58 protein-coding genes and 1 other RNA gene (2 of these 59 only partly in view) are annotated in these 55003 nt (G+C 65.1%); 23 read left to right on the top strand and 36 right to left on the bottom strand.

Going from position 1 to position 55003, the window contains the following annotated elements; genetic code table 11:
* From AC3WQZ_RS06860 to AC3WQZ_RS06840, 5 genes are all read left to right on the top strand, one after another.
* Positions 1 to 24: the end of a PQQ-dependent sugar dehydrogenase gene (locus tag AC3WQZ_RS06860; protein ID WP_439671422.1), read on the top strand. It extends 1104 nt beyond the left edge of the window; the window shows 24 of its 1128 coding nt (coding positions 1105-1128); its start codon lies off the left edge, out of view; the stop codon is at positions 22 to 24.
* 153 nt (positions 25 to 177) lie between these two features.
* Positions 178 to 579: a hypothetical protein gene (locus AC3WQZ_RS06855; RefSeq protein WP_010812929.1), complete on the top strand. Its 402-nt coding sequence runs from the start codon at positions 178 to 180 to the stop codon at positions 577 to 579.
* A 298-nt stretch (positions 580 to 877) separates the two neighbouring features.
* Positions 878 to 1033 (top strand): hypothetical protein, encoded by a 156-nt coding sequence (locus tag AC3WQZ_RS06850; RefSeq protein ID WP_010812930.1) that lies wholly within the window; start codon positions 878 to 880, stop codon positions 1031 to 1033.
* Positions 1034 to 1169: 136 nt separating this feature from the next.
* A complete protein-coding gene (locus AC3WQZ_RS06845; RefSeq protein ID WP_011614779.1) occupies positions 1170 to 1661 on the top strand; it encodes a TM2 domain-containing protein in 492 nt (163 codons plus the stop codon).
* Between the two features lie 22 nt (positions 1662 to 1683).
* Positions 1684 to 2592 (top strand): LysR family transcriptional regulator, encoded by a 909-nt coding sequence (locus AC3WQZ_RS06840; RefSeq protein WP_010812932.1) that lies wholly within the window; start codon positions 1684 to 1686, stop codon positions 2590 to 2592.
* 296 nt (positions 2593 to 2888) lie between these two features.
* Here the strand turns inward: AC3WQZ_RS06840 and AC3WQZ_RS06835 are convergent, their stop codons facing one another.
* Complete coding sequence (locus AC3WQZ_RS06835; protein WP_492300238.1) at positions 2889 to 4109, bottom strand: PA0069 family radical SAM protein; 1221 nt, start codon at positions 4107 to 4109, stop codon at positions 2889 to 2891.
* 11 nt (positions 4110 to 4120) lie between these two features.
* The gene (locus AC3WQZ_RS06830) at positions 4121 to 4624 is read right to left on the bottom strand and encodes an Lrp/AsnC ligand binding domain-containing protein (protein WP_010812934.1); all 504 of its coding nucleotides are present in this window, start codon (positions 4622 to 4624) and stop codon (positions 4121 to 4123) included.
* 108 nt (positions 4625 to 4732) lie between these two features.
* Here AC3WQZ_RS06830 and AC3WQZ_RS06825 point away from each other — a divergent pair, with 108 nt between their 5' ends.
* Entirely contained in the window at positions 4733 to 6037 is a 1305-nt protein-coding gene (locus AC3WQZ_RS06825) for a D-amino acid dehydrogenase (RefSeq protein ID WP_010812935.1), read from the top strand.
* A gap of 75 nt (positions 6038 to 6112) precedes the next feature.
* On the opposite strand, the gene AC3WQZ_RS06820 is transcribed toward AC3WQZ_RS06825, so the two are convergent.
* From AC3WQZ_RS06820 to AC3WQZ_RS06785, 8 genes are all read right to left on the bottom strand, one after another.
* Entirely contained in the window at positions 6113 to 7897 is a 1785-nt protein-coding gene (locus AC3WQZ_RS06820) for an acyl-CoA dehydrogenase (protein ID WP_010812936.1), read from the bottom strand.
* Between the two features lie 98 nt (positions 7898 to 7995).
* Positions 7996 to 8931, bottom strand: a complete 936-nt coding sequence (locus tag AC3WQZ_RS06815) for an electron transfer flavoprotein subunit alpha/FixB family protein (protein ID WP_010812937.1) — start codon at positions 8929 to 8931, stop codon at positions 7996 to 7998.
* Positions 8932 to 8949: 18 nt separating this feature from the next.
* The gene (locus AC3WQZ_RS06810; RefSeq protein WP_010812938.1) at positions 8950 to 9699 is read right to left on the bottom strand and encodes an electron transfer flavoprotein subunit beta/FixA family protein; all 750 of its coding nucleotides are present in this window, start codon (positions 9697 to 9699) and stop codon (positions 8950 to 8952) included.
* Between the two features lie 218 nt (positions 9700 to 9917).
* Positions 9918 to 10715: a MetQ/NlpA family ABC transporter substrate-binding protein gene (locus AC3WQZ_RS06805; protein ID WP_010812939.1), complete on the bottom strand. Its 798-nt coding sequence runs from the start codon at positions 10713 to 10715 to the stop codon at positions 9918 to 9920.
* A 46-nt stretch (positions 10716 to 10761) separates the two neighbouring features.
* Complete coding sequence (locus AC3WQZ_RS06800) at positions 10762 to 11415, bottom strand: methionine ABC transporter permease (protein WP_011614705.1); 654 nt, start codon at positions 11413 to 11415, stop codon at positions 10762 to 10764.
* Positions 11405 to 12439 carry a methionine ABC transporter ATP-binding protein gene (locus AC3WQZ_RS06795; RefSeq protein ID WP_010812941.1) on the bottom strand — a complete coding sequence of 345 codons (1035 nt, stop codon included), beginning with the start codon at positions 12437 to 12439 and terminating at the stop codon, positions 11405 to 11407. The genes AC3WQZ_RS06800 and AC3WQZ_RS06795 overlap by 11 nt, the downstream gene beginning before the upstream one ends.
* Before the next feature lie 165 nt (positions 12440 to 12604).
* Entirely contained in the window at positions 12605 to 13408 is an 804-nt protein-coding gene (locus AC3WQZ_RS06790) for an enoyl-CoA hydratase (RefSeq protein ID WP_174549455.1), read from the bottom strand.
* Positions 13409 to 13420: 12 nt separating this feature from the next.
* A complete protein-coding gene (locus AC3WQZ_RS06785; protein ID WP_010812943.1) occupies positions 13421 to 14344 on the bottom strand; it encodes a histone deacetylase family protein in 924 nt (307 codons plus the stop codon).
* A 149-nt stretch (positions 14345 to 14493) separates the two neighbouring features.
* On the opposite strand from AC3WQZ_RS06785, the gene mltB reads away from it, so the two are divergent.
* A complete protein-coding gene (gene mltB / locus AC3WQZ_RS06780) occupies positions 14494 to 15600 on the top strand; it encodes a lytic murein transglycosylase B (RefSeq protein WP_010812944.1) in 1107 nt (368 codons plus the stop codon).
* Between the two features lie 69 nt (positions 15601 to 15669).
* On the opposite strand, the gene cysM is transcribed toward mltB, so the two are convergent.
* The 11 genes from cysM to cmk form a co-directional block, all read right to left on the bottom strand.
* Complete coding sequence (cysM, locus tag AC3WQZ_RS06775) at positions 15670 to 16572, bottom strand: cysteine synthase CysM (protein WP_010812945.1); 903 nt, start codon at positions 16570 to 16572, stop codon at positions 15670 to 15672.
* Positions 16573 to 16707: 135 nt separating this feature from the next.
* Positions 16708 to 18009 carry a solute carrier family 23 protein gene (locus AC3WQZ_RS06770; RefSeq protein ID WP_011614702.1) on the bottom strand — a complete coding sequence of 434 codons (1302 nt, stop codon included), beginning with the start codon at positions 18007 to 18009 and terminating at the stop codon, positions 16708 to 16710.
* A gap of 237 nt (positions 18010 to 18246) precedes the next feature.
* Positions 18247 to 18615, bottom strand: a complete 369-nt coding sequence (locus AC3WQZ_RS06765; protein WP_010812947.1) for a ComEA family DNA-binding protein — start codon at positions 18613 to 18615, stop codon at positions 18247 to 18249.
* 155 nt (positions 18616 to 18770) lie between these two features.
* Positions 18771 to 19766 carry an ADP-glyceromanno-heptose 6-epimerase gene (gene rfaD / locus AC3WQZ_RS06760; protein ID WP_010812948.1) on the bottom strand — a complete coding sequence of 332 codons (996 nt, stop codon included), beginning with the start codon at positions 19764 to 19766 and terminating at the stop codon, positions 18771 to 18773.
* A gap of 28 nt (positions 19767 to 19794) precedes the next feature.
* Entirely contained in the window at positions 19795 to 20742 is a 948-nt protein-coding gene (gene rfaE1, locus AC3WQZ_RS06755) for a D-glycero-beta-D-manno-heptose-7-phosphate kinase (RefSeq protein ID WP_010812949.1), read from the bottom strand.
* A gap of 80 nt (positions 20743 to 20822) precedes the next feature.
* Positions 20823 to 22205 carry a UDP-glucose dehydrogenase family protein gene (locus AC3WQZ_RS06750; protein ID WP_010812950.1) on the bottom strand — a complete coding sequence of 461 codons (1383 nt, stop codon included), beginning with the start codon at positions 22203 to 22205 and terminating at the stop codon, positions 20823 to 20825.
* Positions 22206 to 22242: 37 nt separating this feature from the next.
* A complete protein-coding gene (lapB, locus tag AC3WQZ_RS06745) occupies positions 22243 to 23481 on the bottom strand; it encodes a lipopolysaccharide assembly protein LapB (protein ID WP_010812951.1) in 1239 nt (412 codons plus the stop codon).
* Between the two features lie 3 nt (positions 23482 to 23484).
* On the bottom strand, positions 23485 to 23841 hold the full coding sequence (locus AC3WQZ_RS06740; RefSeq protein ID WP_010812952.1) for a LapA family protein: 357 nt from the start codon (positions 23839 to 23841) through the stop codon (positions 23485 to 23487).
* A 274-nt stretch (positions 23842 to 24115) separates the two neighbouring features.
* Positions 24116 to 24544 (bottom strand): integration host factor subunit beta, encoded by a 429-nt coding sequence (locus AC3WQZ_RS06735; protein WP_492300229.1) that lies wholly within the window; start codon positions 24542 to 24544, stop codon positions 24116 to 24118.
* A 30-nt stretch (positions 24545 to 24574) separates the two neighbouring features.
* Positions 24575 to 26269 carry a 30S ribosomal protein S1 gene (rpsA, locus tag AC3WQZ_RS06730; protein WP_010812954.1) on the bottom strand — a complete coding sequence of 565 codons (1695 nt, stop codon included), beginning with the start codon at positions 26267 to 26269 and terminating at the stop codon, positions 24575 to 24577.
* A gap of 166 nt (positions 26270 to 26435) precedes the next feature.
* Positions 26436 to 27104 carry a (d)CMP kinase gene (gene cmk, locus AC3WQZ_RS06725; RefSeq protein ID WP_010812955.1) on the bottom strand — a complete coding sequence of 223 codons (669 nt, stop codon included), beginning with the start codon at positions 27102 to 27104 and terminating at the stop codon, positions 26436 to 26438.
* 126 nt (positions 27105 to 27230) lie between these two features.
* Between cmk and AC3WQZ_RS06720 the strand changes: the two genes are divergently transcribed.
* On the top strand, positions 27231 to 27467 hold the full coding sequence (locus AC3WQZ_RS06720; protein ID WP_010812956.1) for a DUF2061 domain-containing protein: 237 nt from the start codon (positions 27231 to 27233) through the stop codon (positions 27465 to 27467).
* Here AC3WQZ_RS06720 and aroA read toward each other — a convergent pair.
* The 7 genes from aroA to gyrA all read right to left on the bottom strand — a co-directional run bounded on the left by aroA (position 27464) and on the right by gyrA (position 36881).
* Entirely contained in the window at positions 27464 to 28768 is a 1305-nt protein-coding gene (gene aroA, locus AC3WQZ_RS06715) for a 3-phosphoshikimate 1-carboxyvinyltransferase (RefSeq protein ID WP_454750223.1), read from the bottom strand. The two genes, AC3WQZ_RS06720 and aroA, sit on opposite strands and share 4 nt — an antisense overlap.
* A 41-nt stretch (positions 28769 to 28809) precedes the next feature.
* Positions 28810 to 29706, bottom strand: a complete 897-nt coding sequence (locus tag AC3WQZ_RS06710; RefSeq protein ID WP_011614700.1) for a prephenate dehydrogenase — start codon at positions 29704 to 29706, stop codon at positions 28810 to 28812.
* A gap of 108 nt (positions 29707 to 29814) precedes the next feature.
* Complete coding sequence (gene hisC, locus AC3WQZ_RS06705) at positions 29815 to 30942, bottom strand: histidinol-phosphate transaminase (RefSeq protein ID WP_010812959.1); 1128 nt, start codon at positions 30940 to 30942, stop codon at positions 29815 to 29817.
* 28 nt (positions 30943 to 30970) lie between these two features.
* Entirely contained in the window at positions 30971 to 32131 is a 1161-nt protein-coding gene (gene pheA / locus AC3WQZ_RS06700; protein ID WP_010812960.1) for a prephenate dehydratase, read from the bottom strand.
* A 108-nt stretch (positions 32132 to 32239) separates the two neighbouring features.
* Complete coding sequence (gene serC, locus AC3WQZ_RS06695) at positions 32240 to 33397, bottom strand: 3-phosphoserine/phosphohydroxythreonine transaminase (RefSeq protein WP_051398460.1); 1158 nt, start codon at positions 33395 to 33397, stop codon at positions 32240 to 32242.
* A 159-nt stretch (positions 33398 to 33556) separates the two neighbouring features.
* On the bottom strand, positions 33557 to 34120 hold the full coding sequence (locus AC3WQZ_RS06690; protein WP_010812962.1) for a DUF2059 domain-containing protein: 564 nt from the start codon (positions 34118 to 34120) through the stop codon (positions 33557 to 33559).
* A 94-nt stretch (positions 34121 to 34214) separates the two neighbouring features.
* Complete coding sequence (gene gyrA, locus AC3WQZ_RS06685; RefSeq protein WP_492300227.1) at positions 34215 to 36881, bottom strand: DNA gyrase subunit A; 2667 nt, start codon at positions 36879 to 36881, stop codon at positions 34215 to 34217.
* A 433-nt stretch (positions 36882 to 37314) separates the two neighbouring features.
* Here gyrA and ompA point away from each other — a divergent pair, with 433 nt between their 5' ends.
* The 7 genes from ompA to AC3WQZ_RS06650 all read left to right on the top strand — a co-directional run bounded on the left by ompA (position 37315) and on the right by AC3WQZ_RS06650 (position 42375).
* Complete coding sequence (gene ompA, locus AC3WQZ_RS06680; RefSeq protein ID WP_010812964.1) at positions 37315 to 37968, top strand: outer membrane protein OmpA; 654 nt, start codon at positions 37315 to 37317, stop codon at positions 37966 to 37968.
* Between the two features lie 125 nt (positions 37969 to 38093).
* A complete protein-coding gene (gene ubiG / locus AC3WQZ_RS06675) occupies positions 38094 to 38852 on the top strand; it encodes a bifunctional 2-polyprenyl-6-hydroxyphenol methylase/3-demethylubiquinol 3-O-methyltransferase UbiG (RefSeq protein WP_010812965.1) in 759 nt (252 codons plus the stop codon).
* Positions 38849 to 39523 carry a phosphoglycolate phosphatase gene (gene gph, locus AC3WQZ_RS06670; protein ID WP_010812966.1) on the top strand — a complete coding sequence of 225 codons (675 nt, stop codon included), beginning with the start codon at positions 38849 to 38851 and terminating at the stop codon, positions 39521 to 39523. Before ubiG ends, gph begins: the two co-directional genes overlap by 4 nt.
* An 83-nt stretch (positions 39524 to 39606) precedes the next feature.
* Positions 39607 to 39965, top strand: a transfer-messenger RNA (tmRNA) gene (gene ssrA, locus AC3WQZ_RS06665).
* A gap of 165 nt (positions 39966 to 40130) precedes the next feature.
* Positions 40131 to 41351 (top strand): tyrosine-type recombinase/integrase, encoded by a 1221-nt coding sequence (locus AC3WQZ_RS06660; RefSeq protein WP_492300225.1) that lies wholly within the window; start codon positions 40131 to 40133, stop codon positions 41349 to 41351.
* Positions 41352 to 41363: 12 nt separating this feature from the next.
* A complete protein-coding gene (locus tag AC3WQZ_RS06655; RefSeq protein ID WP_492300223.1) occupies positions 41364 to 41918 on the top strand; it encodes a hypothetical protein in 555 nt (184 codons plus the stop codon).
* 244 nt (positions 41919 to 42162) lie between these two features.
* On the top strand, positions 42163 to 42375 hold the full coding sequence (locus AC3WQZ_RS06650; protein WP_492300221.1) for a helix-turn-helix transcriptional regulator: 213 nt from the start codon (positions 42163 to 42165) through the stop codon (positions 42373 to 42375).
* A 2-nt stretch (positions 42376 to 42377) separates the two neighbouring features.
* Here AC3WQZ_RS06650 and AC3WQZ_RS06645 read toward each other — a convergent pair whose 3' ends face one another.
* Positions 42378 to 42638, bottom strand: coding sequence for a toxin-antitoxin system HicB family antitoxin (locus AC3WQZ_RS06645; RefSeq protein ID WP_492300219.1), 261 nt, complete (start codon positions 42636 to 42638; stop codon positions 42378 to 42380).
* A gap of 104 nt (positions 42639 to 42742) precedes the next feature.
* On the opposite strand from AC3WQZ_RS06645, the gene AC3WQZ_RS06640 reads away from it, so the two are divergent.
* From AC3WQZ_RS06640 to AC3WQZ_RS06620, 5 genes are all read left to right on the top strand, one after another.
* Positions 42743 to 42931, top strand: a complete 189-nt coding sequence (locus AC3WQZ_RS06640) for an Arc family DNA-binding protein (protein WP_492300217.1) — start codon at positions 42743 to 42745, stop codon at positions 42929 to 42931.
* A 21-nt stretch (positions 42932 to 42952) separates the two neighbouring features.
* Positions 42953 to 43378 (top strand): hypothetical protein, encoded by a 426-nt coding sequence (locus AC3WQZ_RS06635; protein ID WP_492300215.1) that lies wholly within the window; start codon positions 42953 to 42955, stop codon positions 43376 to 43378.
* A 21-nt stretch (positions 43379 to 43399) separates the two neighbouring features.
* A complete protein-coding gene (locus AC3WQZ_RS06630; RefSeq protein ID WP_492300213.1) occupies positions 43400 to 44188 on the top strand; it encodes a YdaU family protein in 789 nt (262 codons plus the stop codon).
* Positions 44185 to 45222, top strand: coding sequence for a replicative DNA helicase (locus AC3WQZ_RS06625; protein ID WP_492300211.1), 1038 nt, complete (start codon positions 44185 to 44187; stop codon positions 45220 to 45222). Before AC3WQZ_RS06630 ends, AC3WQZ_RS06625 begins: the two co-directional genes overlap by 4 nt.
* 106 nt (positions 45223 to 45328) lie before the next feature.
* Positions 45329 to 46366: an SDH family Clp fold serine proteinase gene (locus tag AC3WQZ_RS06620; RefSeq protein ID WP_492300209.1), complete on the top strand. Its 1038-nt coding sequence runs from the start codon at positions 45329 to 45331 to the stop codon at positions 46364 to 46366.
* A 122-nt stretch (positions 46367 to 46488) separates the two neighbouring features.
* Here AC3WQZ_RS06620 and AC3WQZ_RS06615 read toward each other — a convergent pair whose 3' ends face one another.
* Positions 46489 to 46782, bottom strand: coding sequence for a hypothetical protein (locus AC3WQZ_RS06615; protein ID WP_492300207.1), 294 nt, complete (start codon positions 46780 to 46782; stop codon positions 46489 to 46491).
* 162 nt (positions 46783 to 46944) lie between these two features.
* On the opposite strand from AC3WQZ_RS06615, the gene AC3WQZ_RS06610 reads away from it, so the two are divergent.
* Complete coding sequence (locus AC3WQZ_RS06610) at positions 46945 to 47166, top strand: hypothetical protein (protein WP_010812967.1); 222 nt, start codon at positions 46945 to 46947, stop codon at positions 47164 to 47166.
* A 215-nt stretch (positions 47167 to 47381) separates the two neighbouring features.
* Here AC3WQZ_RS06610 and AC3WQZ_RS06605 read toward each other — a convergent pair whose 3' ends face one another.
* The 5 genes from AC3WQZ_RS06605 to AC3WQZ_RS06585 form a co-directional block, all read right to left on the bottom strand.
* Positions 47382 to 49103 (bottom strand): gamma-glutamyltransferase family protein, encoded by a 1722-nt coding sequence (locus tag AC3WQZ_RS06605; protein ID WP_010812968.1) that lies wholly within the window; start codon positions 49101 to 49103, stop codon positions 47382 to 47384.
* A gap of 114 nt (positions 49104 to 49217) precedes the next feature.
* Entirely contained in the window at positions 49218 to 49754 is a 537-nt protein-coding gene (locus tag AC3WQZ_RS06600; RefSeq protein WP_492300205.1) for a DUF1097 domain-containing protein, read from the bottom strand.
* A gap of 37 nt (positions 49755 to 49791) precedes the next feature.
* Complete coding sequence (locus AC3WQZ_RS06595; protein WP_492300203.1) at positions 49792 to 51060, bottom strand: amidohydrolase family protein; 1269 nt, start codon at positions 51058 to 51060, stop codon at positions 49792 to 49794.
* A gap of 135 nt (positions 51061 to 51195) precedes the next feature.
* Positions 51196 to 51846 carry a response regulator gene (locus AC3WQZ_RS06590; RefSeq protein WP_010812971.1) on the bottom strand — a complete coding sequence of 217 codons (651 nt, stop codon included), beginning with the start codon at positions 51844 to 51846 and terminating at the stop codon, positions 51196 to 51198.
* Entirely contained in the window at positions 51843 to 52910 is a 1068-nt protein-coding gene (locus tag AC3WQZ_RS06585) for a sensor histidine kinase (protein ID WP_058696973.1), read from the bottom strand. The genes AC3WQZ_RS06590 and AC3WQZ_RS06585 overlap by 4 nt, the downstream gene beginning before the upstream one ends.
* Positions 52911 to 53247: 337 nt before the next feature.
* Here AC3WQZ_RS06585 and AC3WQZ_RS06580 point away from each other — a divergent pair, with 337 nt between their 5' ends.
* Together AC3WQZ_RS06580 and AC3WQZ_RS06575 are read left to right on the top strand one after the other, a co-directional pair.
* Positions 53248 to 54351: a fimbrial protein gene (locus tag AC3WQZ_RS06580; protein WP_492300201.1), complete on the top strand. Its 1104-nt coding sequence runs from the start codon at positions 53248 to 53250 to the stop codon at positions 54349 to 54351.
* Positions 54352 to 54415: 64 nt separating this feature from the next.
* The gene (locus AC3WQZ_RS06575; RefSeq protein ID WP_010812974.1) at positions 54416 to 54817 is read left to right on the top strand and encodes a hypothetical protein; all 402 of its coding nucleotides are present in this window, start codon (positions 54416 to 54418) and stop codon (positions 54815 to 54817) included.
* Between the two features lie 64 nt (positions 54818 to 54881).
* Here AC3WQZ_RS06575 and AC3WQZ_RS06570 read toward each other — a convergent pair whose 3' ends face one another.
* A protein-coding gene (locus tag AC3WQZ_RS06570; protein WP_010812975.1) for a cyanophycin metabolism-associated DUF1854 family protein crosses the window boundary here: on the bottom strand, positions 54882 to 55003 show its final stretch. 373 nt of this gene lie beyond the right edge of the window; the window shows 122 of its 495 coding nt (coding positions 374-495); the start codon falls outside the window, past its right edge; the stop codon is at positions 54882 to 54884.

The raw sequence follows: 55003 nt of genomic DNA, 5'->3' as shown, positions 1-55003 counted from the left end.
TACCGCATCCGCTACCGACCCTGAATCCCGCTGAAAACCCCACGGAACGGGGGTCTTGGTGGCCGAAACAATCCGTTACACCGGTAACGGGATTGGCATAGGCGCCCCGATGGCCCATGCGTACCATGAACCCATCTTCCAACAGCAACACAGTGCGTCAGGAATCTGGGAATCCGCATGCTCACCCGCTCTCTCCTGCGCGACCTGGTGGCTGGCATCCTGGTGGCCTCGGGCCTGGTCGGCGCGGTTGCCACCAGCCATGCCCAGGTCGCGTTCTGGCAACAAGTACGGCCCGATAGCCGGTCCGCACGGATGCAGCCGCAGCCCCGCGACGGCTGGCAGATGGCCAGCGTGCGCGCCGAGAGCCGCGAGCACGTGCAAGCCCAGATCGACCGCATGGAAGCACGTGCCCGTGCCGACGACCGCCTGAGCGGGCGCCGCGCCGCGCTGGCTGGTGCCCGCGACGACAACCGCGGCCGCGGCCAGGAACGCGACAACCCCAATGAAGCCCGCAACGACTCCCGGCCAGGCAACGTCGGCCCCGGCTGGCAGGCACGTGGCCGCGACAATGGCCGATAACGGTCGCTGCTGACGGCTGTCGGCGCAACCCCGCCTATTGCCGCACGGCCCAACGGTCTTTCGGCTGTTCGCGGAACTCCGCCCCCGCTCTCCCTGTCTCTATTTAAGTGTGTGCCCCGCTTTCCGGGTGCCACGCACAGGCTGCCGCCCGGCGCTGTCCGGGGCTCACAGCGTGCCGTCCAGTGCAGACGGCAATCGAACTGACCTGCCTCTGCCCGACACCTCCTGCCGGACCCGATCAAGACGGCACGGGCGCAGCCTCCAGAAAGACAATAACAATAATTCTGTGAGGTTTATCATGCCATCCCTTCTTAGCGACCTGGCCGAACATGCCGGCCAGTTATCGCTGTCGATCCTGTTCATGGGCATCCTGACCCTGGTCCTCTACGGCGAAACACATATCAGCGAGCACGCGGTGGCCTTCCTGGACGGCCTGCAGTCAGGCTGGCATTAGCGCCGTCCTGCGCGTCTTCTGACGCACTTCCCTTTCTTGCGCTGACTGCCGGCGTACAATGTGGGCCGGCCGGTACCCATGTGCCGCCGTTCCTGTGCCGGTGCATTGCCGGCCCGCAACCGCCGGAAATCCGACCATGCCTGCAGCCACGCCAGCCCGCCATTCCTCGACGCTCGCCTCGCCGCCCGCCCGCGGCAAATCGAAGCTGCTGACGGTGGCGCTGGCGTTCCTGTGCGGCAGCCTGGGCGCGCATCGCTTCTACCTGGGCGGCCTGCGCGATCCGTATGGCTGGGTGCACCTGCTGGCGCTGCTGGCAGGCGCGATCGGCGTGGCCTCGATGGCGACCGGCGCGGGCAGCCCGGCGCTGAACTGGACCTTCGCCGTCGCCGGCGGAGCCTCTGTCATCAGCGCCTTCCTGGCGGCCATCGTCTACGGGCTGCGCCCGGACGACAAATGGGACGCGCGCTTCAACCAACTCGGCAAGCCTACACGCTCCGGCTGGCCGGTAGTGATCCTGGTGATCCTGTCGCTGCTGATCGGCACCGGCCTGCTGATGGCCGGGCTGGCAATCAGTTTCCAGACCTTCTTCGAATCGCAGGTCGAGGCCGCCCGCGCGTTGTCGCAATAGCTGCCGCGGCGACATTGGCGCCGTGCATTTCGACCTGCTCGACATTGCCGTCTTCGTCCGCGCCGCGGCGCTGGGCAATCTGTCGGCCGCCGCGCGCGACCTGGGCTTGTCCACCTCCAGCGCCAGCGCCCGCCTGGGCCGGCTGGAACAGTCGCTGGGCAGCCGCCTGCTGCATCGCACCACCCGGCGGCTGGCACTCACCGCCGACGGCGAGCGCTTCCTGCCACATGCGGAGCAGTTGCTTGCCACCGCGGCTCTTGCCAGCGCATCGGTCGGCACCAGCGCCGAGCGCCCGCGCGGGCAGTTGCGCGTGACCGCGCCGGCGTCCTTCGGGCGCCAGCATGTCTCGCCGGCGCTGCCCGAATTCCTTGCCGCCTACCCCGATATCGCGCTTGACCTGCGCCTGACCGACCAGGTGATCGGACTGGTCGATGCCAGCATCGACGTGGCGCTGCGCATGGGCGTGCTGCCGGATTCCACGCTGGTGGCACGCGCGCTCGCACCCAGCCACCGCGTGATCTGCGCCTCACCCGCCTACCTGCAGCGCCACGGCGTGCCGCGCCACCCGGACGACCTGCGCCAGCACAACTGCCTGGTGCTGGCCGACCAGTCGGCGTGGCGCTTCAATACGCCGCTGGGCGAGACCGTGGTGCACGTGCGCGGCAACCTGCGCGTGGATAACGGCGAAGTGCTGCGTGATGCGGTGGTGGCCGGCGTCGGCATCTCGCTCAAGTCGACCTGGGATGTGGGCCCGCTGTTGCGCAGCGGCGCGCTCGTGACAGTACTGGACGAATACCCGGTGGTGCCGGCAGTGTCGATCTGGGCAGTGTTTCCCAGCCGGCACCTGGTACCGCCCAAGACACGCGCCTTCGTGGATTTCTTCGCCGAGCGCTTCGGCAACCCGCCCTATTGGGACCGGCCCGATACCTAGAGCGCACTGCGCGCTTGCGCACGATCAAGGCCGGCGCAAACGGCGGCTCTCCTTTCCGCCAATTCGCCCATACTGTTAGAGCCGACCGATTCCGGCGGCGTCACGCGCGGCGGGGCCACACCCTGGCGCAAAGGAGCAAGCATCGACATGCCAACCTATGAGGAAGGACGCCTGGCGGCGATCGCTGTCAGGCTGGCGCTGTCCTCGGGACTGCCGCCATCGAGCGCGAAGGCCGCGCTGGAACTCGCCAGCAGCATGATCGGCGACCAGCAGGCCACCGAACGCGCCCGGAAGACTCAGAACAGCGAACCCTGCGGATCGTCCTTGCCGCGGGGCCCCCTGACTGGCGGGCGGAAACGCGACGTATCCAGCTCGAACCGGTTGTAACGAAACCCTAGCCGTTCGGCGGCCTTGTAGAAACGCTGGCGCAGCAAGTCCGCCCACACGCCCGTACCGCGCATGCGCGAGGCAAAGCTGGCATCGTAGGATTTGCCCTCGCGCATGTCGCGCACGCGGTTCATCACCCGTTCCGCGCGCTCGGGAAAATGCGCCAGCAGCCATTCCTCGAACAGCGGCCGCACTTCCCAGGGCAGCCGCAGCACGATGTAGTTTGCATAGACGGCGCCCGCTTCGTGCGCCGCTTCCAATACACGCTCCAGGTCGGGTTCGGTGATGAACGGGATCACCGGGGCGATGCTCACACCCACCGGGATGCCGGCGTCGGTCAGCGTGCGGATGGTGCGCAGCCGGCGTGACGGCGTGGCCGCGCGCGGCTCCAGCGTGCGCGCGATGCCAGCATCCAGCGTGGTGATGGTGACCGCCGCCACCGCCAGCCGCTTCGCCGCCATCGGCGCGAGCAGGTCGATATCGCGCTCGATCAGAGACGACTTGGTAATCAGCGCCACCGGGTGGTCGCACTCGTTCAGCACCTCCAGCACGCCGCGCGTGATGCGCTGTTCGCGCTCGATCGGCTGGTAGGCGTCGGTGTTGACGCCCAGCGCGATGGTCTCGCAGCGGTAAGACGGCCGTGCCAGCGCCTCGCGCAACCGCTCGGCGGCGTTGGCTTTGGCATAAAGCTGCGTTTCAAAGTCCAGCCCTGGTGACAGGTCCAGGTAGGCGTGCGTCGGCCGGGCGAAGCAGTAGATGCAGCCGTGCTCGCAACCGCGGTAGGGGTTGAGCGAGACATCGAACGGGATGTCGGGCGATGCATTGCGCGTCAGGACCGAACGGGCGCGCTCGATATGGACTTCCGTGCGCAGCGGCGGCAGCGGGGCTGCCTCCGGCGACGGTGCGGCTTCGGTGGTACGCGGCGCCTCTTCTGGTGCACTGCTCCAGCCATCGTCGAACGCTTCACGCAGGTCGCGCTCGAAACGCCCCTGCAGGTTGCTCACGGCGCCTCGGCCCTTGCGCGCCACGGGCGGCCGCGGGCCTACCTGCGGCGCGAGTGCGTCGGGGTCGGCATCGGGCCGCGTCGGGCGGCTGCTGACAGGCTTGGGTTTCGGCGGGGGGCGCTCCATGCTGGCCTTGGTCACACTGCCTGGCTCTTCTCCTCGACGGAAATCGCCAGCGTCTCCTTGATCTCTTCCATCACCACATAGCTCTTCGACTGCGCTGCGCCGGGCAGCTGCAGCAGGATGTCGCCCAGCAGCCGGCGGTATTCACCGATCTCGCGGATGCGCGCCTTGATCAGGTAGTCGAAATCGCCCGATACCAGGTGACATTCCAGCACTTCCGGGATACGCAGCACCTCGCGCCGGAACTGCTCGAACATATTGCCCGACTTGTTGCCCAGCGAGATCTCGACGAACACCAGCAGCGCGCTGCCCAGCAGCGCCGGGTTCAGCCGTGCGTAGTAGCCCATGATGACACCATCGCGCTCCAGGCGCTTGACGCGCTCGATGCAGGGCGTGATGGTCAGCCCGACCGCTTCGGCCAGGTCCTTCATCGACATCCGGCCGTCGCTCTGCAGCGCCGTCAGGATCTTGCGGTCGAGCCGGTCGAGGGTGCGCATGGGCTGGCGACTCGTTCTCATGAGTTTTTCCTGTTTTCCTGAGAAATTCGATAACAATGACTGGATTGGTTTCAATAGTATAGAGATAAATCCTTTATCAACTTGTCACCGCAGTTGGAGCCCCCGGACATGCGCGTTCTCGTACTAGGCAGCGGCGTTATTGGCGTCACCAGTGCGTGGTATCTGGCCAAGGCCGGTCACGAAGTGACCGTCGTCGACCGCGAGGCCGGGCCCGCGCTCGGCACCAGCTTTGCCAACGCGGGGCAGATCTCGCCCGGCTATGCGTCGCCGTGGGCGGCGCCGGGCGTACCGCTGAAGGCGATCAAGTGGATGTTCCAGCAACATGCCCCGCTCAGCATCCGTCCGGACGGCACGCTGTTCCAGCTGCAATGGATGTGGCAGATGCTGCAGAACTGCAGCGCCGAACGCTACGCCGTCAACAAGGAGCGCATGGTACGGCTGGCCGAATACAGCCGCGACTGCATCCGCGCGCTGCGCGCGGAGACGGGCATCGCTTATGAAGGCCGCCAGCAAGGCACGCTGCAGGTGTTCCGCACCGACGAGCAGCTGCAAGGCGCGGCCAAGGACATCGCCGTGCTGGAAGAAGCCGGCGTGCCTTACCAGTTGCTTTCGCGCGAGGAACTCGCCGCGAGCGAACCGGCGCTGGCCGCCGTCCGCCACAAGCTGGCCGGCGGCCTGCGCCTCCCCAACGATGAAACCGGCGACTGCGCGCTGTTTACGCAACGGCTCGCGGGCATGGCCGAGCTGCTGGGCGTGAAATTCCTGTACAACCGCTCGATCGACAGACTGATGACCCAGGGCGATGCCGTCACCGGCGCCGTGGTCGACGGCCAGCCGATGGATGCCGACCTGGTGGTGGTGGCGCTGGGCAGCTGGTCGACGCAGCTGGTCAAGCCGTTCCTGCGTGGCATGTCCAACCTGCCCGTGTACCCGCTCAAGGGCTTCTCGATCACGGTGCCGCTGAGCGATCCGTCGCGCAGCCCGGAGTCCACCGTGCTGGACGAAACCTACAAGGTTGCCATCACCCGCTTCGACGACCGCATCCGGGTGGGCGGCATGGCGCAGATCGTCGGCTATGACCGCAGCCTGGATCCGGCCAAGCGCCGCACGCTCGAACACGTGGTCACCGACCTGTTCCCGGGCGCCGGCGATGTCAGCCAGGCCACCTTCTGGACCGGCCTGCGCCCGATGACGCCGGACGGTACGCCGATCGTCGGCCCGACCCAGGTGCGCGGCCTGTGGCTGAACACGGGCCACGGCACGCTCGGCTGGACCATGGCCTGCGGCTCGGGCAAGCTGCTCTCGGACCTGGTCTCTGGCACGTCGCCGGCGATCCGCGCCGACGACCTGTCGGTGGGCCGCTACCTGAAGCCGGCGCGCCATCACCTGGCGCCCAGGCCGGCCACTGCCTGAAGCAGGCTGCCTCGATAAGCAAAAAGGGCGGCCCCGCGGGGCCGCCCTTTTTCTTTCCGGCGACTGTCAGGCCACTCAGAACTGCTCGGCCGTCATCGCATTCACCGGTGCCGCACCACTGACGATGGCATCGCGCAAAGCCGACGCCTGCGACAGGATGTGCTCCGCAAAGAAATGCGCGGTGGCGATCTTGGCGTCATAAAAGCCCGGATCCTCGGCCCGCTTCGCATCGGCGGCCAGCATCGCACGGCCGAACTGCCAGCCGGAGAACACGATGCCGCACAGCTTCAGGTAAGGCACGCTGCCGGCAAAGACGGCGTTCGGGTCGGACTTGGCATTGGCCACGACAAACGCCACCACGTCTTCCAGCGCCGCGCGACCCTTGGCCAGTTGCGCCTGTACCGCGGTGAACCCGGCGCAGCTGTGATTGCCCAGCGCAGCCTCGGTCTCGGCGATCTGCGCGCAGATCGCACGCGCCACGGCGCCGCCGTCGCGCACGGTCTTGCGGCCGATCAGGTCGTTGGCCTGGATTGCCGTGGTGCCTTCGTAGATCGGCAGGATGCGCGCGTCGCGGTAGTGCTGCGCCGCGCCGGTCTCCTCGATAAAGCCCATGCCGCCGTGCACCTGCACACCCAGGCTGGTGACGTCGATCGACAGCTCGGTGCTCCAGCCTTTCACCACCGGCACCAGGAACTCGTAGAAGGCCTGGTTCTGCTGGCGCACCGCTTCGTCGGGATGCTGGTGCGCCGCGTCGCTGGCGGCCGCGGCCACGTAGGCCACGGCGCGCGCGCCTTCGGTCAGCGCGCGCATGGTCATCAGCATGCGCTTGACGTCAGGGTGGTGGATGATGGTCACCGCCTCGCGCGCCGAACCATCGACCGGGCGGCTCTGCACGCGCTCGCGCGCAAAGGCCACCGCCTGCTGGTAGGCGCGTTCGGATACGGCGATGCCCTGCATGCCGACCGAGAAGCGTGCCGAGTTCATCATGATGAACATGTACTCGAGGCCACGGTTCTCTTCGCCGACCAGCGTGCCAATGGCGCCGCCATGGTCGCCGAACTGCAGCACGGCCGTGGGGCTCGCCTTGATGCCCAGCTTGTGCTCGATCGAGACGCAATGCACGTCGTTGCGCTCACCGGTGCTGCCGTCGGCGTTGACCATGAACTTCGGCACGATGAACAGCGAGATGCCCTTGACGCCCTCGGGCGCGGTGGGCGTGCGGGCCAGCACGAGATGGACGATGTTCTTCGCCATGTCGTGCTCGCCGTAGGTGATGAAGATCTTGGTGCCGAACACTTTGTAGGTGCCGTCGCCCTGCGGCTCGGCACGGGTGCGCACTGCGGCCAGGTCCGAGCCGGCCTGCGGCTCGGTCAGGTTCATGGTGCCGGTCCACTCGCCCGAGATCAGCTTGGGCAGGAAGGTGGCCTTCTGTTCATCCGTACCGGCCGTCAGCAGCGCTTCGATGGCACCATCGGTCAGCAGCGGGCACAGCGCGAACGACAGGTTCGCGGTGTTCAGCATCTCGTTGCAGGCGGTGGCGACCAGCTTGGGCAGGCCCTGGCCGCCAAACTCCTGCGGATGCAGCACGCCCTGCCAGCCGCCCTCGCCGAACTGGCGGAAGGCCTCCTTAAAGCCGGGCGTGGTGGTGACCACGCCGTCCTTCCAGCTGCTCGGGTCCAGGTCGCCGGCGCGGTTCAGCGGCGCGACGACCTGCTCGTTGAACTTGGCGGCCTCGTCCAGCACTGCCTCGGCCGTTTCCGGCGTGGCTTCCTCGAAGCCCGGCAGTTTGCTCACGGCCTCTAGCCCGGCCAGCTCGTTCATGACGAACAGCATGTCCTTGATCGGCGCACGGTAAGTCATCGATGTCTCCCAACATGTATGAAAAAGCCGTTCGCGGGTCACCCCCGGAACGGCTCGTACTTGCTACCAGTGCCGGCCGCCTGGCGGCCGGCAAGGCATCAGCCCAGTGCTGCCACCAGCTCCGGCACCACGGTGTTCAGGTCGCCTACCAGGCCGTAGTCGGCCACGGAGAAGATCGGGGCTTCGGCATCCTTGTTGATCGCAACGATCACCTTGGAGTCCTTCATGCCGGCCAGGTGCTGGATCGCGCCGGAGATACCGACGGCGATATACAGCTGCGGCGCGACGATCTTGCCGGTCTGGCCGACCTGGTAGTCGTTCGGCACGAAGCCGGCGTCCACGGCGGCGCGCGAGGCACCCAGCGCGGCGCCCAGCTTGTCGGCCAGCGGCGTCAGCACCTTGGTGTAGTTCTCGCCCGAACCCACGCCACGGCCACCCGAGACGATGATCTTGGCGGCGGTCAGTTCCGGACGGTCGCTCTTGGCCACTTCGCGCGAAACAAACTGCGAAACGCCTGCGTCGGCCACGGCCGGCAGGGTCTCGACGGCAGCCGAGCCACCTTCGGCGGCGGCGGCGTCAAAGGCGGTGCCGCGCACGGTGATGACCTTGATCTTGTCTTCCGACTTGACCGTGGCGATGGCGTTGCCGGCGTAGATCGGGCGCTCGAACGTGTCCGGGGCGTCGACCTTGGAGATTTCCGAGATCTGGGCCACGTCCAGCTTGGCAGCCACGCGCGGCAGGATGTTCTTGCCGTACGGGGTGGCCGGAGCCAGGATATGCGAGTAGTCGTTGGCGATGGCCAGCGCCTGCTCGGCCACGTTCTCGGCCAGGCCGTCACCGAAGTACGGGGCGTCGGCCAGCAGGACCTTGGTCACGCCGGCGATCTTGGCGGCCGCATCGGCCGCGGCCTTGGCGTTGGCACCAGCCACCAGCACGTGCACGTCGCCGCCGCACTGGGCAGCGGCAGTCACGGTGTTCAGCGTGGCGGCCTTGATGGATTGATTGTCGTGTTCAGCAATGACGAGTGCAGTCATGTTATTTCTCCCCCGCGCTCAGATAACCTTGGCTTCGTTCTTCAGCTTCTGCACCAGCGTCGCAACGTCCGGCACCATCACACCCGCGCTGCGCTTGGCAGGCTCGACCACCTTCAGGGTCGACAGGCGCGGCTTGACGTCGACGCCGAGGTCTTCCGGCTTGACGATATCGAGCTGCTTCTTCTTGGCCTTCATGATGTTCGGCAGCGTCACGTAGCGCGGCTCGTTCAGGCGCAGGTCGGTCGTCACCACGGCCGGCAGCTTGAGCGACAGCGTTTCCAGGCCGCCATCGACTTCACGCGTCACCGAGGCCTTGCCGTCGGCAACCACCACCTTGGAGGCGAACGTGGCTTGCGGCAGGCCAGCCAGCGCGGCCACCATCTGGCCGGTCTGGTTGGAGTCGTCGTCGATGGCCTGCTTGCCCAGGATCACCAGTTGCGGCTGTTCCTTGTCGATCAGCGCCTTCAGCAGCTTGGCCACGGCCAGCGGTTGCAGGTCTTCGTTCGATTCCACCAGGATGCCGCGGTCGGCACCGATGGCCATCGCGGTGCGCAGGGTTTCCTGGCACTGCGTGACACCGCACGAGACGGCGATCACTTCGGTGACAACACCGGCTTCCTTCAGGCGCACGGCCTCTTCCACGGCGATTTCGTCGAAGGGGTTCATGCTCATCTTCACGTTGGCCAGATCGACGCCGCTGCCGTCCGCCTTGACGCGGACCTTGACGTTGTAATCCACCACCCGCTTGACTGCGACGAGTACTTTCATGCGCTCACTCCACTGATAGCTGATAGTCAGAAATTTTGTTCGCTCGTCATTATAACCACCGGGTTGGCGGCTCTCCTGTTTTTCGAACGATCGTACTATTTTATCGGCAAAATGATGCCGGGCATAGCCCGGCAGATCCCAGCCGTCCGACGATTGTGCCGCAAACCGGGGCTTGCGGGCATCGTCTGATTGGATGAAACCCTCAAAGTGGCGTCGGCTTACCAGGCGGTAATGACCGAGTCCTTGAAGGTCGATGTGACGTATTGCTTGATTTCCGGCGAGTGATAAGCCTTCACCAGCTTGGCCACCCAGGGCTTGCTCTTGTCAGCCTCGCGGATCGCGATCAGGTTGGCGTACGGACCCTTCGGGCCTTCGATGGCGATGGCATCCTTGACGGGCGACAGGCCGGCCGATTCCGCGTAGTTGCCGTTGATGGCGGCGGCATCCAGGTCATCCAGCGAGCGCGGCAGCTGCGCGGCGTCCAGCTCGACGATGCGGATCTTCTTCGGGTTCTCGACGATGTCCAGCGGCGTGGCCTTCAGGCCGGCGTTAGGCTTGAGCTTGATCACGCCCTTGCTCTGCAGCAGCAACAGGCCGCGCCCGCCGTTGGTGGGATCGTTGGGCACGCCCACGCGCGCACCCTGCTTGAGCTGGTCGAGCGACTTGATCTTCTTCGAGTACACGCCCATCGGGAACGTCACCGTATAGGCGATATGCGTGAACTTGTAGCCGCGGTCCTTGATCTGGGCTTCCAGGTACGGCAGGTGCTGGTAGCTGTTGGCGTCCAGGTCGCCGGCGGCCAGCGCGGCGTTGGGCTGGATGTAGTCGCTGAACTCGACCACCTGGATGTTCAGGCCGTCCTTGGCGGCGACCTTCTTCACCTGTTCCATGATCTGGGCGTGCGGGCCGCCGGTCACGCCGATCTTGATCGGCTTTTCCTGGGCGACGGCGCCCGTTGCCAGCGTTGCGCCGATCGCGGCGCCGAGAATCCATTGCAGCAGGTTGCGACGTTGCATGATATGCGTTCCTGTTTCAGAAAATAATTGACTTGGCGTTGACGGATTAGCGGTGGCTGATACGGCGGACAAGCCAGTCGCCGAAGCTCTGCACGGCCTGCACGAACACGATCAGGATCACCACCACCGCCACCATGACCTCGGTGATATAGCGCTGGTAGCCGTAGCGGATGCCCAGGTCGCCCAGGCCGCCGCCGCCGATCGCGCCGGCCATGGCCGAATAGCCGACCAGGCTGACAAAGGTGATGGTCAGGCCGGCGACGATGCCGGGCATGGCCTCGGGCAGCAGCACCTTCCACACGATCTGGCGGGTGGTGGCGCCCATCGACTGGGCGGCCTCGACCAGGCCCTTGTCGACCTCGCGCAGCGCGCTTTCCACCAGGCGCGCGATAAACGGGATCGCCGCGATGGTCAGCGGCACGATCGCCGCGGTGGTGCCGATCGACGACCCGACGATAAAGCGCGTGAACGGGATCACCACCACCAGCAGGATGATGAACGGGATCGAGCGCACGGCGTTGACCACCACGCCGATGCCGCGGTTGAACAGCGGGTGCGACAGCACGCCGCCACGGTTGGTCAGATGCAGCAGCACGCCCAGCGGCACGCCCAGCAGCGAGCCGACCACGCCCGAGATCGCCACCATCAGCAGGGTCTCGTTGAACGAGGTCAGGAACAGGTCAAACATTTCAGACCACATGCTCGAACTCCTCCACCACGACGCCTTGCGCCTGCAGGTATTCCATCGCCGCCTTCACGTCGGCCAGTTCGCCCGTGGCCATGATCGCCAGCGAGCCGAAAGCCTGGCCCTGGATCTCGTCGATATGGCCGTGCAGGATATTGAAGTCCAGCCCGTAGCGGCGGATCGCCTGGGCCAGCACCGGCTGGTCCACGCCCTCGCCGGTGAAGGCCAGGCGGTAGACATGGTCGCGCCCGTTGCCGAGCCGGCTCTCCACGCGCTTGAGCACGCTGGCCGGCAGTTCCTGCGAGATGACGTCGCCGATCATGGCGCGGGTGACGTCGTGCTGCGGGCGCAGGAATACGTCGATCACGCGCCCGGTCTCCACCACCTGGCCGGCTTCAAGCACGGCCACGCGGTCGCAGACCTGCTTGATGACTTCCATCTGGTGCGTGATCATCACGATGGTCAGGCCCAGGTCGCGGTTGATCTGCTTGAGCAGTTCCAGGATGGAGCGGGTGGTTTCCGGGTCCAGCGCGGAAGTGGCCTCGTCCGAGAGCAGCACCTTGGGCTTGCTGGCCAGGGCGCGCGCAATGCCCACGCGCTGCTTCTGCCCGCCGCTGATCTGCGCCGGATAGCGGCCCTTCAGCGCCGACAGGCCCACCAGGTCCAGCAGCGGCAGCACCGTCGCGGCAATCTCAGCCTTGGGCTTGCCGGCCAGTTCCAGCGGCAGCGCCACGTTCTCATACACCGTGCGCGACGACAGCAGGTTGAAGTGCTGGAAGATCATGCCGATCTCGCGGCGTGCCAGGCGCAGCGCGCCCGTGTCCAGCGCGGTCAGCTCCTGGCCCGCGACGATCACGCGGCCGCTCGAGGGCCGGTTCAACAGGTTGATGGCGCGTACCAGCGTGCTCTTGCCGGCGCCGCTGCGGCCGATAATGCCGAAGACCTCGCCCGCCGCTATCGACAGGCTGACGTCCCGCAATGCATGCACGTCGCCAGACGCGCCCGGGAAGCGCTGCGACAGTCCTTGCAGTTCGATCATGGAAAGGTGACCAAAAGAAAAACGGCAACAGGCGAGGGATCTCCAGCGCTGTTGCCGCTCGTTATTTTTCTGAAGCGCGTATTTTATGCGATTCGCTTCATACCATAAACGACTTTTTACCGATGTCTTTATACGTTCCCGGCATATAAGGGGCAAGAAAGTCGATTATGAGCCACGCCAGGACGGCGAACGCTTGTCAATGAAGGCCTGCACCCCCTCCAGCGCCGACTCGTCCATCATGTTGCAGGCCATGGTCTGGCCGGCCAGCTGGTAGGCGGCCTCGATGCCCATTTCCAGCTGGCGGTAGAACAGACACTTGCCGGCGGCCACCGCGGCGGCCGGCTTGGCGCAGATGCTGGCGGCCAGGCGCGCCACCTCTTCGTCGAGCTGGCCAGCGGGCACCACCCGGTTCACCAGCCCGCGCTCACGGGCGGTTTCGGCGTCGATCATGTCGCCGGTCAGCAGCATCTCCATCGCCTGCTTGCGGTGCAGGTTGCGCGACAACGCCACCCCGGGCGTCGAGCAGAACAGGCCCAGGTTGACGCCGGACACCGCAAAGCGCGCATCGTCGGCGGCCACCGCAAGGTCGCACATGGCCACCAGCTGGCAGCCCGCCGCCGTGGCAATGCCCTGCACGCGCGCAAGCACCGGCTGCGGCATCTTCTGGATCGCCATCATCATGCGCGTGCAGCGGTCGAACAGGCGCCGGTAGTAGTCGTGCGACGGCGAGGCCCGCATCTCGCGCAGGTCGTGCCCGGCGCAGAAGGCTTTGCCGGCGCCGGCCAGCACCACCACGCGCACGGTATGGTCCGACGCCAGCCGGCCGAGGGCTTCGGTCAGCGCGTCGAGCAGCCCTTCTGACAGTGCATTGAACGCCTGCGGCCGATTCATGGTCAGCCGCACCACGCCCGCGGTGTCGCGCGATTCGGTCAGCAGCGGCGCGTCCACGCGCGCATCGGTCTCGGCCATGGCCATGCTCTCCTATCGTTCCAGCAGCACCTTCAGGTGCGCCAGCACGCTGCGGCCCAGCGCGCTCAGGTTGTAGCCCCCCTCCAGGCAGCTGACGATGCGGCCCTGCGCATGGGCGCGCGCAACGTCCACCAGCTGGCCGGTGATCCAGGCGTAGTCCTGCTCCACCAGGCCCATCTGGCCCAGGTCGTCCTCGCGGTGCGCGTCAAAGCCGGCGGAGATAAACAGCATCTGCGGGCGGAACTCATTGAGCCGCGGCAGCCAGATGGTCTCGACCACTTCGCGCACGGCCATGCCGTTGGTATAGGCCGGCAGCGGTATGTTGACCATATTGGGCGCGAGATGCTCGGTGCCGCTGTACGGATAGAACGGGTGCTGGAAAATGCTGCACATCATCACCTGCTCGTCGCCGCGGAATGCCGCTTCGGTGCCATTGCCGTGGTGCACGTCGAAATCGATGATGGCCACGCGCTCCAGCCCGTGCGCCCGCAGCGCGTGGCGCGCGGCGATGGCGACGTTGTTGTAGAAGCAGAAGCCCATCGCGCGGTCGGGCTCGGCGTGGTGGCCGGGCGGGCGCACGCAGCAGAACGCGTTTTCGAACTCGCCGGCGATCACCGCATCGGTGGCCGCCACCGCCGCGCCCGCGGCCAGCGTGGCGGCGGCAAGCGTGTGCGAGTTCATCGAGGTATCCGGATCGATCGCGTGATAGCCACTGGCCGGGCTGGCGCGCTCGAGTGAATCGACATAGTCGGGCCGGTGCACGCGCTCAAGCTGCTCGCGCGTGGCGGGCGGGGCTTCGCGGCGCTCCAGCAGCCCGTCCAGGCCGTGCGAAATCAGGTGATCCTCGATCGCCTGAAGGCGTTCCGGGCACTCCGGATGGAAATGCCCCATCTCGTGCCGCTGGAACTCGGGGTGCGTGTAATAGCCTGTCGGCATCTCTTATCGTCGCGATGTTGTCTCCAATCGCTACGTTAGCACACGCCAGCCCAAGCCACCCAGCGGCGCCGGCGCGCCATCTCGTGACGGCTTGCCGGCAGTTGCCGCAGTGGCATCCGCTATACTCGGTGCGACTTGCAAAGGACATCATGACCGACACCCAGCGCTCACTGCGACGCCCCCTGCTGGGCGCCGCGCTTTCCGCTGCCGCACTCGGACTCTGCGGCCTCTCCCCCAGCCTGCTCGCCGCGGGCAAGCGCCGCGTCAGCATGCGCGAGGAAGAGATCGAACCCGGCCGCTACCGCGACAATCCGCAGACCCGCGCATTTATCGACGAGATGGTGGCCCGCCACCGCCTTGACCGTGGCATGCTGCAGGAGTGGTTTGGCCAGGCGGTCTATTCCGCCACCGTGGTGCGTCTGATCATGCCGCCCGCCACCACCGGCCGCAAAAGCTGGCGCACCTACCGCTCGCGCTTTATCGAGCCGATCCGCATCAACGCGGGCGTGCGCTTCTGGCAGGACAACCGCGACACGCTGCGCCGCGCCGAAGCCGAGTTCGGCGTGCCGGCATCGGTCATCGTCGGCATCATCGGCGTGGAAACCATCTATGGCCGCGACATGGGCACCTTCCGCGTGCTCGATTCGCTGTCCACGCTCGCCTTCGACTACCCGGACACGCCCAACCGCGAAGCCCGCACCACGCTGTTCCGCAACCAGCTGGCCGACTACCTGCTGTGGTGCCGCGACACCCGCACTGACGTGTACTCGGTGCTGGGCTCCTTCGCGGGCGCGATCGGCATCCCGCAGTTCATGCCGACCAGCCTGCGCGAATACGCCATCGACTACGACAACAACGGCCGCATCGACCTGCGCAACAGCCCTACCGACGCCATCGGCAGTGTCGCGCGCTTCCTGCAGCTGCACGGCTGGGAGCCGGGCCGCCCGGTGGTGTGGCGCATTGCCGGCGACGCCGGCAGCCTGGGTATCGCCACCGCCGCGGCCGACGGTGAGCCGTGGCCCACGCGCACGCTCAACCAGCTGACCCGCGCCGGCCTGCGCGTGGACGAGCCGATTGACCCCGCGCGCGAAGGCGAGACTGGCGTGCTGGTGGTGGACTTGCCCACCCCCGACCAGCCGACCGAGTACCTGCTCGGCCTGCGCAACTTCTACGTGCTGACGCGCTACAACCGCAGCTTCTTCTATGCGCTGGCGGTGTACCAGCTGGGCGAGGCGGTCAAGGCGGCGATGGGCTGACGCCAGCTGCCCGCCAAAGCAAGAAAGGCCTCGCATTTGCGAGGCCTTTCTTGTTGGCACCGGTTCAGGTCACGCCGGGAACACGCCGGTCGACAGGTAGCGGTCGCCGCGGTCGCACACCACGAACACGATGGTGGCGTTCTCCACTTCCTCGGCAATGCGCAGCGCCACGCAGAGCGCGCCCGCGGCCGAAATGCCGCAGAAGATGCCCTCTTCGGAAGCCATGCGCCGCGCCATGTGCTCGGCATCGCCCTGGCTCACCGGCTCGGTACGGTCGATGTAGCTGGCATCGTAGATCTTGGGCAGATACGCCTCGGGCCACTTGCGGATGCCCGGGATGCGCGAGCCTTCGGCCGGCTGCGCGCCGATGACCTGGATCTCCGGGTTCTGTTCCTTCAGGTAGCGCGACACGCCGGTAATGGTGCCGGTGGTGCCCATCGCCGAAACGAAGTGGGTGATGCGGCCGTCGGTATCGCGCCAGATCTCCGGCCCGGTGCCCTCGTAGTGCGCCTGCGGGTTGTCCGGGTTGGCGAACTGGTCGAGGATCACGCCCTTGCCATCGCGCTCCATCGAATCCGCGAGGTCGCGGGCGTACTCCATGCCGCCCTTGACCGGGGTCAGGATGATCTCGGCACCGTAGGCCGCCATGCTCTGGCGGCGTTCGAGGCTCAGGTCCTCGGGCATGATCAGCACCATCTTGTAGCCGCGGATGGCGGCCGCCATGGCCAGCGCGATGCCGGTATTGCCGGAAGTCGCCTCGATCAGGGTGTCGCCCGGCTTGATGCGCCCGCGCGCCTCGGCCCGGGCGATCATCGACACCGCGGGGCGGTCCTTGACCGAACCGGCCGGGTTGTTGCCTTCGAGCTTGCCGAGGATCACATTGCCGCGCGCGTCGTTGGCGGCACCGGGGATGCGCTGCAGTCTGACCAGCGGCGTATTGCCGATGGTGTCTTCAATTGTCTTGTAGGCCATGGAGCGAGGGGTCGCGAAAGGGGGTCGCAAACGGGGGATTCCAATTCGCCGGCCATTGTAATCCAGACACCTATCCCTCGCCGGCAGGCGGGATTTACGCTGCCACCCGCCCGCCTGCGCCCATCCTGCCCTGGCTCAGCCCTCTTCGTGGTTGCCTTCGCCCAACAGGTGGTACAGCAGGATGCAGCCGAAGGTGGCAGTCCCGATGCCGCCCAGCGTCATGCCGCCCAGTTTCAGCGTCAGGTCGCCGGCGGCCACCGTCAGCGTGGCGCCAACCGTGATCAGGTTGCGCGAGCTGGAGAAGTCCACCTTGTTCTGCACCCAGATCCGGCCCGCCGTCGCCGCGATCAGGCCGAACACGACGATGGTCAGCCCGCCGATCACCGGACCCGGGATGGTCAGGATCAGCGCACCGAACTTGGGCGAGAAGCCCAGCAGGATGGCCACCGCGGCCGCGACCACGAAGATCAGCGTCGAGTAGATCTTGGTGACCGCCATCACGCCCATGTTCTCGGCATAAGTGGTCACGCCGGTGCCGCCGCCGCTGGCCGACAGCATGGTCGCGATGCCGTCGCCGATGAAGGCACGGCCGATATACGGGTCCAGGTTGCGCCCGGTCATCACGCCGATGGCCTTGATATGACCCAGGTTCTCCGCCACCAGCACAATCGCCACCGGGGCGATCAGCAGCATGGCGCTGAGCTCGAAGGTCGGCGCCGTGAACGCCGGCAGCCCGAACCAGCTGGCCGCTGCCACGCTGGAGAAGTCGATCGGCTTGCCCAGCCCCATCACATTGGTGCCCAGGTAGTAGGCGAGGTAGCCGGCCAGGCCGCCGATCAGCACCGGCAGGCGCCCGATCATGCCGGGCGCACGCACCGCCACCAGCCCCACGGCCACCACCGTCAGCAGGCCCACCCAGGTATCGAGGGCCGCCCCGCTGACCGCCTTGACCGCTACCGGGGCCAGGTTCAGCCCGATCGCCGCGACGATGGCGCCGGTCACCACCGGCGGCATCAGCTTTTCGACCCAGGCGTAGCCCACCGCCTGCACGATCAGGCCGATCACCGTGTACAGCGCGCCGGCGGCGATGATGCCGCCCAGTGCCACCGGGATATTGAGGTTGGGGCCGCTGCCCGCGTAGCCGGTGGCGGCGATCACCACGGCGATGAAAGCGAAGCTGGAGCCAAGATAGCTCGGCACCCGCCCGCGCACGCACAGGAAGAAGATCAGCGTGCCGATGCCGGAAAACAGGATGGCGATATTCGGGTTGAAACCCATCAGGATCGGTGCAATGGCGGTCGAGCCGAACATCGCCACCACGTGCTGGATGCCGGCCAGCAGCGTCTGCCCGGCGGGCAGCCGCTCATCCGGCCCGATCACACCTTCGGTCTTGAGCCGCCACTGCGGCAGGAATCCCGCGTCCTCGCCATTCGCCATATTGTTCTGCTCCCTGTGGTCCGGGCTGGCCGCCTGGTCGGCGGCCGCCGCGTTTGTGCCTGGTTGTTTGGTAGATGCGTGCCTGTCGGCAGTCACGCGCGGCAGATCCTGCCGGCGCGGCGTCCGCATGATACTCCGCCGCCACGGGGCGTGCGAAGCGGCAAGGGTCTAGCACAACCCATACCAGCAAGGAGAGCGCCCGGCCACGTGGCAGCCGGGCGCCAGCCCCTGCGCCTGCTAGCGCGCCGGCTTGGTGGCCGCCGCGGGCGCTGCCTTGGCGGCCTTGGCCGGGGCCGCTGCTGCGGCTCCCTTCGGGCCAATGGCGAGGCCAGCGTCCTGCAGCTTCGCCACGGACTTCGGCCCGATGCCGCTGACGCGCTCGGCCAGGTCCGCGGCGTCCTTGTAGGGCCCACGCTTGTTGCGTTCGTCGATGATGTTGCGGGCGGTGGCGGCTCCCACGCCCTTGACCGAGGTCAGCGCCGCCTCGTCCGCCGTGTTGACATCGATGGCGGCATGCGCGGCACCGCCTGCGAACAGGCAGATGGTTGCAGCAAGGAATACCAGGGAAAAACGCCGGGCAAGTTGCCGGACCCAATGCTTGAACATGAAGGCTCTCCTTTCCTGTGGATGGTCTGAGGTACCACCCCCGCCGGGGCGGCGAGGTCAGGTCAGGATAGGGGCGGGCCGCAGCGGCGGCCCATGCGGCAACAAAAGTTGACACCGGCCGCACGAAAGCGTGTCGGCCGGCTGCGCGCCGATTGTCAGCCGGCGCGTTCGATCAGCCAGCGGCAGTAGCGCGCCACGCCTTCCTCGACGCTCAGGAACGGCTCGCTGTAGCCGGCGCTGCGCAGCTTCGACACATCCGACTGCGTAAAGCACTGGTACTTGCCGCGCAGCGCATCGGGGAACTTGACGTACTCGAGCAGGCCTTCCTGCACCAGTTCATCGAGCGACAGGCGCGGCTTGCCTTCGGCCTCGCGCAGGGTATTGACCACGGTGGCGGCGATGTCGTTGAACGGCTGCGCGCGGCCGGTGCCGAGATTGAAGATGCCGGACTTGTCCGGATGGTCGAAGAAGTGCAGGTTGACCTTGACCACGTCCTCGACCGAGATAAAGTCGCGGCTCTGCATGCCGGGGGCATAGCCACCGTACTCGCCGAACAGCTTCACCGTGCCGTCGGCGCGGAACTGGTTGAAGTTGTGGAAGGCGACCGAGGCCATGCGGCCCTTGTGCGTTTCACGCGGGCCGTACACGTTGAAGTAGCGGAAGCCCACGATCTGCGACAGCGCCGACGGCAGCCGGCGCCGCACGATCTGGTCGAACAGGAACTTGGAGTAGCCGTACACGTTCAGCGGGCGCTCAAACTCGCGGTCTTCGCGGAACACCTGCGAAGCACCGTAGGTAGCCGCCGACGACGCATACAGGAACTGCGTGCCCTGTTCCAGGCAGCTCTCCATCAGCGACAGCGTGTAACGGTAGTTGTTCTCCATCATGTAACGGCCGTCGGTCTCCATGGTGTCGGAGCACGCGCCCTCATGGAATACCGCCCGCACCTTGCCGAACTCGCCGCGGGCAAAGCGCGCGAGGAAGTCCTGCTTGTCCAGGTAGTCGGAGATCTCGCAGTCGACCAGGTTGTGGAACTTGTCGGCACGGGTCAGGTTGTCGACAGCGATGACGTTGGTCTCGCCGCGGTCGTTCAGGCCTTTGACGAGGTTGCTGCCGATAAAGCCAGCGGCGCCGGTGACGATGATGGTCATGGTCGGATCAGGATGGGGGCGCCACGCCTCACGGGGCGGCGCCGAACAATTCAGAATAAGAGACGACGGCGGTACCAAGCTTGCCCACCACGATGGCGCCGGCACGATTGGCATGCTGCACGGCTTCCTTGAGCGGCACGCCGGCACCCAGCATGGTGGCGAGCGTGGCGATCACGGTATCGCCCGCACCCGATACATCATAGACCTCGCGCGCCTGGGCGGAGACGTGCAGCACCTCGGCCTCGGTGTAGAGCGTCATGCCCTCTTCCGAGCGCGTCAGCAACAGCGCCTCCAGCTGCAGCCCGCGGCGCAGGTTCTGCGCGCGGATGGTCAGGTCGGCCTCGGTCTTCCAGGCGCCGACCACGGCACGCATCTCGGCCCGGTTGGGGGTGATCAGGGTGGCGCCGCGGTAGCGCGAGTAGTCGTCGCCCTTGGGATCGATCAGCACCTTGCGCCCGGCCGCGCGGCTGGCGTCGATCATGCGCGTGACGTGGGTCAGACCGCCTTTGCCGTAATCGGACAGCACCAGCACCTGGTAGTCGTTGATCAGGGCCAGGAAGCGGTCCTGTACCGCGGCCAGCACTTCATGCGCCGGCGCGCTCTCGAAATCCACGCGCAGCAACTGCTGCTGGTGCGCCACCACGCGCAGCTTGATGGTGGTGTTGAGCTTGGGATCGCGGTGCAGGTAGGGCTGCACATGGCTCTCGCCCAGCAGCGCTTCAAGCGTGCGGGCCGGCTCGTCGTCGCCGACCACGCCCAGCATGCCCACGCGTGCGCCCAGTGCCGCGGCATTGCGGGCCACGTTGGCGGCGCCGCCCAGGCGCTCGTCGCTGCGCTTGACCTGGACCACCGGCACCGGTGCTTCCGGCGAGATGCGCTCCACATCGCCGAACCAGTAGCGGTCCAGCATCATGTCGCCGACCACCAGGATATGGGACTGCCGGATCTGCTCCTGCGGAATGACGGTCTTGTTCATGAAGATCCTTGGCAATATCGCGCCGGCCGCGGCCGCCGCGTTAGCTTATCGGTTGATGAGTCCGTTGACCCGCCGGCGCCTCATTCGTTCACGGCCTGCCGGGTCGGGCGGCCGATGGCGTGGTACTCCACGCCGGTCTCGACCATGGCCTCAGGCTCATACAGGTTGCGCCCGTCGAAGACCACCGGGGCCTTCAGGCGCCGCTTGATCTGACCGAAGTCTGGGCTGCGGAACACCTTCCATTCAGTCACGATCACCAGCGCGTCGGCGCCGTCCAGCGCATCCATCTGGTTCTCGTGGAAACTCACGCGCGCGGCGCCGCCCGGCAGGTCGGCCAGGTCGGCATCCAGCACGCGCCGGGCTTCGGCCATCGACACCGGGTCGTGCATGCGCAGCGACGCGCCGCGCGACACCAGTTCGCGTGCCAGCACCCGCGACGGTGCCTCGCGCATGTCGTCGGTGTTGGGCTTGAAGGCCAGGCCCCACACCGCAAAGGTGCGGCCAGTCAGGTCATCGCCGAAGCGGCGCACGACCTTGTCGCCCAGCACACGCTTCTGTGCGCCGTTGACCGATTCCACCGCTTCCAGCACGCGCATCGGCTTGCCATGGTCGGCGGCGGTGCGCATCAGCGCCTGCACGTCCTTGGGGAAGCATGAACCGCCATAGCCGGCGCCGGCATACAGGAAGCTGTAGCCGATGCGCGGGTCCGATCCGATGCCCATGCGCACCAGTTCGATATCGGCGCCGACCTCGTCGGCCAGGTTGGCCAGCTCGTTCATGAACGAGATGCGCGTGGCCAGCATCGAATTGGCGGCGTATTTGGTGAACTCGGCCGAGCGCACGTCCATGTAGAAGGTGCGCTCGTGGTGCCGGTTGAACGGCGCGTAAAGCTGGCGCATGGTGGCCTGCGCGTGGCGGCCGGCGACGTCGGCGTTGCAGCCCAGCACGATGCGGTCCGGGCGCATGAAGTCCTCGACCGCGGCGCCCTCCTTCAGGAACTCGGGGTTCGACACCACCGAGAACTGCAGGTCTTCCAGGCTGCGCGCGGCCAGCTCCGCGCGGATCGTGGCGGCCACGCGGTCGCCGGTGCCAACCGGCACGGTGGACTTGTCGACCACGACCTTGAAGCCGGTCATATGGCGGCCGATATTGCGCGCCGCCGCCAACACGTACTTCAGGTCGGCAGAGCCGTCTTCGTCCGGGGGCGTGCCCACGGCGATGAACTGCACGTCGGCGTGCTCGACGCTGGCCGCCACGTCGGTGGAAAAGGTCAGCCGCCCGGCGGCCCGGTTGCGCTGGATCAGCTCCTGCAGGCCCGGCTCGTAGATCGGCACCCCGCCTGCGTTAAGCAGCGCGATCTTCTGCTCGTCCAGGTCCAGGCAGAACACGTCGTTGCCAAGTTCCGCCAGGCAGGCGCCGGTGACAAGGCCGACATAGCCGCTGCCGATGATCGTGACTTTCATAGCGTCAATTCAATTCTGTTGCACAGGCCGCCCGGGATCAGCCGAGCGTCTCGGAACGCCGCGGGGCGTAGGTTTCCCAGCGGTTGCATCCCGGGCATTGCCAATAGAAAAGCCGGGCGCGGAAGCCGCACTCGCGGCAGGTGTAGCGCGCGAGGTTGCGCGTGCGCAGCTGCAGCAGGTCACGGATGGCGGTGGTTTCCTGCGCTTGCTCGCCGTTGCCGTCGGCGCCCTCGGCCCCCTCTGCCGGGGCATCGGCACCCGCCGGCTGCGCGGACGGGGCGCCGGCCGTGACCACCGCCGCCTGCGCCTCGAAATACTTGGTCAGCGCCAGCAGCGTGGGCTGGCGGCGCAGCTGTTCGCGCATCAGGCGCGCGGCGGCTTCCGGGCCATTCACTTCCAGCTCTGCCTTGTAGGCGGTATCGAGCACCTCCGGCGCCAGCTTGCCCTTGAGCAGGCCGCGCAGCCATTCCAGTGCGGCGCCCTCCTCCTGCAGGCTGGCGTAGGCCTTGACCACGCGGTCCGCCACCAGCGGCAGGAAGGATGCATCCTGCCGTTCGATGCCAAGCCAGTGGCCAAGCGCCGCGCGGGCATCGCCCGCCGCCGCGGCCACGTCGCCCAACAGGATCGGGGCACGCACGTTGGCAGGATTCTCGGCAACGGCCTGGTTCAGCCACTTCACCGCATCTTCGGGGCGCTTGCGCTGCAGCGCGTCCTGCGCCAGCTCGCAGCAGAACTGAGCAATCTGCAGGCTGTAGCTGGTCTGCTCCAGCGTCTGCAGCTCGCGCGCAGCCTCGATCGCCTTCTGCCACTCCTTTTCCACTTCATAGAGCTCAAGCAGCACGCGCTTGGCCGACGCCGCGTAGGGGCCCGACATCAGCCGGCGCAGCGATTCCTCGGCGCGGTCCAGCAGGCCGGCGCGCAGGAAGTCCTCGCCCAGTTCAAACAAGGCATGCTCACGCTCGGGCTCGGGCAGGTCGGGGCGGGTCGCCAGGTTCTGGTGCACGCGGATGGCACGCTCGGTTTCGCCGCGGCGGCGGAACAGCGCGCCCAGCGCGAAGTGCAGCTCGGTGGTTTCCGGGTCCAGCCGCGCGACCTCGATAAAGGCGTCGATGGCCTTGTCGGGTTGCTCGTTGAGCAGGAAGTTGAGGCCCTTGAAATACGAGCGCGGCAAGGCGCCCTGCTCGCTGATCAGCTGGCGCACATCGAAGCGCGCCGCCATCCAGCCAAGGCCAAAGACAAGTGGCAGCGCCAGCAGCCACCAGGTTTCAAACATCATGGATCAGACCTTCGGGCCGACTACGTTATAAGGAACAGGTTTGCCGTCGCGCGGCGCGGCGGCTGCTGCCGACGTTGGCGACGGCGGCGATGCCGCTGACGCGCTCGCCTGCGCGCCGGCATCGGCCAGGGCGCGGCGCAGCCGGGCAAGCTCCATGCGCTGGCGCATCAGGTTGGGCGCGATCGATGCCAGTGCCGCGACCGCGCCGAGCACGAAGGCCGCGAACAGGATCAGGATCAGCGGGGCATGCCAGACGGCGTTGAAGAACAGCTGCAGCGAGGCTTCGGCGGTATTGCGCAGCGCCAGCACGAACAGCAGCACGAATACGACGATGCGGACGATCCAGGCGAACAGTTTCATGCGGTTGGCAGCGTTTCAGCGTGACGTGGAAGCGGCACCGGCGCACTCGCGCGAGGTCCGGCAAAGACCCCGGCATTGTAACGGATACGCTTCACCTATTCGGTAACCGGGCCGTAATGCGGCCCGGGCTGCGGCCCGGCGCCAGACGCCGGCAAGCCGCTTGCGCACGATGCGCCACCCGTCTCGGTGCGCACGCAAGGCCGGCAGCAATAAAAAAAGCGCCCCTAAGGGGGCGCTTTTTTCAACCACACAAGCAGCAGGCAAAACCCGGCAATCAGGAAGAGCGGACAAAATTCAGCCCACCCTCGTGCAATCCCGCCGCTGCGGCGGGAGCGCTGCCCTGGCCTACCTTGCCCGGCACGGCCTGGGCCGTGCGGGGGCCGGCGGCATGACCGTTGCCATTGGCGCCCGGAGGCGCCGGCTGGCTGCGGTCAACCCGTTCGCGCAATTCCTTGCCCGCCTTGAAGTGCGGCACCCGTTTTTCGGGCACCAGCACACGCTCGCCGGACTTGGGATTGCGCCCCACGCGAGGCGGACGCTTGTTCAGACCAAAACTGCCGAATCCGCGAATCTCGATGCGGTGGCCATCGGCCAACGCCTCGGACATCGCGTCGAGTATCGTTTTGACCGAGATGTCCGCGTCCCGCAGCAGCAGCTGGGGGAAGCGGGCAGCCAGTTTTTCGACGAGCTCCGACTTGGTCATGGGCATACGCGCAAGCGCGGGGGCCTGCGATTACTGGTTGTCCTGGCCGAGCTTGGCCTTCAGCAGGGCGCCGAGGTTGGTCGTGCCAGCCGTGCCAGTGTCAGCCTGGAACTTCTGCATCGCTTCTTGCTGCTCTGCGCTGTCCTTGGCCTTGATCGACAGGTTGATGTTGCGCGACTTGCGGTCGACGTTCACCACCAGGGCGGTGATCTGCTCGCCTTCCTTCAGCACGTTGCGGGCGTCTTCCACGCGGTCAGCGGAGATTTCCGAAGCACGCAGGTAGCCTTCCACATCGTCAGCCAGCTGGACCACGGCGCCCTTGGCGTCAACCGCCTTGATGGTGCCCTGAACCAGCGAACCCTTGTCGTTGGCCGAGATGAAGTTGTTGAACGGATCGCCCGACAGCTGCTTGATGCCCAGCGAGATGCGTTCCTTGTCGACGTCGATGCCCAGAACCACGGCTTCGACTTCGTCGCCCTTCTTGTACTTGCGAACGGCTTCTTCGCCAGTCTCTTGCCACGACAGGTCCGACAGGTGCACCAGGCCGTCGATGCCGCCCGGCAGGCCGATGAACACGCCGAAGTCGGTGATCGACTTGATCTGGCCGGCCAGCTTGTCGCCCTTCTTGTGGTTACGCGAGAAATCGTCCCACGGATTGGCCTTGCACTGCTTCATGCCCAGGCTGATACGACGCTTGTCTTCGTCGATATCCAGCACCATGACTTCGACTTCGTCGCCCAGCTGGACAACCTTGGACGGGGCAACGTTCTTGTTGGTCCAGTCCATTTCCGACACGTGCACCAGGCCTTCGATGCCGGCTTCGATCTCGACGAACGCGCCGTAGTCGGTCAGGTTGGTCACCTTGCCGAACAGGCGGGTGCCTTGCGGGTAGCGACGCGAGATGCCGACCCACGGATCTTCGCCCAGCTGCTTCACGCCCAGCGAGACGCGGTTCTTTTCCTGGTCGAACTTGAGGATCTTGGCGGTGATTTCCTGGCCAACCGACAGCACTTCGCTCGGGTGGCGGACACGGCGCCAGGCCAGGTCGGTGATGTGCAGCAGGCCGTCAATGCCACCCAGATCCACGAACGCGCCGTAGTCGGTGATATTCTTGACGATACCGTTGACGATGGCGCCTTCCTTCAGGGTTTCCATCAGCTTCTGGCGCTCTTCGCCCAGGGTCGCTTCGACCACGGCGCGGCGCGACAGCACCACGTTGTTGCGCTTGCGATCCAGCTTGATGACCTTGAATTCCAGGGTCTTGCCTTCGTACGGGGTGGTGTCCTTGATCGGGCGCACGTCAACCAGCGAACCCGGCAGGAACGCGCGGATGCCGTTGACCATCACCGTCAGGCCGCCCTTGACCTTGCCGGTCACGGTACCCGAGATGATCTCGCCGTCTTCCAGCGCCTTCTCGAGGTTCAGCCACGATGCCAGGCGCTTGGCCTTGTCGCGGGAGAGGATGGTGTCGCCATAGCCGTTCTCGAGCGCATCGATGGCCACGGAGACGTAGTCGCCGGCCTGCACTTCGAGTTCGCCCTGGTCGTTCAGGAACTCCTCCACCGGCACGAATGCCTCGGACTTGAGGCCGGCATTGACGACCACGAAATTGTGGTCGATGCGCACGACTTCAGCGGAGATCACTTCGCCAGCCTTCATATTGGAGCGGGCGACGGATTCCTCGAACAGTGCGGCAAAGGATTCGTTAGTTTGCAGGTCGGACATAAACGTAAGGTGAAATCCGCAATACGCTGGCCGGCGCGACTATCGCGCTCAGTCTGCCAGTGCAGCGGGGTCAGGTTTGACACAAGCCAGCCACAAGTCTTGCCCGGGCTGGCGCCATCTGGTGCCGTCGGGGTACGCCGCTTCTACTGATGCGCCCGCATGCATCTCATGCATCGGGCCGCACAGCGGCAAACCACTCCAGCACCTGCGCCACTGCCTGGTCCACCGTCATATCGGAGGTATCCAGCAGCTTTGCATCCTCGGCGGGACGAAGCGGCGCGGCGGTGCGGGTGCGATCCCGTACATCGCGCGCTTCAAGGTCACGCAAAAGGTCTTCAATATTAGCAGAAATTCCCTTATCAATCAATTGTTTATAGCGCCTGCGAGCGCGCGCCTCAACACTTGCGGTCAGGAACACCTTGAGCGGCGCATCCGGGAAGATCACGGTGCCCATGTCGCGGCCGTCGGCGACCAGCCCGGGCAGCTTGCGGAAGCTGCGCTGCAGCTGGGTCAGCGCATCGCGCACCGGCTGGTGCACGGCGATGGCCGAGGCCCGGTTGCCGATTGCCTCAGCACGGATTGCCAGGCTGACTTCCTCGCCTTGCAGCCAGACGCGGTCAGGGCCGAACTTCACATCGAGGCGGGAAGCGATCTTTGCAAGCGCGTCCACGTCCGCCAGGTCAATCCCGGCGCGGTCGCTGGCCAGCGCCACGAGCCGGTACAGGGCGCCGCTGTCGAGCAGGTGAAAGCCCACGGCGTCCGCAACCTTGTGCGCGACAGTGCCCTTGCCCGAGGCAGTCGGCCCGTCAATGGCGATGACGTTGACGATAGTCATTGTTTATAAAGCCAAAAGAAACGATTGATTGTGAATTCAATTGAGAATCATTATTATTTGATTCATGGCGCTTGACCGCAGCCGCGGCACGGTGCCCTTCCCGTCCCAGTCGCGAGGCAATCTAACATGGCAAAAACCCTGACGTTCGGCATCATGCACCTCGGCATCGCGTTCAGCGTGACGTATGCGCTGACCGGCAGCCTCGCCATCAGCGGTGCCATCACCTTCATCGAGCCGGCCGTCAATACCGTGGCCCACTACTTCTTCGACCGCTACTGGGAGAAGCGCGAGCGCCGCCAAGCCGGGACTGCCCGCAATCATGCCCCGGCGCAGCGCAACCACGCCAACCTGGCCGGCGCCTAGCCGGTCACGCCCGCAAACACGCTGAAGTAATCCGGGAACGTCTTCGCCACACAGCCCGGATCATTGATCCGCACCGGCAGCGGCCCGAAGGCTGCCAGCGAGAAGCACATCGCCATGCGATGGTCATCATAGGTGCCAATGCCGTCGGCCGGAGTCTGCCACGGCTGCGGCGGCGTCACACGCAGGTAGTCTGCCCCCTCTTCCACGACTGCGCCGAGCTTGCGCAGTTCCGTCGCCATCGCCGCGATACGGTCCGTTTCCTTGACGCGCCAGCTGGCGATATTGGTCAGCGTAGTCGTGCCTTCGGCAAACAGTGCTGCCACCGCCAGCGTCATCGCCGCATCGGGGATATGGTTGCAGTCCAGTTCGATGCCGTGCAGGCGCCCGTCGTCGCGTTCCGTGCCGCGCACTTCGATCCAGTTGTCACCTGCCATCACATTGGCGCCCATGCGGTTGAGCGCCTCGGCGAAGCGCACATCGCCCTGGATGCTGGCCATGCCCACGCCTTCCACCCGGACCGGGCCACCGCCGATCGCGCCGGCCGCCAGGAAGTAGGAAGCGGACGACGCATCGCCCTCGACAAAGATCTCGCCCGGCGAGCGGTAAGCTGCGCCGGCCGGCAGCACGAAGCGCTCCCAGCCCTGCCGCTCGATCTTGATGCCGAAGCGCGCCAGCAGGTTCAGCGTGATCTCGATATACGGCTTGGAGATCAGCTCGCCCACCACCTCGATCTCGATGCGGCCGCTGTCGGATTGCGCCATCGGCAGGCTCATCAGCAGCGCGGTCAGGAACTGGCTCGACACATCGCCGCGCACGCGGATCGGCGCATCGATGCGAATGCCGGCCGGCTGGATATGCAACGGCGGAAAGCCTTCATTGCCAAGGTAGTCGATCACGGCGCCCACCTGGCGCAGGCCGTCGACCAGGTCGCCGATTGGCCGCTCATGCATGCGCGGCACGCCCGACAGCTTGTAGTTGCCGCCCTGCAGCGCAAGCGCGGCAGTCAGCGGGCGGATCGCGGTGCCGGCATTGCCCATGAAGAGCTCGGCCGACTTGTTCGGGAAATTGCCGCCGGCGCCGGTGACAATGTAGTCGTCGCCTTCCTGCCGCCACGCCACGCCGAGCGTGCGCAACGCCTGCAGCATCACGCGGGTGTCGTCGGAATCGAGCAGATCGCGCACGCGGGTCTCGCCCGTGGCCAGTGCGGCCAGCAGCAGCACGCGGTTGGAGATGCTCTTCGAGCCCGGCAGCCGGACGGTGCCGTTGGCGCGGGTCAGGGGGCCTAGCGTCAGGTGTTCCATGGTTCTCGTGGGCGCCGGGGCGCCGCGGTCAGGCGATTGGTTCAGGGTTCGGTATGGTTGCCCGCGGCACGCTCTGCGCCCCAGGCCAGCCGGGTCTTGCTGGCGCGCGCGAAGATGCGTTCGAGCGCGTCGCCGTCGCCCTTCTCGATCTGCGCCTTCAGGTGCGCCAGCACCGACTGGTAGGTATTCAGCTCACGCAGCAGCGCGTCGCGGTTGGCCACGCAGATATCGCGCCACATTTCCGGCGACGAGGCCGCGATGCGCGTGAAATCGCGGAAACCGCCGCCGGCGAAGCCCAGCTTCAGCGCGGCATCTTCCGCATTGGCGACCTGCGCCACCAGCGCGTACGACAGCACGTGCGGCAGGTGGCTGACCGCGGCAAACACCGCGTCGTGCTGCACTGCCGACATCACATGGCATTCTGCGCCGGCGCTTTCCCACATGGCGCGCACCGCGGCGACATCGGCGCGCGAGTTTTCCTGCAGCGGGCACAGCACGGTCTTCTTGCCGAGGTACAGGTCCGGCAGCGCCGCCTCCACGCCGTTGAGCTCGCGCCCGGCGATCGGGTGTGCCGGCACGAACTGCGCGACCTTGTCGCCGAGCGCCGTCTTGGCCGCCATGATCACGTCTGACTTGGTGCTGCCGGCATCGGTGACGATGGTGCCCGGCTGCAGGTGCGGCTCCAGCGCGTGCAGCAGCGCAAAGTTCTGCGCCACCGGCGCGCACAGCACGATCACGCTGGCGCCGCGCGCGGCATCCGCCAGCGTCGCGGCCTCGTCGATCACGCCAAGGTCCAGCGCCTTCTGCAGCGACGCCGGCGAGCGCCCCACCCCGACCACCGTGCCCACCACGCCGGCGCGCCTGAGCGCCAGCGCGAGCGAGCCGCCGATCAGGCCGACACCGACAATGACAACACGGGAAAAATGCAATGCACTCACAATCTCAGGCCGCTAGGGGCAGTGGCTCGGACCAGGCCGAGGTAAATCGATGATTGGCAACGAGGCAGGCAAGCAGCCTGCAGCGAAACGCCGCGATTGTAGCCGCGCTCACGCCAGCGCCCGCTCCAGCGCCGCGATGAAGGCCGCGTTCTCCTCGGCCAGGCCGATGGTCACGCGCAGCCAGCGCGGCAGGTTGTAGTTGCCCACCGGCCGCACGATCACGCCCTGCTTCAGCAACGCCAGGTTGACGCGCGCGCCGGCGCCGTCGTCATCGCCCACGCGCACCATCACGAAGTTGCCGGAAGACGGCACGTATTCCAGCCCGAGCCGGTCGAAGGCATCGGTCAGCTGGCGCTTGCCGGCACGGTTCAGCTCGGCGCTGCGGCGCAGGAACCCGGCATCGCCCAGCGCGGCGATGGCCGCGGCCTGCGCCACGCTGTTGACGTTGAACGGCTGGCGGATGCGGTTCAGCAGGTCCGACAGCTCCGGCTGCGCCACCGCGTAGCCGATGCGCAGGCCCGCCAGGCCATAGGCCTTGGAGAACGTGCGCGACACCATCAGGTTCGGGTAGCGGCGCACCCAGGCGAGCGAATCGTATTGCTGGTCGGCATCCAGGTATTCGTTGTACGCCTCGTCCAGCACCACCACCACATTGGCCGGCACCCGCTGCAGGAAGGCTTCGATCTGCGCGGCCGGCACGAACGTGCCGGTCGGGTTGTTCGGGTTGGCGATAAAGACCAGGCGCGTATCGGGCGCGATCGCCGCGGCCATCGCCTCCAGGTCATGGCCGTAGTCGCGCGCGGGCACTTCGATGGCGCGTGCGCCGATCTCCTGCGTGGCCAGCGCGTAGACCGCGAACGAGTACTCGGCATAGACGATCGACTGACCCGGCTCCACCAGCGCATGCGCGGCCAGCTCCAGGATGTCGTTGCTGCCATTGCCCAGCGTCAGCCAGTCGGCGGGCACGCCGAAGCGCGCCGACAGCTCGCCCTTCAACGCAAAGCCGTTGGAATCCGGGTAGCGGCCGAGTTCAGCCACCGCATCGGCCACCGCGCGGCGGGCCGACTCGGGCATGCCGAGCGGATTCTCATTGGAGGCGAGCTTGACGATGCCGGCCTCGTCCAGGCCGAACTCGCGCGCGACTTCCGAAATCGGCTTGCCGGCCACGTACGGCGAAATCGCCCGCACATAGCCGGGTCCGAACACCGTGCCGCCTTGCTTACCCTGCTCTGCCATCTCGTCTCCTTGTTCTTGCCTGGCTGCCTTACTTGCTCGACGGATACGAGCCCAGCACCTTCAGGTAAGCCGCGTTGCGCCGCAGCTCTTCGATGGCGCGCGCCACTGCCGGCTCATGCTGGTGCCCTTCCACATCGACGTAGAAGTAGTACTCCCACGCGCCGCTGCGCGCCGGGCGCGACTCGAAGCGGCACATCGACACACCGTTCTCCGCCAGCGGCGCCAGCAGCTGGTACACCGCGCCGGCCTTGTTAGGTACCGACAGGATCATCGAGGTCTGGTCGCTGCCCGACGGCTCGGTCTCATAGCGGCCAATCACGGCAAAGCGCGTGCGATTGTGCGGATCGTCCTGGATATGCGTGCGCACGATATGCAGGTGATAGCGGTTGGCGGCGGACTCGCCGGCAATCGCGGCCACGGTCGGGTCTTCGCTGGCCATGCGCGCGGCCTCGGCATTGCTCGACACCGCCTGGCGCTCCAGGTGCGGATAGTTGGCGGTCAGCCAGTGCTGGCACTGCGCCAGTGCCTGCGCATGCGCGCGCACCACCGTGACGCCCTGCATGTCGGGCGTGGATGCCATCAGGTTGTGGTGCACCTTGAGCGCGATCTCGCCGCTGATCTTCAGCGAGGTCTGCAGGAACAGGTCGAGCGTGCGCGACACCGCGCCCTCGGTGGAGTTCTCGACCGGCACCACGCCGTACTCGACCGTGCCCGCCTCGACGGCACGGAACACCTCGTCGATGCTCGGGCAAGGCACGCCCGACACCTCATGGCCGAAGTGCGCATACAGCGCCTGCTCGGAGAACGTGCCGGCCGGGCCGAGGAAAGCCACTTCCAGCGGCTTTTCCAGCCCGCGGCAGGCGGACATCACCTCGCGCCAGATCGCCGCAACGCTTTCGCCCAGCAGCGGGCCGGGGTTGGCGCCCTGCACCTTGCGGATCACCTGCAGCTCGCGCTCCGGGCGGAACACCGGCGCACCGTACTTCTTCTTGACCTCACCGACCTCGAGTGCCAGTTTGGCGCGGCGGTTCAGCATCGCCAGCAGTTCGCGGTCAACGGTGTCGATCTGCTCGCGCAGCGGGCTCAGCTCGACCGACAGCTTGCGCTCGGCTTCGCTCAGGTGGCTGTCGTTCTGCTGCTCGTTGGGCGGCGTCTCCTCGCGCGCGGGGGTGCGGTCTTGGCTTGTCATTTTGTATGAATCCGGTGGGCCGCCGGGGCGCGGCGGCCGGAGAAAAACTGACCTCTGCCTGCCGGCGCACTGTGCCTGAGGTGCGCGGGCAGCCAGCGGGAATGCGCGTCAGGCGGACGTACGCTCGAACTCGCGCATGAAATCGACCAGCGCCATCACGCCTTCCAGCGGCATCGCGTTATAGATGCTGGCGCGCATGCCGCCAACGGTCTTGTGTCCCTTGAGTTGCACCAGGCCGTTGGCCCGCGCCTGTTGCAGGAACACTTCATTGCGCGATTCGTCGCCCAGGAAGAACGGCACGTTCATGCGCGAGCGGCAGCTCGGATGGATCTCGTTGCGATAGAAATCGCTCTGGTCCAGGTAGTTGTACAGCGCCGACGCCTTGGCGATATTGCGCTGCTCGATCGCGGGCACGCCGCCCTGGCGCTTGAGCCACTTGAAGACCAGGCCGGCGATATAGATCGCATAGGTCGGCGGCGTGTTGTACATCGAGTTGTGCTCGGCCACCAGGCGCCAGTTGAATGCCGACGGGCACAGCGGGTGGGCATGGCCGATCAGGTCGTCGCGCACGATCACGATGGTGACGCCGGCCGGGCCGATATTCTTCTGCGCGCCGCCGTAGACCACCTGCACGCGCGACCAGTCGATCGGGCGCGACAGGATATGGCTGGAAGCATCCGCCACCACCACGCGGTCGCCCTTGACCTGGCCGATATCGGGAATGTCCTGAAACTCCACGCCGACGATGGTCTCGTTGGTGCACAGGTGCACGTAGCCGGCATCGTCCGACAGCTTCCAGTCAGCAATGTCGGGGATGCGGTGGAATTTCTCCGCCTCGCTGGTGGCCGCGATATTGACCGCGCCATAGCGGCGGGCTTCCTGCTCGGTCTTGACCGACCAGGTGCCGGTGACGACGAAATCGGCCTTGGGCTGCTCGGCGCTGCGCAGCCGCATCAGGTTCAGCGGCACGATGGCGTTTTCGCCAATGGCGCCACCTTGCAGGAACAGCACCTTGAAATTGGCGGGGATGTGCAGCAACTCGCGCAGGTCAGCGATCGCTTCGTTATGGATGCTTTCGAATTCGCGGCTGCGGTGGCTCATTTCCATCACCGAAACCCCGGTCCCGTGCCAGGACAGCATCTCCTCGGCAGCCTGCTGCAGCACTTCGGCGGGCAGCGCCGCCGGGCCAGGGGAGAAGTTGTAGACACGTTCGGCTAATGCACGCTGCATCATGCCGGCAAGAGCGGGATTCTGGGGATCGTTCATGAGACGGGGAATGGAAAAATGGCTGCCGGTGTTACCCAAGCAGCCATTATCCCTCAAACCCGCGCCCCGTTGGGCACCCGGGGCCAGGCCCCGGGGCCGCACTTGCCTGCAAGGCTGCAGGCGGACGGCGGTCTGATTCAGTGGCGGATCACGCCAGCATCACTTCGAAGCGGCGGTGATTTCCTTCTCTGCGGCGTCGCGCATCGACTTGCCGACCTGCGGGCCGTACTTCTGCATCATCGAACCCCAGATCTCCTGGGTCGCCTTGCCCTGGTTGGCCATGAACTTCTGGCCGGTCGGCGACTTCAGGAAGGTGGTCAGGTCCTTGAGTTCCGCCGTCGAGTAGTACTTGCCGAAGGCATCGTAGTGCGCCTGGATCGCGTCCTTGCGGAAGCCATCGGTGCTGAAGGCCGAGCCGGCGCCGTCAACCATGCGCTGGACCGCGCCGTTCTTCTTCAGCTTTTCGACAGCGGCCTGCTTCTGCTTGTCGTTCAGGGTCTTGTTCTCGACCAGCACTTGTTCCAGCACCAGCGGAGCTTCCTGCTTGGCGCCTTGCTGCCAGTTTTCGGCCTGGCCCTTGACAGCCTGGTCTGCCTGCATGACGGAAAGCAGTTCCTTGATGGCTGCTGTCTTTTCCGCATCCTGCGCATGGGCGTGCTGCGCCATCATGAAGGTCGGAACGAAAGCGGCCAGAACTGCGATACGTCGATAGGTTTTGAGCATTGTGACTCCCTGGTAAATACGTCCGTTTTAGTCCGGACAGCCGCGACGCGAGTTCCGGCGGGCGTCCTATTGTTGCAACAATTTACGATTTGTCTTACGGATTAGCGTCCAAGTCGGCCCCGGCAGCACCTTCTGCACCGTCGGCGTCTTCAGCCTCGTCGCCACCGGCACCGTTATCGGCATCGCTTTCGACGATGCGCTGCAGCCCGGACAACTTGGTGCCTTCGTCAACGTTGATCAGCGTGACACCCTGCGTGGCGCGGCCCATTTCGCGGATTTCAGCCACGCGGGTACGGATCAGCACGCCACCGGTGGTGATCAGCATGATCTCATCCTCGGGCGAAACCAGTGCTGCCGCCACCACACGGCCATTGCGCTCGCTCGTCTGGATCGCAATCATGCCCTTGGTGCCGCGACCGTGTCGAGTGTACTCAGCAATGGGGGTGCGCTTGCCGTAGCCGTTCTCGGTCGCGGTCAGCACGCTGCCGCGCATGCCCGCCTCAGCCTCTTCGGCGGTCTCGGCCGGCGCCACCAGCATGGCGATCACGGTCTGGCCGTCTTCCAGGTTCATGCCGCGCACGCCGCGCGCCTGGCGGCCCATCGGACGCACGTCGTTCTCGTCGAAGCGCACGGCCTTGCCGGCATCGGAGAACAGCATCACATCGTGCTGGCCGTCGGTCACGGCCGCGCCGATCAGGTAGTCGCCCTCGTCCAGGTCGACCGCGATGATGCCGGCCTTGCGCGGATTGGAGAACTCGGTCAGCGCGGTCTTCTTGACCGTGCCGCGGGCGGTGGCCATAAAGATGAAGTGCTCGGCGTCAAACTGCTTGACCGGCAGGATCACATTGATCTTCTCGCCTTCGGACAGCGGGAACATGTTGACGATCGGGCGCCCGCGCGAGTTGCGCGAGCCCTGCGGCACCTCATACACCTTCAGCCAGTAGAGCCGGCCGCGGTTGGAGAAGCACAGGATGTAGTCGTGGGTATTGGCCACGAACAGCGTGTCAATCCAGTCGTCTTCCTTGGTCGCTGCCGCCTGCTTGCCGCGTCCGCCACGCTTTTGCGCGCGGTACTCGGAAATCGGCTGGCTCTTCATATAGCCGCTGTGCGACAGCGTGACCACCATGTCCTGCGGGGTGATCAGGTCTTCGGTGTCCAGCTCGGTCGCGTTCAGCTCGATCTGCGAACGGCGCTCATCGCCGAATTCGGCGCGGATAACGGTGAGTTCGTCGACGATGATTGCAGTAATACGCTCCGGCCGCGCCAGGATATCCAGCAGGTCGGTGATTACCGCCATGATGTCGCGATATTCCTGGACGATCTTGTCCTGTTCGAGCCCGGTGAGGCGTTGCAGGCGCATTTGCAGGATTTCCTGCGCCTGGCCATCCGACAGGCGGTACAGGCCGTCTGCCTGCATGCCGAACACCGGCGGCAGCCCGTCCGGACGATAGGAGGCGCGGCCGCCCGGGGTCTCGCCTTCGGCGCGCGCAAGCATTTCGCGGACCAGGGCCGAATCCCATGCCTTCGCCATCAGTTCCTGCTTGGCGATCGGCGGAGTCGGTGCGGCCTTGATGATGGCGATGAATTCGTCGATGTTGGCCAGCGCGACGGCCAGGCCTTCCAGCACGTGGCCGCGCTCGCGCGCCTTGCGCAGCTCGAATACCGTGCGGCGGGTGACGACTTCTCGCCGGTGCGCCAGGAAGTACTCCAGCATCTGGCGCAGGTTCAGCAGGCGCGGCTGGCGGTCGACCAGCGCCACCATGTTCATGCCGAAGGTGTCCTGCAGCTGGGTGTTCTTATATAGGTTGTTGAGAACAACCTCGGGCACCTCGTTGCGCTTGAGCTCGATCACCACGCGCATGCCGGACTTGTCCGACTCGTCGCGGATGTCGGAAATGCCCTCGATCTTCTTTTCAGTGACTAGTTCGGCGATGCGTTCGAGCAAGGTGCGCTTGTTGACCTGGTAGGGCAGCTCGTCGACGATGATCGCCTGGCGCTGGCCGCGGTCGATGTCCTCGAAGTGCGTCTTGGCCCGCATCACCACGCGGCCGCGGCCGGTGCGATAGCCTTCGCGAACGCCCTGGATGCCATAGATAATCCCGGCGGTCGGAAAATCAGGCGCCGGAATCAATTCAATCAGTTCATCCACCGTCGCCTGCGGGTTGCGCAGCAGGTGCAGACAGCCATCGACGATTTCATTCAGGTTATGCGGCGGGATATTGGTGGCCATGCCCACCGCAATACCGGACGAACCGTTGATTAGCAGATTGGGAATACGCGCCGGCAGGATCGAAGGCTCTTTTTCAGAGCCGTCGTAGTTGCTGTCGAAATCGACGGTTTCCTTGTCGATGTCGAACAGCATCTCGTGGGCGATTTTCGCCAGGCGGATTTCGGTATAACGCATGGCCGCGGCGTTATCGCCGTCGACCGAACCGAAATTACCCTGGCCGTCGACCAGCATGTAGCGCAGCGAGAAGTCCTGCGCCATGCGGACGATGGTGTCGTAGACTGCGGTATCGCCGTGCGGGTGATACTTACCGATCACATCACCGACGATACGGGCCGACTTCTTGTAGGGTCGGTTCCAGTCGTTGTTAAGCTCGTGCATCGCAAACAGCACGCGCCGGTGCACCGGTTTCAGGCCGTCCCGCACATCAGGAAGCGCCCGGCCCACGATCACGCTCATGGCGTAATCGAGATAGGAGCGGCGCATTTCCTCTTCGAGGGAGACCGGAAGGGTTTCTTTTGCGAATGGATCCATTGCGGCGTGGTTTATGCGGCAGGTTTAAGCGAATGACAGGCCCTTTAGCGCGCGGCACAGTGGGCGCCTGACGGCTGGGCAACGTGTCATTCTAACATGCCGCCACCCCCCGCCTGCCGCTCTCCGGACAGCCCTTGCGCACACCTCCCGAGGCCCTCGCTGAAACCCGGAATCCCTGATGCCACAAGGCTTTGCGGGCGACACAAGACCTATGTTGCACAAACACCACAGGCCCAAAACCCATGCGGCGAATCGAATATATTTACTTCTTAGGAAACGACCCTTGTGGCACAATTCCCCAGCGAAGAGCCAGACATTGTTCGAAGTGGAGCATCCACCACATCGAGAATGTTATACTCCGAAGAATGTATGACTTGTTTTCGTCCATTTGCTCGCAGTAACCCTGCGGTGATCTCATCCTGAGAGGAGAAATATGAAAAAATTTGCCAAGCTCGCGCTCGTTGCAGCTACCGCAGTAATGGCTGCATCCGCTCAAGCTCAGTCCGTCCCTTATGAAAAGAAGGCAGTGAACGACAACTGGGGCAACGGTACGAGCGAGTACGTGTGGAAGAATGGCACGAACGAGCTCTGCTGGCGCGACAGCTCCTGGACCCCGGCCACCGCCAACGCGCTGTGCGACGGCGCCCTGGCCCCGGCCGCACCGGCACCGGCACCGGCTCCGGTGGCTCCTCCGGTCGTCTCGAGCGAGAAGGTCACTTTCGCTGCTGACACCCTGTTCGACTTCGACAAGGCTGTCCTGAAGCCGGAAGGCAAGGCCAAGCTGGACGACCTGGTCTCGAAGCTGCAAGGCATCACCCTGGAAGTCATCATCGCCGTTGGCCACACCGACTCGTTCGGTTCGGACAAGTACAACGATCGCCTGTCGATCCGTCGTGCTGAATCGGTCAAGGCTTACCTGGTGAGCAAGGGCGTTGAAGCCAACCGCGTCTACACCGAAGGCAAGGGCAAGCGCCAGCTGAAGGTCGATCCGAAGTCGTGCAAGGGCAACCGCAAGTCCCAGATCGCCTGCCAGCAGCCGAACCGCCGCGTGGAAGTCGAAGTGGTCGGCACCCGCAGCGCACGTTAATCGGATTCTTTCCGACGACGAAAGGCCCAGCGCAAGCTGGGCTTTTTTTTTGGTACAGTTGCCCGGACTGTCCCTCTCTTCCCTTCACACCGCCGGCGCGGCTAGTGCCGCCGGCCCCGCATACGATGACGTTGCAATCGCAAACCCTTTCCGCAGCCGGCGCCGCCAATCAGGACCTGCCGCGCGGCAATGCCGATCCGAAGGAAATCGACAAGTTCAGCGAACTGGCCCACCGCTGGTGGGACCCGGAAAGCGAGTTCAAGCCGCTGCATGAGCTGAACCCGCTGCGCCTGCGCTGGATCGACGGCATCGCCGGTCTGGCCGGCAAGCGCGTGGTCGACGTGGGTTGCGGCGGCGGCATCCTGTCCGAAAGCATGGCACGCCTGGGCGCCACGGTGCGCGGTATCGATCTCTCGACCAAGGCACTGAAGGTAGCGGACCTGCACAGCCTGGAGACCGGGGTTGCCGTGACCTATGAAGAGATCGCCGCAGAAGCGCTGGCCGCACGTGAACCGGCCAGCGTCGATGTGGTGACCTGCATGGAGATGCTGGAGCACGTGCCGGATCCGGCGTCGATCGTGCAAGCCTGTGCCACGCTGGTCAAGCCCGGCGGCTATGTGTTCTTCTCGACCATCAACCGCAACCTGAAGGCCTACCTGCTGGCCATCGTCGGCGCGGAATATGTGCTCAACATGCTGCCGCGCGGCACGCACGACTACGACAAGTTCATCACGCCGTCCGAGCTCGCGCGCTTTGCCCGCCAGGCCAGGCTGGACCTGGTGGAAATGCGCGGCATGACCTACAACCCGCTGTCGCAGGTGTATGCGCTGGGCAGCGACACCGATGTGAACTACATGATGGCGTTCCGCCGGGTGGCAGCATGAGCGCCGGCATCGCAGGGGTCTTCTTCGACCTGGACGGCACGCTGGCAGATACCGCGCCGGACCTGGCGGCGGCGGCCAACCGGCTGGTCGTCGAGCGCGGCCAGGCGCCGGTGGCCTATGAAAAACTGCGTCCCGTCGCCTCGCACGGCGCGCGTGGACTGCTGGGTGCAGCCTTCGGCCTGCGTCCGGAGGATGCAGAGTTCCCGGCGCTGCGCGATGTCTTCCTGGACTACTACGAGGCCGACATCGCGGTGCACACGCGCCTGTTCGACGGCATGCCGCAAGTGCTGGCCGCGCTCGAGGCAGCGGGCATCCCGTGGGGCATCGTCACCAACAAGATCGCCCGCTTCACCGTGCCGTTGGTCGCCGCGATCGGCCTGGCCCCGCGCGCCAGCGCGGTCGTCAGCGGCGACACCACGCCCCACGCCAAGCCGCACCCCGCCCCGCTGCTGCATGCCGCGGCAAGCGCCGGCGTCGACCCGCGCCAGTGCGTCTATGTGGGCGATGACCTGCGCGACATCCAGGCCGGCAAGGCCGCCGGCATGATCACCGTCACAGCCGCCTATGGCTATTGCGGCGACGCCGAGCCGCCCGAGACCTGGGGCGCCGACCACCTGATCCGCCACCCGGCCGAGCTGATCCCGCTGCTGTTGCCCGCCGTGGTCGCCTGATTGTGTCGCAGGGGTATCCTGGCCGTTCCCGGAACTCCCCGCGACAGCTTGCGTCCAACCGGGTACAATCCAGCTTCCTCACTGGGGCCGACCTGGTTTCGACGTGGGTTACAAAGCAGTGGAGGGCATACCGAGGACCCGTCACCTCGTTAATCAATGGGAATGCAATAACTGCTAACGACGAACGTTACGCACTGGCCGCTTAATTGCGGCCGTCCTCGCACTGGCTCGCTGACGGGCTAGGGTCGCAAGACCACGCGAGGTCATTTACGTCAGATAAGCTCCGGAAGGGTCACGAAGCCGGGGACGAAAACCTAGTGACTCGCCGTCGTAGAGCGTGTTCGTCCGCGATGCGCCGGTTAAATCAAATGACAGAACTAAGTATGTAGAACTCTCTGTGGAGGGCTTACGGACGCGGGTTCGATTCCCGCCGGCTCCACCAGAACACATTCCAAGCAGATGCAAGGAAACCAAAAAACCCTGTAGATTCAACGATCTACGGGGTTTTTTCTTGCCGGCGTGTTCCTGATTGTTCCAAGGGAATCCGGGGGTAAATGGGGGTTATTTTTGGGGTAAGATGAAGTTACGTCACCCTACATACCCCCAAATGCCACTAACAAACACGGCAATTCAGAGCGTCAAAGCAGCTGAAAAGCCGCAAAAGCTTTTCGACGGTAATGGCCTGTTCCTGCTTGTCCCCACGACGGGGGGTAAGTGGTGGCGCCTCAAGTACCGGTTTGGGGGTAAAGAGAAGCTGCTATCGCTGGGCACATACCCCGAAGTTTCCCTGAAGGAAGCGAGGGAGCGTCGTGATGCCGCCAGAAAGCTCCTGGCCGATGGAGTGGACCCAGGTGATGCCCGGAAGGCAGAGAAGCGCACGGCGCGGTTAAACGCAGAAAACTCCTTCGAGGCCGTCGCGCGCGAATGGCACACAAAGTTCTCACCGGACCTCTCGGAGTCTCATGCCAAGCGCAACCTTCGCCGTCTGGAGGTTCACGTCTTTCCGTGGCTCGGAGGCCGTCCGATCGCTGGCATCGAGCCGCCAGAAGTGCTGGACGTCCTTCAGCGAATCGAGAGAAAGGGCACGATCGAAACTGCTCACCGAGTTCGTGTGCTGATCGGCCAGGTCATGCGCTATGCGATTGCCACCGGCCGCGCCACCCGTGACGTCAGCGCGGACCTCCGCGGCGCCCTTCCGCCTGCCAAAGTAAAGCATCACGCCGCGGTCACAGAGCCGAAGCAGATCGGCGGCCTGTTACGCGCAATTGATGGTTTCGAGGGAACGGCCGTGGTTGGCGCAGCCTTACGACTTGCCCCCCTGCTCTTTCAACGCCCGGGAGAGCTGCGCCAGGCAGAGTGGTCAGAGATCGATCTCGATGGAGCGATGTGGACCATCCCATCAGCGAGAATGAAGCGCAAAAAGGCCGCGAAGGAGTCCGGACGGGACCACCTGGTACCGCTCTCAAAGCAGGCCGTGGCCATCCTCCAGGAACTCCACCCGCTCACCGGCCAGGGCAGGTTCGTCTTCCCGAGCCTACGCGGGCCTCAACGCCCGATGAGTGACATGGCGCTGAGCGCAGCATTCAAACGGATGGGCTTTGATTCCGACACGGCCCTACCCCATGGATGGCGCGCGACCGCCAGGACGTTGGCTGTCGAGGCCTTGTCAGTCCCTGCCGAAATTGTCGAACTGCAGCTGTCGCATGAGGTGCGCGACAGCTTGGGCCGCGCCTATAACCGGACGCAGTGGCTTGACCAGCGACGCGACCTCATGCAACGCTGGGCTGATTACCTGGACTCCCTGAAGGCTTTAATTCCTCAAGCTTGAGGCCCCACGCATATGAGCGAACCGGACTACCAATACTGGGCCACGCTGGACACATGGAACATGACAGAGGCCGCGCTATTGCTCGATGGGAAAGATCCCCTTGAGCACAAGAGCAATGGCCCTGCCGTCCGCAACGGCGACCCAGAGTATGAACGCGCCAACAAGATCTGGAGCATCTTCCACCGCACGAAATGGGAGCAGCTCTACGGCGCCGGGATCAAGAAGGAAAAACTGCCACCTCGATGGCTCGTCTCGGTCGCCAAGCAGAAGGGGCTCGAGGTACCCCCGCAGCTCTTGCTACATTTGCGGGGCGATGCGAGCGATGAGGCCACCACCGCAGAGGAAGTAACTTCCGGCGCCTCCACCAAAGAGCGCAACACCATGCTCAAGCTCATCCTCGGTCTCGCCCATGCCGGGTTCAACGTTGACCTAGACGGCAACAAGAACCCCAAGGCAAAGCAAATGCGCGAGGCCCTGGAACGATGCGGGCTTGGACTGGACGATGGCACCATCAAGAAGTATCTCGACGAAGCGCGACAGCTGCGCCGGCGCCTACTGGCGGAATGAGACTCGACAAACTAAGCGCGCCGGTGCGTGTGGATAAGTGTGAATGGGTGTGGGGGCGTGTGGGGCTGTGTGGATGTGTTTTCCCTCGTTCCGGGAGCACCAAACCACCCGGAAACGCGCGCCACATAAAGAACTGCGCCCGATTTGATATTTCTCGCAGCTAGTCGGACAGTAGCCGCCCTCGCAACACTACGATCACTGCCATGTTCCGGGATGTGCCCGGGCAATCCAGTCAGAGGGAAACATGGCAGAAGGCACCCGTTCCGCGCAGACCATCCTGCGCCGCAAGCAGGTAGAGCAAGAGACTGGGCTTTCGCGCTCGACGATCTACGCCCGCATCAAGCTCGGAACCTTTCCCGCACCGATCCCGCTCGGTCCGCGTTGTGTAGGCTGGCGCCGCGGCGCCATTGATGCTTTCCTGGACAATCCGGCCGGCTATCAAACAACCCAAGCCTAATGCTACCGGCTGCGGGGCTTCGCCTTAGATCCTTCGCGGTCCGCGCTCCCCTCTTCGGCAAGTTTCAGCAATTGAGCGACCTGCTTGTCCAACTTCCTCAGATGGGACAACACATCGCCTCCGCCTGCCTCAAAGCTTCCCGCCAAGCGATTGACGATCTCGGCGTTCAGCGACTTGCTAGTGGCGTCGGCGGCCGTTTGCAGCGCTTGGTGCAGGTCCTTGGGGATGCGCAGCGTAATGCGCGTGTAGCGATCATCGTCCATGACCGAATTACACCATTTTGGTGTCAAAAAGTCTTGACACCATTTCAGTGTCAATCTAACATCCCTACAAATGACACCAAAACAGTGTCAACACGGAGAAGCTGATGCCAGAACCGAAGGCGCCGTTTCAGCTGAGGCTTGCCAGCATCGCGGTCAAGCGACAGCTTGAAGAACGCGCAAAACGCAACCTCAGGTCTCTCAACGCCGAGATCAACGCCAGGCTCATTGAGAGCCTGGAAAATGAAAACGCCTCGGGCGGCTGCAACCGTCCCGAGGCGCTGAATACGAAGTGAACCCAGCTAAAGGAACACATCATGAGAAATGTTAGCACAGCGCTCGCGCAGCGCAAGGTCAATTCGGTTATTGCTCCGGTCGTTGCGTTTCCACGCGCGAAGCCCCGTCACAAGACTTCGAAGATCACACTAGAGGCCGAAATCAGAAGACCGGGGGAGGCAGCAATCCGCCAACTTATTGCCGGTGAGAAGAAGTCCGAGTTCCCGAATCGTTCTGCGATCGCCAGTGCCGAGGACCTCCTCGCCGACCTCGAATTGCTGCCTCCCGTAGCGCACGTCCCTCACGAACAGTTTGTCATCTTCGCCAACGGCATCGCCGCGGTGTCGAGACTGATAGCACTCAATCTGGCGCAACGTCGCCCGGACATCGACGCCATCTCACAGGCATCCTGGCTGATCGCAGACCTTGCCAACGTGGTTGAGGACGAGCTCGATCAAGGCGCCTGACCACGCAGCCAAGGGACGGCAGTGAACTTCTACAAGCGACACATCGGTGACTACATCAAGGACGCCGCACACCTGACGCTGCTTGAGCACGGCATCTATGCGCGGCTGATGGATGTCTACTACACACGCGAGTCCGGGATTCCCGATGGCCAAGCCGCGCGTCTGATCGGTGCCCACTCCAAGGTCGAGCAGCAGGCCGTGCAGAACGTGCTCGCCGAGTTCTTCTGCCTCGTCGACGGCGTGTGGACGCAGAAGCGTTGTGAGGCCGAGATCCGGGCCGCGAATGCACAGGCAGAGGCGAACCGAAGCAATGGAAAAAGGGGAGGCAGGCCGAAGCGAAGCGATACCGAACAAAAACCCAATGGGTTTCCTGCGGGTTCTGATTCGGAAAGCGAAAAAAACCTTAGCCAGACTCCAGACTCCAATACTAAAGAACCCCCCATACCCCCCAAGGGGGGCGAAGACACTCCTGACGCAGTACCAGGCAAGCCAAAGCGCTCGGCGATAAGCCTGAAAGCCTACCTGCATGCCAGCCGGGAAACGGGCGTGAAACCCATTTCCGAGACTGACCCGGTATTCGATTACGCCGAACAGGCCGGCATTCCGCTCGAGTTCCTGCGCCTGCACTGGCTCGAGTTCAAGGCCCGCTATAGCCAGCCCGATGCGAAGCGGTACAAGGACTGGGCCGCGGTACACCGCAAGTCGGTGCGCGGCAACTGGTTCCGGCTGTGGCGCATCGCAAGTGACGGCACCATTGCGCTAACCACGGAAGGCGAGCAGGCTCGCCGTGTGCACGCGGAGGCCGCATGAACGCCCCCATGGAACCTATCGGCGCCGATGAGCGCCTGACCGCGGTGCCGTCCGAGCATGCCGTGCTTGGTGCGCTGCTGCTGGACAATGACTGCCTGGAGCGGCTTGGCGACCTGCACGCCGAGCACTTCTCAGTGGGCGACCACCGCGCCATCTACGCCGAGCTGTTGCGCCAGATCGCAGACGGCAAGCCGGTGGATGCCATCACGGTCTACGAGCGCTTGCAAGCGAAGGGGCAAAGCGCCGCAGACTTAGGCTACATCATGGCGCTCGCACAGAACGCGCCAGGCTCAGCCGGCGCGGCCCGTCACGCGGCCATCATCCGCGAGCGCGCCATCAGGCGGGCACTGATTGCGCTGGGCGGCGAGGTGGCCGACGACGCGCGCACCTCGATCGACGATGCGATGACCGTGATTGACCGGGCTACCAGTCGCCTCGATACGCTGGTGCAGGCCCGCGTGCGGCGTGAGCCGGAGCATGTGAGTGCGGGGTTATCGGGGTACGTGGACCTGCTGATGCAGCGCGAAGAAGGGGGCACGCGCGCTATCCCGACCGGCTTCACAGACGTGGATGCGCTGCTGAACGGGGGCGCGCGGCGGGGCGAGTTGATCGTTGTCGCGGCACGCCCGAAGATGGGCAAGACTGCGTTTGCGTTGGACGTGGCGCGCAACGTTGCGCGGGACCATCAGGTGGCCGTGTTATCGATGGAAATGCCCAGGGCGCAGCTGCACGACCGCAACATCGCAGCGCTGGGACGGATTCCGCTGCCGCACCTGATCTCCCCGCGCCAGATGACGACCGAAGAAGGCAACCGACTCACGCACGCGATAGGCGTGTACGAGTCGATGGGGCTGTGGATTGACGACCAGGGCGGGCTCAAGCTGCTGGACGTGCGCATGAAGGCCAAGCAGGTGAAGCGCAAGGCCGGGCTGGACTTCCTGGTCATCGACTACCTGCAGCTCATGGAGGGCGAGGGCGACAATCGCAATGCGCAAATCGAGGGAATCACGCGCGGGCTGAAGTCGCTACCCTGACGACGCCCCCCCCTCTTAAGGAGGGCTGGCCATTGACGCGGCCAAACCGTGAAATGGAAGGTCAATTAGACCGCTTACGAAGAGAGAAGGCATGGGGGAAGGCGCTATGAACGAATTTCACGCAGCCGTCGTAGGACTGCTTGATAAATCAATGTCTGCCAGCGACAGCGCTGCGCCAAATGACACACAACAGGCGACCCCGACGTCCTCAAGCCCAACGCCACGCGATCTGATCATCTACGCCGGCCAAATTAATCGTCAAGGCTATGAAGCGCTCTGTGAGCAGTTGAAAAATCAGAACAGCAGTAAGGCGCTGCTGATTTTGACGACACCGGGCGGCGACCCACATGCTGGGTTTCGAATCGCGCGTGCACTCCAACACCACTACGACTCCTTCGACGCCCTGGTTCCCTGGCTTTGCAAGAGCGCTGGAACCCTAGTGTGCATCGGCGCTTCGCATCTCTACCTCGACGACCAGAGCGAACTCGGGCCGCTCGATATTCAGATCAAGAAGGATGACGAGTTGATCGGGCGCAACTCGGGCCTGGATATCTTGCAGGCCGTTAACTACCTGCAGGCTCAGGCGATGGCCGCATTCCGCACTTACGTGGCAGAGCTAACACACGGCGCAGGACTCTCCACGAGAGTGGCTTCGGACATCTCATCGAAACTGGCCACAGGCCTGTTCTCGCCGATATTTGCCCAACTTGAGCCCACCCGTCTTGCCGAAATGCAAAGAGCCACAGACATCGCCTTCGCTTACGGCACTCGACTCAATGAGAAGAGCCAGAACCTACGAGCCAACGGGCTTAGCCAACTCGTCGCCGGCTACCCTTCCCATGGATTCGTAATCGATCGAAAAGAAGCCAAAACGGTGTTCATTAACGTCAGCAAACCGGACGGAATCCTATTGCAGATCAGCGCCGCTCTGTATAGTATGACGAAGCCGAATGTCAATGCGGATGCGCCGGTGGTATTGTTGATCCCACAAGGTAGGGCAGCAACCGCGGCAAATGCTGACAAACAAGGAGAGACAGATGAGAACGTACCAGACTCCTCCGGAGGTTCGTCAGGCCATGCAGAAAGCCAGCCTTCGCGCGGCGCAGACGGCGAAACAGGTGAACAGCGCAGCGGGATCGCATAATTCGCTGCGGCCCGCGCAAGTGCCATCCGTCAACATTCCGGCAATTTCTAAACTGTTGGCGCAGTTGTGATACCTGGCACCCCCAGCCACGCTTACCAAAGCCCACCGCAGCGTGGGCTTTTTTATAGCCTGAAGTTACTTCGCCATTCGAGCTTAATCAGCCAGATCGGGGGGTACATCTGGGGGTAACAAAGATAACCAACGCCAACTTCTTCGTTAAAAAACAAACGGTTACCGAGAAATTTGGGTGGACGCCGGCTCCACCAGTATTCAGTCCGATGCAGCACCTGCAGGTCTAGAAACCCGCGATAGCCGAAGGCTTCGCGGGTTTTTTCTTTGGCAGCGGATACCCCGCCATCTGTTTTCCAGGACGGTAACCAAATCGCACCGCAGCCTTTGCAGTTGTTTACAGTCATGTCCCCAGCCCTGGCCTACGCTGGAATCGCTGCAGGCCGGGCCATGCACGGCATCAGCATCACAGTGCTCCACAGGCGGACGCCTGGCACCGGCTCCCCGTTGCCAGGCCCTTTCTCCACGCCGGCGCGACCGCACATCGTCCACAAGAAACGGAGTTGGCGATGCCAATCAAGTCCATCGAGGTCATCCTCACCCGAGACGCGCAGTGGGCCCTCGAATACGACCCCGACAACCCGGGACCGGTCTACCCGTCACGCGATGCCGCGATTGCCGCAGGCCTGCAGCTGGCGATGACCCACGATGCCGTCCTGACCATTCATGGCATCAATGACAAATCGGACGCGTTCGATTTCAGGGAATTGCACGTCCCTTTGCTCCATTGATGGTTGGTGCTGTCAGCGCGCAGTGGAAAGCAACATCCCCAGAATTGGGGATGCCCGGATCGCGTAGCGGCGCCATCATGGTATGCGGGCGTACTGCGACTCGCCCGCTACCACTTGTGGCCCTCGTCCTCCCTGGCCGAGGGCTCTTTCTTTGGGTGACGCACCGGTACAACGCAGCGTCACCGGGAAGCGCCGCCGGCGCCGGGCGCCGCGCGCTATACCCCCAGCGCCCGGCCATCGCTGCGCGGGTCGTGCGCGCCGCTAAGCTGCCCGCCGGTATCGATCCGGATCGCGCCCGGATGACCGGCCAGCTGGCTTTGCGCAGGGATCGGGCTCAGTTGATGGCCGCGCGCGGCAAGCTCGTTGAACACCGGCAGGCCGGCATCCTGTTCCAGCTTGAGGCTGTCGCGGCTGTCCGAGAAGGTCTTGCCCAGCAGGAAGCGCGGGCGGCGCAGAGCCGTCAGCGGATCCATGCCGTAGTCGATCATCCGTGTCAGCACCGCGGCCAGTGTCTGCGGCTGGCCGTCGGCGCCTTGCGTGCCGTACAGCAGGTGCGGCCGGCCCTGCTTGAGGTAGATGCCGGGATTGAGGGTATGGAATGGCCGCTTGCCGCCGCGCAGCACGTTGGGGCTGGCGGGATCGAGGCTGAACGATGCGCCGCGGTTGTGCCAGAGCACCCCCGTGTCGCCGACGACCAGGCCGCTGCCCCAGTCGAAATAGACGGTCTGCAGCATGCTCACGCAGCGGCCCTCGCGGTCGGCGGCGCCGATGTAGACGGTGTCGCCGGGCTTGAACACATGCGGCCACGCCATGGCGCGGTCCATGCGGATGCGGCGCGCGTGGGCGTCGAGATTGGACCTGGACAACAGCCGCTCCAGCGGCACGTCGACAAAATCGGGATCGGCGACGTAGCGGTTGCGGTCCAGGAACGCCAGCTTCACGGCCTCGACCAGCAGGTGGTAATAGTCTGCGCTGCCTTCCTGGATACCGGACAGATCGAACCGGTCGAGGATGCCCATGATCTCCAGCGTGGTCACGCCTTGCGTGGGCGGACGCAGGCCGAGCAGTTCGCCGTCGCGGTAGGCCACGCGCAGCGGCACTTCTTCGCGCGCCTGGCAGCGCGCCAGGTCCTGTTCGCGCAACGGCGAGCCGGCCTTGGCCAGCCCGGCGGCAAGGCGACCGGCGAGGTCGCCCTCGTAGAATTCGCGCCCGCCCTGTGTCGCCACCCGGTCCAGGGTGCGGGCCAGCTCAGGCTGGCGGAACATTTGGCCGGGCCTGGGCATGCGCCCGTCTGGCATGAAGACCTGTCCGAAGCCATCCCAGCCTGACAGGTCCGCCGAGCGGAACTCCTGCCAGAAGCACTGTGACGGCGTGACCGGGAATCCGTTGGCGGCGTACTCGGTGGCCCGCGCCAGCAGCGCCGACCACGACTGCGTGCCGCCCCACTGGTCCCGGCTGAAGGCAAAGGCGCGGTCCCAGATCGCAACGGTGGCGGCGGCAGTGAGTGCCGCTGCCGGGCCCCGCAGCGGAATCGTGCCGGCATAGCCCGAGGTCTCGGACGCCGCCTGGCCGATGCCGGAGAACGTGCGCACATTGCCGCCGCGGTCGCTGACCACCAGGAAGGCGTCGCCCCCCAGGCCGGTAAAGTGCGGGTATGTCACGCTCAGCACCGCGCCGATGGCAATCGCCGCCTCGATGGCGTTGCCCCCGGCCTTCAATACCTCCAGCCCCGCCTGGCTGGCCAGTCCATGCGGGCTGGTGACCATGCCCGCGGACGAATGCGCCAGCCCTGCGCGCCCGGATTGCGCCGGCTCCTGCGCCAGTTCCTGGCCGACGGCAGGCAATATGGTGCTGCCCGCCAGCGCGGCCGAGCCGGCCAGGAATGCCCGGCGCGACGTGCCGGTGCCGCAAGGATCCACTTCACCCAGAAATTCCATACCCACTTCCCCCGGATACGCGCGGCCGGCCCACGCTGGCAGCCGCGATAACGATTCGATGATGGCGCCGGGTCATGCTGCGCCTGGCACGCAAACCCGGCAGGACGCGTCGGCTCAGGTCTCGGTCTTCCAGCCTTGCCATGGGCGTTCGGCAACGGATTCCGGTGCCGCGTAGTGATGCTTGGTCCAGGCATAGGCCGGTCCGAGCGCATTCATGGCGATCACCGCGCCAAGCGCGACAACGGGATCGCCCGGCACCGGGCCGAAGCCGCCGAACAGCGTGGCGAAATACGAGGCAAAGCCAAAGAACATGCCGGGGATGAAGCGCAGCGTGACGAACACGCGAGCGAGATACATCATCGAAGCGTTGAGCGCGAACAGGATCACCATCTCCGCCACGATCAGCGCTGGCCCGGAGAACTGCTCGGCCGCCTGGCGGAAGCAAAGCACGATGACAAAGGCAAAGAGCGAGCCCACCGGCAGTGTCGGCCAGATCTTCTTCAGGTTCTCCGGCGTGGGACCGCCCATGGCAAAGGTCGCGGCCCAGCTGATGAAGATGGCCCATGGCGGCAGGTGCGAGGCATGCGCGGCGATGGGAACGGTTGTGATGGCAAGCAGTGAAGCCACGACTTCGGCGGGCAGCTTTCTCATGATCGACTCCTTGATGGACGGGGAACGGGCATTGCGGTCAGTGTGGGCAGCACCGGTGCCGATGGATCTCGCAGCGATGCTGCGTGACTACGGTGATCTTGCCGCGCTTGACCACCCACAGCCGCGGCGGGATGTCGATCAGCGCATCGGCCACCTGGAAGGTATCGAGCACGACCAGGTCAGCCTGGCGCCCGACCTTGAGGCCATAGGTGTCGTGCAGGCCCATCGCGCGCGCGGCGTTGTGCGTGCCCATGTCGAGCACCGCGAGCTGGTGCTCGGGCACGCCGAACTGGGCCACGTGCGCCAGCATGTTGCCGATCTGCAGCATGTCGGCCTTGCCGAACGGCGTGAAGGCGTTGCGGATATTGTTCGAGGAATACGCCACGTTGACGCCGCCGCTGTGCAGGGCCTTCACCGGCGCCAGCCCGCGGCGCTGGTTCTGGACGTCCTTGCGGCCGCCGAGATAGAGATCGGTGGCGGGCAGCGTGACGATGTTGATGCCGGCCTCGCGGATCTGCTCGATCAGCGGCTGCAGCTGCGCCGCGTCAAGCGCGCCCAGGCTCGTGACATGGCCCAGCGACACGCGCCCCTGGTAGCCGGCTTCGATGGTCTTCTGCGCGATATATGACACTGCGGCAAAGCGCTGGTCGCCGGTGTCGTCGGCAAAATCGGCATGCATGTCGACCGGCGCGTCATAGCGTTGCGCCAGTTCGAAGACCATGTCGATATGGCGCATGGTGTCGGCCCAGCTCAGCTCGTTGTACGGGCAGCCGCCGACCACATCGGCGCCCATGTCCATGGCTTCTGTCAGCAGCTCGCGGGTGCCCTGCGATTTCAGGATGCCCTCTTGCGGGAAGGCCACGATCTGCAGGTCGAGCAGATCGTGGTACTCCGATTTCAGTTCAAGCAGCGTCTCCACCCCGATCAGCCCCTGGATCAGGTCGACATCGGGATGCGCGCGGATCGCCACCGTGCCGTTCCTGACCGCCATGTCCAGCACCTGGCGCGAGCGGTCCAGCACATCCTGGCGCTGCTGCTTGCTTTTCAGGATGCCGGTGACGCGGATGGCTTCGTCCAGCGTGCCGAAGCGTGCCGGCAGGCGGCGGTGCAGCAGAGCCTTGTCCAGGTGCAGGTGCGCTTCCACCAGCCCCGGGATGACCGCGCGGCCGCCGGTCTCGATCACTTCATGCGCCGGCACGTCGATGCCGGGCTCGATGGCGGCGATACGGCCGTCGCGGATGGCGATATCGGTCAGGGGCGCGTCGTCGCATACACAGGCGTCCCGGATCAGCAGGTCCAGCTGCATGGCTTGTCTCCTCAGGTCTTGTTATGCAGGCGAAGTCAGGGCTTCGCTACCTGAAGCGTAGGTGCCGGGGCGGCATCACTACATCAGGATTGGCTGAATTCGACCTAAGGATTTTCCTAGACGCACCGCAGCAGACTAGGCCGCGTCCCCGGCTTCGGCGAGCAGGCCGTGGCGGATGGCGTAGTGCACCAGCCCGGCCGTCGAAGCGATATCCATCTTGCCGAGAATGTTGGCCTTGTGGGTGCTTACCGTCTTGGCGCTGAGCGACAGCGCCGCGGCGACCTCGTTGATGCCCAGCCCCTCGGCCAGCATCTGGAACACCTGCAGTTCACGCGCCGTCAGGCGTGCATGCGGCAACATGGCATCGGGCTGCCGGGCCTGGCTGAGGAGCTTGTCGGCAATCGCCGGCGAGACCGCGGTACCGCCGCGCGCCACCTTGCGGATGGCACCGAGCAGCTGGTCGGACTCCACATTCTTGGTCAGGTAGCCAGCCGCGCCCGCGCGGATAGCCTGCACCGCATATTGCGACTCGCGGTACATGCTCAGCACCAGGATCGGTAGCGCCGGATAGCCGGCCCGTATCTGCTGGATCAGCAGGATGCCGCTGCGCCCCGGCATCGACATGTCCAGCAACAGCACGTCCGGCGTCTGCGCGCGCAGCAGCGCCAACACTTCGCAGCCGTCGGCGGCTTCGGCCACCACCTGCATGTCGGGCACGGTGGAGAAGATCTTCTTGAGCCCGTCGCGGATGATGGTGTGGTCGTCGGCAAGCATCAGGCGGATCATCTTGCGCCTCCGTTGCCGGCAGTGCCGGCATTGGGGATCTGCGCCTCGACCCGGGTGCCGCCGCCCTTCTCGCTGGTTACCGCCAGCTTGCCGCCCAGCATCAGCGCACGCTCGCGCATCCCCAGCAAACCCAGGCTGCGGCGATGCCCGGCCCTGGACGCATCGATGCCGCGGCCGTTGTCGGCAACCACCAGCCGCAAGGTCCCGCCGGCCGCGCTCAGCTCCACCCGCACGCGATCGGCGCGGCCATGGCGGCAGGCATTGGTCAGCGCTTCCTGCGCGATGCGAAAGACCGCGGTGCTGAGTTCGGCGCTGAGCTCGCCGACGGGCTGCAGCGCCAGCTCGCAGGCGATGCCGCCGCGCTCGGAAAAAGACTCGGCCAGCCACTCGATCGCCGCGGTCAGCCCCAGCTCATCCAGCAGCGGCGGGCGCAGGTCTGCCGCGATGCGCTGCACCGCGTCCACCGTCGAATCCGCGATCTGCTTGAGCATCTGCAAATGCTTGCGGCACGCGTCGCCGGCATCGGGGCCCTGCTGCGCTTCGATAAAGCTGAGTCCCAGGCGCAATGCCGTCAGGGACTGCCCAAGCTCATCGTGCAGCTCGCGTGAGATCCGGGTGCGCTCCGCCTCGCGCACGGACTGCAGGTAGGCGGACAGCTCACGCAGCTGCGCGCGCGATTCCAGCAACTCCTGCTCGGAGCGCTTGCGGTCGGTAATGTCGCGCGAGATGCCAACCGTGCCGACGACCGCGCCGTCCTGGCCCCGAATCGGCATCTTGATGGTATCGAACCAGCGCAGGCTACCGTCCTGGCCGTGACGGCATTCCTCATAACGCCGGCGGACGCCGCTGGCCACCACCGCCTTGTCGGTGTCCAGGTAGACCTGTCCCCATTCCTCCGACCACACCTTGTCCGGCGTGCTGCCCAGAATCTCGGCCTCGGACCGCCCGCATGCGGCCATGAAGGCGTCATTGACCAGGACGTAGCGGGAGCCGGCGTCCTTCAACCAGGCCTGGTCCGGTATGTTGTTCAGTATGGCCCGCTGCAGGTCGACATACGTATCCATGACTTCTCCTTGCCGGGCTTTTGCCTTGTCGGCAGGCGCCCGATTCATGACGGGCAAGAATTGATTCATGCCTTGCACGCATCAGACCGCATGGCCTGCCTGCAGCCCCTCGCAGACTATAGCCAGCAACCGGCGGCAATGCGCTTGTCGTTTTCCTCAATGGCTGCACGAAAGCGGGAAGTCCGGATCACAGAGCCTTGCGGCACGGTGTGGTTCATGGGGTTGTTGGGCAGTTCTTCCGTTCCGGTGGCATGAAATCTCTGACCCAGATTTAAGGCAAGCCTTATTGCTGCCGGGAATGCGCCACACGTATCGTAGTAGCGCAACTTTAACCGGCATGCCGGAAAGCCGGAAAGCCGGAAAGCCGGAGGGCCGCACAACCTGGCCGTTTGTGCGCGCCGCACATGCCATCACCGCGAGCCCTGCCATGAACGGAAAACAGCTAATCAGCACCCTGCGCCACTGGCTGGTGGTACTTGCATGCTTTGCGGTCCCGCATTTGGCTCATGCGGCCTGCAGCTCCACGCCGGCGATGCCATATCTGCAGGCACTCAGCAACATGGCAGTCGCCGCCAACCTCGCCGTCGGCAGCACCATTCCCGGAACAGTGCATTACTACTCATTCAGCGGCACCTGTACCAACGTGCCGCCGTACGTGGTGGCCGGCGCTCCCATCATCTCCTGCTACTACGGCAGCGGCACTGAAGTCATGCCCGGCGTCTACTCCACCGGAGTCGCCGGCATCGGCATCCGGCTGCGCAATGCAGCGGGCCAGCCCATGACCAACGCAGCCGGCTTGAACTGCGATACCCGCAGCGCAAACCTTGGCTACCTGGACGCCAGCCTGAACTATTCGGTGTCGGTATCGGTGGAATTCGTGAAGACCGGGACGATCACTTCAGGCAATCTTGATCCCACCCAGACCCGCTTCGGCTTCGGCGTCTACAAGGGCAGCACGGCAGGGGGACTGGGTGGCGTCGACAACTATATCGGCTTCAGCGGCAACGTGACACCGCGGGAAATTGCCTGCAACACCAACTATCCCCCCGTGGTCAACCTGCCTGCAATCAGTGCCACGACGCTCGCAAACCAGGGCGCGGGCGGCAATACGCCCTTCGCCATCCAGCTGACCTGCAGTGGCGCGGCGATTGTTGGCATGACACTGGACGGGGCCATAGGCACGCCGGTAGCCTCGGCCGCGAATGGCATCCTTGGTATCGTCACTGCCGGGACGGGCGGCATGGCCAGCGGCGCAGGCGTGCAGATCGTCAATGCGAGCGGCACCGAGCCTGTACCCCTGCAGGTGCGCAATGCGATGGGCAACATCACGGCCAACGTCCCCGCCACATACCGCTTCGGCGCGCGCTACATCGGCCTTGGCGGCACGCCCTCCCCGGGGACGGTATCAAGCGCGATGATCTTTACCATGGATTATCAGTAGCGCGCACGGAAGCCGCACGGCGAAGGACTACAATAGGCGGTTGCAGTCCTTGAAGGCTTTCGCCATGTCTGACCATCCCCGCTTCACCATCAACCGTTCCATGGTCGCGCTGGTCCCGGAACAGCCGTTCCTGGACTGGATCCAGGCGGTCGATCCCCAGCCGGTGGCCGGCCTCACGCTAGAGCAGGTGCGCGAGGACCAGAGCGTGTTTCTGCTGCCGGAAGAGCTGGCCGATACGCACGACAACGCCTTGCGCTGGGTCGAGAAGCGCTGGCAGGAATTCTTTGAATTCATGCTGGGCGAGTGGTTCGATGACTCGATGTGGCCCGAGGAACTGTCGCTGCAGATGTTCCGCGAGTGGTTCAGCGTGCGCTACCACTCGATGGTGTTCGACATGGCGCCTGACGTGCCGGTCATGCACGATGACTGGGACGACGAAGACGACGCATCCGAGATGCTGCACTAGGAACAAGGATCAGGAACCCGGCCGGCAGCGCGCCGGCCCGGGTCTCGGCGTCGCCAGCGACGCCTCAGAGGAAGCGGTCGAGGATCTTGCGGCTGTGCTTGTCCAGCGCCGTCAGGTCGCGGATCAGGTAGTGGATGCCGTGCGTGTCCGATATCAGCAGCGTGCTGCCGGCCAGGCGCCGGATTG

The organism is Cupriavidus sp. FW305-26 (assembly GCF_058787975.1).
This window is presented reverse-complemented; position numbering and strand designations above follow the sequence as displayed.

Coding starts and splice junctions, on each gene's coding strand:
- rfaD (WP_010812948.1), bottom strand. CDS start 19,766: ATGACCATCATCGTCACCGGCGCCGCTGGCTTTATCGGCAGCAACCTC.
- AC3WQZ_RS06835 (WP_492300238.1), bottom strand. CDS start 4,109: ATGGAGCGCCCCCCGCCGAAACCCAAGCCTGTCAGCAGCCGCCCGACG.
- AC3WQZ_RS06635 (WP_492300215.1), top strand. CDS start 42,953: ATGAGAAATGTTAGCACAGCGCTCGCGCAGCGCAAGGTCAATTCGGTT.
- AC3WQZ_RS06770 (WP_011614702.1), bottom strand. CDS start 18,009: ATGGCGAATGGCGAGGACGCGGGATTCCTGCCGCAGTGGCGGCTCAAG.
- AC3WQZ_RS06795 (WP_010812941.1), bottom strand. CDS start 12,439: ATGATCGAACTGCAAGGACTGTCGCAGCGCTTCCCGGGCGCGTCTGGC.
- pheA (WP_010812960.1), bottom strand. CDS start 32,131: ATGACAAGCCAAGACCGCACCCCCGCGCGCGAGGAGACGCCGCCCAAC.
- AC3WQZ_RS06600 (WP_492300205.1), bottom strand. CDS start 49,754: ATGAGAAAGCTGCCCGCCGAAGTCGTGGCTTCACTGCTTGCCATCACA.
- AC3WQZ_RS06660 (WP_492300225.1), top strand. CDS start 40,131: ATGCCACTAACAAACACGGCAATTCAGAGCGTCAAAGCAGCTGAAAAG.
- AC3WQZ_RS06655 (WP_492300223.1), top strand. CDS start 41,364: ATGAGCGAACCGGACTACCAATACTGGGCCACGCTGGACACATGGAAC.
- AC3WQZ_RS06585 (WP_058696973.1), bottom strand. CDS start 52,910: ATGGATACGTATGTCGACCTGCAGCGGGCCATACTGAACAACATACCG.
- hisC (WP_010812959.1), bottom strand. CDS start 30,942: ATGGCAGAGCAGGGTAAGCAAGGCGGCACGGTGTTCGGACCCGGCTAT.
- AC3WQZ_RS06850 (WP_010812930.1), top strand. CDS start 878: ATGCCATCCCTTCTTAGCGACCTGGCCGAACATGCCGGCCAGTTATCG.
- AC3WQZ_RS06615 (WP_492300207.1), bottom strand. CDS start 46,782: ATGACTGTAAACAACTGCAAAGGCTGCGGTGCGATTTGGTTACCGTCC.
- cysM (WP_010812945.1), bottom strand. CDS start 16,572: ATGGCCTACAAGACAATTGAAGACACCATCGGCAATACGCCGCTGGTC.
- AC3WQZ_RS06765 (WP_010812947.1), bottom strand. CDS start 18,615: ATGTTCAAGCATTGGGTCCGGCAACTTGCCCGGCGTTTTTCCCTGGTA.
- AC3WQZ_RS06785 (WP_010812943.1), bottom strand. CDS start 14,344: ATGCCGACAGGCTATTACACGCACCCCGAGTTCCAGCGGCACGAGATG.
- AC3WQZ_RS06645 (WP_492300219.1), bottom strand. CDS start 42,638: ATGGACGATGATCGCTACACGCGCATTACGCTGCGCATCCCCAAGGAC.
- serC (WP_051398460.1), bottom strand. CDS start 33,397: ATGAACGATCCCCAGAATCCCGCTCTTGCCGGCATGATGCAGCGTGCA.
- AC3WQZ_RS06740 (WP_010812952.1), bottom strand. CDS start 23,841: ATGAAACTGTTCGCCTGGATCGTCCGCATCGTCGTATTCGTGCTGCTG.
- AC3WQZ_RS06720 (WP_010812956.1), top strand. CDS start 27,231: ATGGCAAAAACCCTGACGTTCGGCATCATGCACCTCGGCATCGCGTTC.
- AC3WQZ_RS06790 (WP_174549455.1), bottom strand. CDS start 13,408: ATGGCCGAGACCGATGCGCGCGTGGACGCGCCGCTGCTGACCGAATCG.
- AC3WQZ_RS06605 (WP_010812968.1), bottom strand. CDS start 49,103: ATGGAATTTCTGGGTGAAGTGGATCCTTGCGGCACCGGCACGTCGCGC.
- AC3WQZ_RS06650 (WP_492300221.1), top strand. CDS start 42,163: ATGGCAGAAGGCACCCGTTCCGCGCAGACCATCCTGCGCCGCAAGCAG.
- AC3WQZ_RS06735 (WP_492300229.1), bottom strand. CDS start 24,544: ATGACCAAGTCGGAGCTCGTCGAAAAACTGGCTGCCCGCTTCCCCCAG.
- AC3WQZ_RS06595 (WP_492300203.1), bottom strand. CDS start 51,060: ATGCAGCTGGACCTGCTGATCCGGGACGCCTGTGTATGCGACGACGCG.
- lapB (WP_010812951.1), bottom strand. CDS start 23,481: ATGATGTTTGAAACCTGGTGGCTGCTGGCGCTGCCACTTGTCTTTGGC.
- AC3WQZ_RS06625 (WP_492300211.1), top strand. CDS start 44,185: ATGAACGCCCCCATGGAACCTATCGGCGCCGATGAGCGCCTGACCGCG.
- ompA (WP_010812964.1), top strand. CDS start 37,315: ATGAAAAAATTTGCCAAGCTCGCGCTCGTTGCAGCTACCGCAGTAATG.
- AC3WQZ_RS06750 (WP_010812950.1), bottom strand. CDS start 22,205: ATGAAAGTCACGATCATCGGCAGCGGCTATGTCGGCCTTGTCACCGGC.
- aroA (WP_454750223.1), bottom strand. CDS start 28,768: ATGGAACACCTGACGCTAGGCCCCCTGACCCGCGCCAACGGCACCGTC.
- AC3WQZ_RS06610 (WP_010812967.1), top strand. CDS start 46,945: ATGCCAATCAAGTCCATCGAGGTCATCCTCACCCGAGACGCGCAGTGG.
- AC3WQZ_RS06575 (WP_010812974.1), top strand. CDS start 54,416: ATGTCTGACCATCCCCGCTTCACCATCAACCGTTCCATGGTCGCGCTG.
- AC3WQZ_RS06810 (WP_010812938.1), bottom strand. CDS start 9,699: ATGAAAGTACTCGTCGCAGTCAAGCGGGTGGTGGATTACAACGTCAAG.
- AC3WQZ_RS06690 (WP_010812962.1), bottom strand. CDS start 34,120: ATGCTCAAAACCTATCGACGTATCGCAGTTCTGGCCGCTTTCGTTCCG.
- rpsA (WP_010812954.1), bottom strand. CDS start 26,269: ATGTCCGACCTGCAAACTAACGAATCCTTTGCCGCACTGTTCGAGGAA.
- AC3WQZ_RS06825 (WP_010812935.1), top strand. CDS start 4,733: ATGCGCGTTCTCGTACTAGGCAGCGGCGTTATTGGCGTCACCAGTGCG.
- AC3WQZ_RS06800 (WP_011614705.1), bottom strand. CDS start 11,415: ATGTGGTCTGAAATGTTTGACCTGTTCCTGACCTCGTTCAACGAGACC.
- AC3WQZ_RS06590 (WP_010812971.1), bottom strand. CDS start 51,846: ATGATCCGCCTGATGCTTGCCGACGACCACACCATCATCCGCGACGGG.
- AC3WQZ_RS06845 (WP_011614779.1), top strand. CDS start 1,170: ATGCCTGCAGCCACGCCAGCCCGCCATTCCTCGACGCTCGCCTCGCCG.
- AC3WQZ_RS06830 (WP_010812934.1), bottom strand. CDS start 4,624: ATGAGAACGAGTCGCCAGCCCATGCGCACCCTCGACCGGCTCGACCGC.
- mltB (WP_010812944.1), top strand. CDS start 14,494: ATGACCGACACCCAGCGCTCACTGCGACGCCCCCTGCTGGGCGCCGCG.
- AC3WQZ_RS06640 (WP_492300217.1), top strand. CDS start 42,743: ATGCCAGAACCGAAGGCGCCGTTTCAGCTGAGGCTTGCCAGCATCGCG.
- AC3WQZ_RS06815 (WP_010812937.1), bottom strand. CDS start 8,931: ATGACTGCACTCGTCATTGCTGAACACGACAATCAATCCATCAAGGCC.
- cmk (WP_010812955.1), bottom strand. CDS start 27,104: ATGACTATCGTCAACGTCATCGCCATTGACGGGCCGACTGCCTCGGGC.
- gyrA (WP_492300227.1), bottom strand. CDS start 36,881: ATGGATCCATTCGCAAAAGAAACCCTTCCGGTCTCCCTCGAAGAGGAA.
- AC3WQZ_RS06580 (WP_492300201.1), top strand. CDS start 53,248: ATGCCGGAAAGCCGGAAAGCCGGAAAGCCGGAGGGCCGCACAACCTGG.
- gph (WP_010812966.1), top strand. CDS start 38,849: ATGAGCGCCGGCATCGCAGGGGTCTTCTTCGACCTGGACGGCACGCTG.
- AC3WQZ_RS06855 (WP_010812929.1), top strand. CDS start 178: ATGCTCACCCGCTCTCTCCTGCGCGACCTGGTGGCTGGCATCCTGGTG.
- AC3WQZ_RS06805 (WP_010812939.1), bottom strand. CDS start 10,715: ATGCAACGTCGCAACCTGCTGCAATGGATTCTCGGCGCCGCGATCGGC.
- rfaE1 (WP_010812949.1), bottom strand. CDS start 20,742: ATGAACAAGACCGTCATTCCGCAGGAGCAGATCCGGCAGTCCCATATC.
- AC3WQZ_RS06820 (WP_010812936.1), bottom strand. CDS start 7,897: ATGACTTACCGTGCGCCGATCAAGGACATGCTGTTCGTCATGAACGAG.
- ubiG (WP_010812965.1), top strand. CDS start 38,094: ATGACGTTGCAATCGCAAACCCTTTCCGCAGCCGGCGCCGCCAATCAG.
- AC3WQZ_RS06620 (WP_492300209.1), top strand. CDS start 45,329: ATGAACGAATTTCACGCAGCCGTCGTAGGACTGCTTGATAAATCAATG.